At 59.8% G+C, this 56,430-nt stretch carries 56 protein-coding genes (1 of these 56 only partly in view); 19 read left to right on the top strand and 37 right to left on the bottom strand.

Annotation, left to right across the window (positions count from 1 at the left end; genetic code table 11):
• The 10 genes from B30_RS18440 to B30_RS18395 all read right to left on the bottom strand — a co-directional run.
• Nucleotides 1–189 carry the beginning of an acetone carboxylase subunit gamma gene (locus B30_RS18440; RefSeq protein WP_009573703.1) on the bottom strand. It extends 210 nt beyond the left edge of the window, so only the first 189 of its 399 coding nucleotides appear in the window; its start codon is at nt 187–189; the stop codon falls past the left edge of the window.
• Nucleotides 190–192: 3 nt separating this feature from the next.
• A complete protein-coding gene (locus B30_RS18435; RefSeq protein WP_009573702.1) occupies nt 193–2,127 on the bottom strand; it encodes a hydantoinase/oxoprolinase family protein in 1,935 nt (644 codons plus the stop codon).
• A gap of 379 nt (nt 2,128–2,506) precedes the next feature.
• A complete protein-coding gene (locus tag B30_RS18430) occupies nt 2,507–3,523 on the bottom strand; it encodes a YeiH family protein (RefSeq protein ID WP_009573701.1) in 1,017 nt (338 codons plus the stop codon).
• A 6-nt stretch (nt 3,524–3,529) separates the two neighbouring features.
• Nucleotides 3,530–4,705 (bottom strand): cystathionine beta-lyase, encoded by a 1,176-nt coding sequence (gene metC, locus B30_RS18425; RefSeq protein ID WP_009573700.1) that lies wholly within the window; start codon nt 4,703–4,705, stop codon nt 3,530–3,532.
• A gap of 1 nt (nt 4,706) precedes the next feature.
• Nucleotides 4,707–6,296, bottom strand: a complete 1,590-nt coding sequence (locus B30_RS18420) for a rhodanese-like domain-containing protein (protein ID WP_009573699.1) — start codon at nt 6,294–6,296, stop codon at nt 4,707–4,709.
• Between the two features lie 13 nt (nt 6,297–6,309).
• A complete protein-coding gene (locus tag B30_RS18415) occupies nt 6,310–6,915 on the bottom strand; it encodes a cysteine dioxygenase family protein (RefSeq protein WP_009573698.1) in 606 nt (201 codons plus the stop codon).
• 33 nt (nt 6,916–6,948) lie between these two features.
• Nucleotides 6,949–8,502: a tripartite tricarboxylate transporter permease gene (locus B30_RS18410; protein ID WP_009573697.1), complete on the bottom strand. Its 1,554-nt coding sequence runs from the start codon at nt 8,500–8,502 to the stop codon at nt 6,949–6,951.
• Nucleotides 8,503–8,504: 2 nt separating this feature from the next.
• Nucleotides 8,505–8,990 (bottom strand): tripartite tricarboxylate transporter TctB family protein, encoded by a 486-nt coding sequence (locus tag B30_RS18405; RefSeq protein WP_009573696.1) that lies wholly within the window; start codon nt 8,988–8,990, stop codon nt 8,505–8,507.
• Nucleotides 8,991–9,086: 96 nt separating this feature from the next.
• Entirely contained in the window at nt 9,087–10,037 is a 951-nt protein-coding gene (locus B30_RS18400) for a Bug family tripartite tricarboxylate transporter substrate binding protein (protein ID WP_009573695.1), read from the bottom strand.
• A 181-nt stretch (nt 10,038–10,218) separates the two neighbouring features.
• The gene (locus B30_RS18395) at nt 10,219–11,067 is read right to left on the bottom strand and encodes a LysR substrate-binding domain-containing protein (protein ID WP_009573694.1); all 849 of its coding nucleotides are present in this window, start codon (nt 11,065–11,067) and stop codon (nt 10,219–10,221) included.
• A gap of 577 nt (nt 11,068–11,644) precedes the next feature.
• Between B30_RS18395 and B30_RS18385 the strand changes: the two genes are divergently transcribed.
• From B30_RS18385 to B30_RS18370, 4 genes are all read left to right on the top strand, one after another.
• Nucleotides 11,645–11,908, top strand: coding sequence for a Fic family protein (locus B30_RS18385; protein WP_009573692.1), 264 nt, complete (start codon nt 11,645–11,647; stop codon nt 11,906–11,908).
• 491 nt (nt 11,909–12,399) lie between these two features.
• A complete protein-coding gene (locus B30_RS18380; protein ID WP_009573691.1) occupies nt 12,400–12,741 on the top strand; it encodes a carboxymuconolactone decarboxylase family protein in 342 nt (113 codons plus the stop codon).
• Nucleotides 12,738–13,712, top strand: a complete 975-nt coding sequence (gene lipA, locus B30_RS18375) for a lipoyl synthase (protein WP_040402935.1) — start codon at nt 12,738–12,740, stop codon at nt 13,710–13,712. The genes B30_RS18380 and lipA overlap by 4 nt, the downstream gene beginning before the upstream one ends.
• A gap of 47 nt (nt 13,713–13,759) precedes the next feature.
• Complete coding sequence (locus B30_RS18370; RefSeq protein ID WP_081583756.1) at nt 13,760–15,496, top strand: sigma-54-dependent Fis family transcriptional regulator; 1,737 nt, start codon at nt 13,760–13,762, stop codon at nt 15,494–15,496.
• A 45-nt stretch (nt 15,497–15,541) separates the two neighbouring features.
• On the opposite strand, the gene B30_RS18365 is transcribed toward B30_RS18370, so the two are convergent.
• From B30_RS18365 to B30_RS21560, 9 genes are all read right to left on the bottom strand, one after another.
• Nucleotides 15,542–17,119 (bottom strand): GMC family oxidoreductase, encoded by a 1,578-nt coding sequence (locus B30_RS18365; RefSeq protein WP_009573688.1) that lies wholly within the window; start codon nt 17,117–17,119, stop codon nt 15,542–15,544.
• A gap of 12 nt (nt 17,120–17,131) precedes the next feature.
• Nucleotides 17,132–17,725, bottom strand: a complete 594-nt coding sequence (locus B30_RS21570) for a hypothetical protein (protein ID WP_009573687.1) — start codon at nt 17,723–17,725, stop codon at nt 17,132–17,134.
• A 98-nt stretch (nt 17,726–17,823) separates the two neighbouring features.
• Entirely contained in the window at nt 17,824–18,324 is a 501-nt protein-coding gene (locus tag B30_RS18355; RefSeq protein ID WP_009573686.1) for a GlcG/HbpS family heme-binding protein, read from the bottom strand.
• 31 nt (nt 18,325–18,355) lie between these two features.
• A complete protein-coding gene (locus B30_RS21565; RefSeq protein WP_009573685.1) occupies nt 18,356–19,054 on the bottom strand; it encodes a lipoyl protein ligase domain-containing protein in 699 nt (232 codons plus the stop codon).
• Nucleotides 19,051–19,740 (bottom strand): 2-oxo acid dehydrogenase subunit E2, encoded by a 690-nt coding sequence (locus tag B30_RS18345; protein WP_193217658.1) that lies wholly within the window; start codon nt 19,738–19,740, stop codon nt 19,051–19,053. The genes B30_RS21565 and B30_RS18345 overlap by 4 nt, the downstream gene beginning before the upstream one ends.
• A complete protein-coding gene (locus tag B30_RS18340; protein WP_009573683.1) occupies nt 19,737–19,970 on the bottom strand; it encodes a biotin/lipoyl-containing protein in 234 nt (77 codons plus the stop codon). The genes B30_RS18345 and B30_RS18340 overlap by 4 nt, the downstream gene beginning before the upstream one ends.
• Nucleotides 19,971–20,043: 73 nt before the next feature.
• Nucleotides 20,044–21,069, bottom strand: a complete 1,026-nt coding sequence (locus B30_RS18335) for an alpha-ketoacid dehydrogenase subunit beta (protein WP_009573682.1) — start codon at nt 21,067–21,069, stop codon at nt 20,044–20,046.
• Between the two features lie 22 nt (nt 21,070–21,091).
• Complete coding sequence (locus tag B30_RS18330) at nt 21,092–22,078, bottom strand: thiamine pyrophosphate-dependent dehydrogenase E1 component subunit alpha (RefSeq protein ID WP_009573681.1); 987 nt, start codon at nt 22,076–22,078, stop codon at nt 21,092–21,094.
• A gap of 305 nt (nt 22,079–22,383) precedes the next feature.
• Nucleotides 22,384–22,965 (bottom strand): TetR/AcrR family transcriptional regulator, encoded by a 582-nt coding sequence (locus tag B30_RS21560; RefSeq protein ID WP_009573680.1) that lies wholly within the window; start codon nt 22,963–22,965, stop codon nt 22,384–22,386.
• Nucleotides 22,966–23,087: 122 nt separating this feature from the next.
• On the opposite strand from B30_RS21560, the gene B30_RS18320 reads away from it, so the two are divergent.
• From B30_RS18320 to B30_RS18295, 6 genes are all read left to right on the top strand, one after another.
• The gene (locus tag B30_RS18320) at nt 23,088–23,564 is read left to right on the top strand and encodes a hypothetical protein (RefSeq protein ID WP_009573679.1); all 477 of its coding nucleotides are present in this window, start codon (nt 23,088–23,090) and stop codon (nt 23,562–23,564) included.
• A 28-nt stretch (nt 23,565–23,592) separates the two neighbouring features.
• Nucleotides 23,593–24,276: a deiodinase-like protein gene (locus B30_RS18315; RefSeq protein ID WP_009573678.1), complete on the top strand. Its 684-nt coding sequence runs from the start codon at nt 23,593–23,595 to the stop codon at nt 24,274–24,276.
• Between the two features lie 69 nt (nt 24,277–24,345).
• Nucleotides 24,346–25,488 carry an efflux RND transporter periplasmic adaptor subunit gene (locus B30_RS18310; RefSeq protein ID WP_009573676.1) on the top strand — a complete coding sequence of 381 codons (1,143 nt, stop codon included), beginning with the start codon at nt 24,346–24,348 and terminating at the stop codon, nt 25,486–25,488.
• The gene (locus B30_RS18305) at nt 25,485–28,577 is read left to right on the top strand and encodes an efflux RND transporter permease subunit (RefSeq protein WP_009573675.1); all 3,093 of its coding nucleotides are present in this window, start codon (nt 25,485–25,487) and stop codon (nt 28,575–28,577) included. The genes B30_RS18310 and B30_RS18305 overlap by 4 nt, the downstream gene beginning before the upstream one ends.
• A 37-nt stretch (nt 28,578–28,614) precedes the next feature.
• Entirely contained in the window at nt 28,615–28,803 is a 189-nt protein-coding gene (locus tag B30_RS18300; protein ID WP_009573674.1) for a hypothetical protein, read from the top strand.
• Nucleotides 28,804–29,033: 230 nt separating this feature from the next.
• A complete protein-coding gene (locus B30_RS18295; protein ID WP_009573673.1) occupies nt 29,034–30,365 on the top strand; it encodes an enoyl ACP reductase FabMG family protein in 1,332 nt (443 codons plus the stop codon).
• A 99-nt stretch (nt 30,366–30,464) separates the two neighbouring features.
• On the opposite strand, the gene B30_RS18290 is transcribed toward B30_RS18295, so the two are convergent.
• Nucleotides 30,465–30,674 (bottom strand): acyl-CoA thioesterase, encoded by a 210-nt coding sequence (locus B30_RS18290; protein WP_009573672.1) that lies wholly within the window; start codon nt 30,672–30,674, stop codon nt 30,465–30,467.
• Between the two features lie 18 nt (nt 30,675–30,692).
• Between B30_RS18290 and B30_RS22680 the strand changes: the two genes are divergently transcribed.
• Nucleotides 30,693–30,818, top strand: coding sequence for a hypothetical protein (locus B30_RS22680; RefSeq protein ID WP_269771052.1), 126 nt, complete (start codon nt 30,693–30,695; stop codon nt 30,816–30,818).
• A gap of 233 nt (nt 30,819–31,051) precedes the next feature.
• A complete protein-coding gene (locus tag B30_RS18285; RefSeq protein WP_009573671.1) occupies nt 31,052–32,218 on the top strand; it encodes an acyl-CoA dehydrogenase family protein in 1,167 nt (388 codons plus the stop codon).
• Between the two features lie 69 nt (nt 32,219–32,287).
• Here the strand turns inward: B30_RS18285 and B30_RS18280 are convergent, their stop codons facing one another.
• Together B30_RS18280 and B30_RS18275 are read right to left on the bottom strand one after the other, a co-directional pair.
• Complete coding sequence (locus B30_RS18280) at nt 32,288–32,986, bottom strand: substrate-binding domain-containing protein (protein WP_009573670.1); 699 nt, start codon at nt 32,984–32,986, stop codon at nt 32,288–32,290.
• Entirely contained in the window at nt 32,983–33,708 is a 726-nt protein-coding gene (locus B30_RS18275; protein ID WP_009573669.1) for an alpha/beta fold hydrolase, read from the bottom strand. The genes B30_RS18280 and B30_RS18275 overlap by 4 nt, the downstream gene beginning before the upstream one ends.
• A 281-nt stretch (nt 33,709–33,989) precedes the next feature.
• On the opposite strand from B30_RS18275, the gene B30_RS18270 reads away from it, so the two are divergent.
• The 3 genes from B30_RS18270 (at nt 33,990) to B30_RS18260 (ending at nt 36,652) form a co-directional block, all read left to right on the top strand.
• The gene (locus B30_RS18270; RefSeq protein WP_009573668.1) at nt 33,990–34,970 is read left to right on the top strand and encodes a tripartite tricarboxylate transporter substrate binding protein; all 981 of its coding nucleotides are present in this window, start codon (nt 33,990–33,992) and stop codon (nt 34,968–34,970) included.
• Nucleotides 34,971–35,159: 189 nt separating this feature from the next.
• Nucleotides 35,160–35,864, top strand: coding sequence for an alpha/beta fold hydrolase (locus B30_RS18265; protein ID WP_009573667.1), 705 nt, complete (start codon nt 35,160–35,162; stop codon nt 35,862–35,864).
• A complete protein-coding gene (locus tag B30_RS18260; RefSeq protein ID WP_009573666.1) occupies nt 35,861–36,652 on the top strand; it encodes an alpha/beta fold hydrolase in 792 nt (263 codons plus the stop codon). Before B30_RS18265 ends, B30_RS18260 begins: the two co-directional genes overlap by 4 nt.
• Before the next feature lie 43 nt (nt 36,653–36,695).
• Here the strand turns inward: B30_RS18260 and B30_RS18255 are convergent, their stop codons facing one another.
• From B30_RS18255 to B30_RS18235, 5 genes are all read right to left on the bottom strand, one after another.
• On the bottom strand, nt 36,696–37,781 hold the full coding sequence (locus tag B30_RS18255; protein ID WP_009573665.1) for an ABC transporter ATP-binding protein: 1,086 nt from the start codon (nt 37,779–37,781) through the stop codon (nt 36,696–36,698).
• Between the two features lie 4 nt (nt 37,782–37,785).
• Nucleotides 37,786–38,703 (bottom strand): carbohydrate ABC transporter permease, encoded by a 918-nt coding sequence (locus tag B30_RS18250; RefSeq protein WP_009573664.1) that lies wholly within the window; start codon nt 38,701–38,703, stop codon nt 37,786–37,788.
• A complete protein-coding gene (locus tag B30_RS18245) occupies nt 38,696–39,589 on the bottom strand; it encodes a carbohydrate ABC transporter permease (RefSeq protein WP_009573663.1) in 894 nt (297 codons plus the stop codon). The genes B30_RS18250 and B30_RS18245 overlap by 8 nt, the downstream gene beginning before the upstream one ends.
• 74 nt (nt 39,590–39,663) lie before the next feature.
• Nucleotides 39,664–40,896 carry an ABC transporter substrate-binding protein gene (locus tag B30_RS18240; protein ID WP_009573662.1) on the bottom strand — a complete coding sequence of 411 codons (1,233 nt, stop codon included), beginning with the start codon at nt 40,894–40,896 and terminating at the stop codon, nt 39,664–39,666.
• A gap of 259 nt (nt 40,897–41,155) precedes the next feature.
• Nucleotides 41,156–42,349, bottom strand: a complete 1,194-nt coding sequence (locus tag B30_RS18235; protein ID WP_009573661.1) for a CaiB/BaiF CoA transferase family protein — start codon at nt 42,347–42,349, stop codon at nt 41,156–41,158.
• Between the two features lie 226 nt (nt 42,350–42,575).
• Here B30_RS18235 and B30_RS18230 point away from each other — a divergent pair, with 226 nt between their 5' ends.
• On the top strand, nt 42,576–44,264 hold the full coding sequence (locus tag B30_RS18230) for a glycoside hydrolase family 3 protein (RefSeq protein WP_009573660.1): 1,689 nt from the start codon (nt 42,576–42,578) through the stop codon (nt 44,262–44,264).
• Nucleotides 44,265–44,401: 137 nt separating this feature from the next.
• Nucleotides 44,402–45,385, top strand: coding sequence for a Bug family tripartite tricarboxylate transporter substrate binding protein (locus tag B30_RS18225; protein ID WP_009573659.1), 984 nt, complete (start codon nt 44,402–44,404; stop codon nt 45,383–45,385).
• 73 nt (nt 45,386–45,458) lie between these two features.
• Here the strand turns inward: B30_RS18225 and B30_RS18220 are convergent, their stop codons facing one another.
• The 8 genes from B30_RS18220 to B30_RS18185 all read right to left on the bottom strand — a co-directional run bounded on the left by B30_RS18220 (nt 45,459) and on the right by B30_RS18185 (nt 52,022).
• The gene (locus B30_RS18220; RefSeq protein WP_009573658.1) at nt 45,459–46,262 is read right to left on the bottom strand and encodes a Pnap_2097 family protein; all 804 of its coding nucleotides are present in this window, start codon (nt 46,260–46,262) and stop codon (nt 45,459–45,461) included.
• Nucleotides 46,262–47,542, bottom strand: coding sequence for an MSMEG_0569 family flavin-dependent oxidoreductase (locus B30_RS18215; RefSeq protein WP_009573657.1), 1,281 nt, complete (start codon nt 47,540–47,542; stop codon nt 46,262–46,264). Before B30_RS18215 ends, B30_RS18220 begins: the two co-directional genes overlap by 1 nt.
• 14 nt (nt 47,543–47,556) lie before the next feature.
• Nucleotides 47,557–47,841, bottom strand: a complete 285-nt coding sequence (locus B30_RS18210; protein ID WP_009573656.1) for an MSMEG_0570 family nitrogen starvation response protein — start codon at nt 47,839–47,841, stop codon at nt 47,557–47,559.
• Entirely contained in the window at nt 47,834–48,808 is a 975-nt protein-coding gene (locus B30_RS18205) for a sll0787 family AIR synthase-like protein (RefSeq protein ID WP_009573655.1), read from the bottom strand. Before B30_RS18205 ends, B30_RS18210 begins: the two co-directional genes overlap by 8 nt.
• Nucleotides 48,805–49,347, bottom strand: a complete 543-nt coding sequence (locus B30_RS18200; protein WP_009573654.1) for an MSMEG_0567/Sll0786 family nitrogen starvation N-acetyltransferase — start codon at nt 49,345–49,347, stop codon at nt 48,805–48,807. Before B30_RS18200 ends, B30_RS18205 begins: the two co-directional genes overlap by 4 nt.
• Nucleotides 49,344–50,477 carry an MSMEG_0568 family radical SAM protein gene (locus B30_RS18195; RefSeq protein ID WP_009573653.1) on the bottom strand — a complete coding sequence of 378 codons (1,134 nt, stop codon included), beginning with the start codon at nt 50,475–50,477 and terminating at the stop codon, nt 49,344–49,346. The genes B30_RS18200 and B30_RS18195 overlap by 4 nt, the downstream gene beginning before the upstream one ends.
• Complete coding sequence (locus tag B30_RS18190) at nt 50,470–51,465, bottom strand: Nit6803 family nitrilase (protein ID WP_009573652.1); 996 nt, start codon at nt 51,463–51,465, stop codon at nt 50,470–50,472. The genes B30_RS18195 and B30_RS18190 overlap by 8 nt, the downstream gene beginning before the upstream one ends.
• Nucleotides 51,466–51,539: 74 nt before the next feature.
• Nucleotides 51,540–52,022 carry an MSMEG_0572/Sll0783 family nitrogen starvation response protein gene (locus B30_RS18185; RefSeq protein ID WP_009573651.1) on the bottom strand — a complete coding sequence of 161 codons (483 nt, stop codon included), beginning with the start codon at nt 52,020–52,022 and terminating at the stop codon, nt 51,540–51,542.
• A gap of 275 nt (nt 52,023–52,297) precedes the next feature.
• Between B30_RS18185 and B30_RS18180 the strand changes: the two genes are divergently transcribed.
• The gene (locus B30_RS18180) at nt 52,298–53,668 is read left to right on the top strand and encodes an aminotransferase-like domain-containing protein (protein WP_009573650.1); all 1,371 of its coding nucleotides are present in this window, start codon (nt 52,298–52,300) and stop codon (nt 53,666–53,668) included.
• Here B30_RS18180 and B30_RS18175 read toward each other — a convergent pair.
• The gene (locus B30_RS18175) at nt 53,634–54,071 is read right to left on the bottom strand and encodes a DUF983 domain-containing protein (RefSeq protein WP_009573649.1); all 438 of its coding nucleotides are present in this window, start codon (nt 54,069–54,071) and stop codon (nt 53,634–53,636) included. The genes B30_RS18180 and B30_RS18175 overlap by 35 nt on opposite strands.
• Before the next feature lie 323 nt (nt 54,072–54,394).
• On the opposite strand from B30_RS18175, the gene gcvA (B30_RS18170) reads away from it, so the two are divergent.
• Nucleotides 54,395–55,369, top strand: a complete 975-nt coding sequence (gene gcvA, locus B30_RS18170; RefSeq protein ID WP_009573648.1) for a transcriptional regulator GcvA — start codon at nt 54,395–54,397, stop codon at nt 55,367–55,369.
• On the opposite strand, the gene gcvA (B30_RS18165) is transcribed toward gcvA (B30_RS18170), so the two are convergent.
• Entirely contained in the window at nt 55,318–56,244 is a 927-nt protein-coding gene (gene gcvA / locus B30_RS18165) for a transcriptional regulator GcvA (RefSeq protein WP_009573647.1), read from the bottom strand. The two genes, gcvA (B30_RS18170) and gcvA (B30_RS18165), sit on opposite strands and share 52 nt — an antisense overlap.
• Nucleotides 56,245–56,430 lie beyond the last annotated feature (186 nt).

The following is a 56,430-nucleotide window of genomic DNA, read 5'->3' as shown; positions in this document are numbered from 1 at the left end:
GCTAAAGGTGAAGCGGTATTTGTCCGGGTCGATGATCGGCGGATGGATTTCACGCGGATCACGGTTGTGAACCAACAATCCTTCCTTGTAATTGCCACCCGCTGGCGCGATCACGTGATCGCACACCCGGCACTCCCATTTTTCGGTTTCCAGATCAATTCGTAGATATTCCGTCATCGGAATCTTCATGGCTCAGCCCTCCCGGTCCAAAATCACGTCGCCCGCTTCGCTGACGACAAAACCCCAACCCGCAGGCACGCGAGCGGTAAAATAGTCTTCTTCAAGGATGGCCGGGCCAGCCGCAAAATCGCCCTTTTTCAGGCTTCCCAAGGCGTAGACAGGCAGATCAATCCGGCCTTTCTCAGGCACGAGAACCATGCGGTGTTCCGACGCTTTGGCGGCGGCTTTGCGCGTGACCGCGATGTGCCCCGTGTCCCCTTGGCGCAGGCTCTTGATCGCGCTGAGTTCCAATTCCACCGACGTCGCTCCGGCCAGTTCTGTTGGGAAATCCTCCCCTTCGGTCAGAGGTCGCACCACTTCGCCCGCATCGGTCTGGGCCACCAGTTGAGCCATGATCGTATAGCTGCCCGGCTCAAACCCTTCCGCGAACATATCGCGGGCGGCTTTGACATTCAGCGTGTCCAAAGTCGCGTTCAGGCATGCCGTGTCACAGGTCTCAAGACCGACCACATAGCGTTGCGACACGTCGCAAGACCCGATGCCGTAGGCCGAAAATACTGCCGCCATTGCAGGCACAGCCACACGGGAAATCCCGGCTTTTTCGGCCACACCGCAGGCATTCAGTGGTCCAGCGCCGCCAAAGGCCATCATCACCGTATCAGAAGAAATCGTGGTGCAACGATGCAGTTCCTCGGCAATTTTCGCCTCGAACGCATCCGACATTGCAAGCAGTGCCGTTTCAAGGTTCACACCCAACGGATCGGCCACATTGGCCATCACCGCCGCTTCTGCGCGCGCAAGATCAAGCCCCATACCGCCGCCGAAATACGACATCGGATCAAGGAGCCCTAAAAGCAAACTGGCATCCGTGATGGTCGCCTCTTTGCCGCCACGCCCGAAACAGGCCGGACCCGGCAATGCGCCGACGCTTTCGGGACCGATGACAATCTGGCCATCTTTCACCCGGAAGATCGAGCTGCCCCCGGCCCCCGCCGACATAATTTCACACAATGGAAAGGAGACGCTGATGCCTTCAACATGACCGCGCCGCATTTCGGCAACGCGCCCCTCGGTACATTGGCCGATGTCCGTGGTGGTTCCGCCGACGTCGATGGAAACCGTGTCTCGAAAACCGTAGAGCGCGGCAAAGGTCTTGACCCCTTCCATGCCGCCCCGCGGACCGGACGAATAGGTTTTGATCGCCACGGTTTTGGCCACGCGCGAGGCGTCGCCATCATTGCGGAAAATCAACAGCGGGTTCTTCGTGCGATACGCGCGCAGACGGTTTTCGGCGTTGTACAAAAACGCCTCCATCGACGGATGCAGGAAAGAGTTGATCAACGCCGACCATGCCCGCCGATCTGGATTGGCATCGACGGTCAAATCCGACGCGTAGAGCACCGGCACCGCCCCCAACAGATGGCGCGGGTATTTGCGCAGTGCGATTTTCTTGACGCACTCTTCCGCATCACCAAAATCTGTGCCGCTGAAACAGACCACCAGACGGTTCGCGCCCATTGCGGTCAATTGGTTGATCACCTTGACCACATCGACTTCGGCGGCATCGCTGTTCAAGGTCGCCGTATCGACAAAGGCGACCCGATCCCCGATCAGCGCGTCATAGACTTCGGGATCATGGTCGCGCAGTGAGTTCACAAGATCCTTGGAGTCCGTGTCGAGCACCAGGCCCAGTTTCGGCCCCTTGCGCTCACAAATCGCGTTTGTGCCCTGGGTGGTCGAATAACGGATCAGGTCCACCTCTTCGAGCAGACGTTTGACGTCCGTGGCGCCATAGACCACCTCGGAGGCTTTGGTCAGACCCTCGAAAAAACATTTCGACAAATCATAAGGCGTGGTCAGAACCTTGGTCTTTTGAACGCCGTCGTCCGACATGATACACACATCGGTCAGCGTCCCTCCGTTATCAATATTGATCTGAAATGCCATCGTGCATCTCTCCTCCCATCCTTGTTGCGCAGTGAACCTGCGGTAAAGAGCGTGTCTTACGCTGGGATCACGATCGCTAAGGCCACGGGGGCTCCTCTCCCCTTGGCCGGATCGTCGATCCAACCCAAAGAGATGCAGGTTCTTTTCCAGCCCGTGAAAAAAGGGGAAAAAGCAGGATAAATTTAATTAACCATTTGTTTTATAATTATTTATTATTCACGCATGGGTGTGAAACACTGCCCAGTGAAAGCGCTGCGTTTGATTTCAAGACATGCCGCAACGCGGCGTGACCGAAAATCAGACAGTGTTCACATTCACCGTCGGCGGATCGCAACACGGACGCATGGTCAACAGTTTGCATCACCGGTGCTACGGCCAATTACAGGCACATCACCACGCCCAGCACGAAAAGCGCGAGGAAAACGGTTTCGGCCACGATCATCATGATGGCGGTGCCGCCCACCGCGATGATGCTACGCGGCGAGGTTTTTATCCCGACGGCCGCAATGGCTACCAAAAGCGCCCAGCCAGACAGTTCGGTCAAAAGCGATCGCACCACATCGGGGATCACGCCAAGGGAATTGAGCAAGGCCAACGCCGCAAAACCAATCAAAAAACCCGGTAGAATTTTAGGCCGATGTTTTTCACCCGAAGCCAAAGCCTGACGCACGCGCAGAGCCAGCAAAAGCACCACGGGCGCGAGCATGGAGACGCGGATCAGCTTGACCAAAACGGCCACTTCCCCGGCCTCGTCAGAGACGGAAAATCCGGCCCCGACGACTTGGGCGACATCATGAATGGAGGCCCCAAGGAAAATCCCGGCGGTCTCGGCATCAAAGCCAAAAAGCTCGACCAAAACCGGGTAGAGGATCATCGCCAAAGTACTCAGCACCGTGACGCCCAAAACGGTAAAGGTCAGATCGCGGTCATCGTTTTCGCGTGCGGGCAAAACGGCGGCAATCGCCATTGCGGCAGAGGCCCCGCAAATCGCAACCGACCCGCCGGTCAACAGGCCAAAATCCGTACTGCGTCCAAGAAATCGCGCCAAAACCATGCCAAAGCCAATGGTGAGAAAGACCCCCAAAATGACCCAGGCGATCACCCCCGGTCCCAGATCGCGCAACATCTCCCAACTCACGCGCACACCCAAAAGCGCCACGCCAAGGCGCAGCACGGTGCGGGCGGTGAAATGAATCCCGGCATGGGTGCGCGGATCGTCGGAGAGAAAATTCATCGCGATCCCAAGCAAAAGCGCCAGCAGCATGGCGGGGGCACCGTAATGTTCGGACAGAAATTTCGCGGCCACAGCGACGAGGGCTGACACCAGAACGCCTTTTATATTCTCTTTGAAAAACGTCGAGAGATTCAAAAAGACCTTAGAAGATCCGAGCTGCATCCGAGCTTACCCTTTTGCCGTCATCGCGGTGAGTGCCATGTTGAGCGCCATGTCCACATCTGCGATCAAATCGTCCACATGCTCAAGCCCCGCATGAAACCGGACGATCTGGGCCTCCTGCGGCAGTCCGGCCAAAGACGCACGGTTGCGCTCTGGCGTGATTGGCATGGCAAGGCTTTCAAACCCGCCCCAACTGCTGCCGATCCCAAACAAAGTTAAGGTGTTGAGGAGGGCGTCGCTGTCGATCCCCGGCGCAAAGACCACGCTCAACAATCCGTTCGACCCACAGGCATCGCGCAGCCAAATCTCATGCCCCGGATGACCGGGCAGATTGGGATGCAAAACACGCAACACCTCAGGACGGTGGGAGAACCAGTCCGCAAGCGCGCGCGCATTGTGGCCGTGCCGTTCAAGCCGCAAGGGCAACGTGCGCAGTCCACGCAGCGTGGCATAGGCTTCATCGGGGGCGAGGATTTGCCCGGTGAGGTGGCTGGCCTTGCGCAGTTTTGCGGCGGCATCGCCCCGCGCACTGACCGCACCCATCATCACATCGGCATGTCCGCCAAGATATTTTGTGCCGGCAATGATTGACACATCGCACCCCAGTTCAAGCGGGCGATACAGCCAGCCGGAGCCATAGGTGTTGTCCGCAACAACGACGAGACCGGCGGCATGGGCCGTGTCGCACAGCGCAGGCAGGTCCATGATTTCATAGGTTTGCGATCCGGGGGACTCGACGAAAACGAGACGGGTGTTGTCTTGGATATAAGGCGTCACATCCGTAGTGCCGGAGGGAAAGAGATCGTAGCTCACGCCAAACTCCGACAGGACCTCATCGCAAAGGGTTTTCGTCGCGCCAAAGATCGTATCGACCAGCAAAAGATGATCGCCGGGGCGCAACAGCGCCATCAGCGTCGCGGAAATCGCGGCCACACCGGTGGGATAGAGCCACGCCCCATCGCCGCCTTCGAGATCCGCGATCGCTTCCATCAACACATGGGCTGTGGTCGTGCCGCGCCGCCCATAGGACAGCACATAGTCGTCGTTTTCCCGCGCCTTTTTGATGGCACGGTAGCTTTCGACCGTATCGTGCAAAATCGTCGAGGCGCGCACAACGGGCGGGTTTGCCGGGCTCGGGCGCGTGGTCTGGCCGTAATGACAGAGTTTCGTTTCGCGTCTCATGTCACACGACCTCCGGTTCTGTCGCCATCAACGGATTGAGCGTGGCCCGTTCTTGGGCGTCGAGTTGACCCAGCAGGTTCAGCTCCCACGCAAGATACTGGCGTGCGGCTTCAAGATTATCGTTGTGACGATCATGGACAAAGAACAAAAAGTCGATGCAGGCCGCTTCTTCTGGGATGTAGGGCGTGGACACCACGTTATATCCAACCGCGCACCACTGTTCCGGCGTGCTCACACAGCCAGAGACATTCGTCGCACCAAGTTCGTTCAACCGCTGCATCACGCCGAAAACGAGATCGGTACTTTGACCAATGACAACAATCGGGGCGGGACCTGCGTCTGTTGCGCTGAGGCGCGCCCGCGTCACCCATGTCGCGCCCTCAATATGCGCCTCGCGATAGCTCATTCCGCGGGAGGCATCATAGAGCCGGGCCCCCTGTGCCACCGCCTGTGCCACATCGGTCAGGGCAATCTGTTGGGGAAGCGAAACAGTCGGGCGGGGTTCTGGCCCGGTCTCGGAACCCATGCGTGCATCGGCCTCTAGGATATAGACCTCATGCCCCATGCCCATGAGCCAGACCGCGGTGCCCGCAGCGCGCAGACCGACATCATCGCTGAGCACAATCCGGGCATTGCGCGTTCCAAAAAACTCATCGGTGGCTTGCACCAATTGCCCGCCCGGCGCATGGTTTGCGCCACGCCAATGCGCCCTCAGATATTCCTCTTCGGTGCGCACATCCAAGAGAGAGGTGGTGCGGGTTGCATCCCGGCACATGGCATCGAAATCAGCGGGCGACAGCGTGGTCAGGTTGAACCGCCGGATCAATGTCTTGGCGCGGTCTGCGGCCAAAGCCTCTGCATCCGCGCCAAGGGCGGGCTGTGGCTGTGGCACTTCGCCGTGACACAGATCCAAACCCGCCAGACGCCACCCTTGGGTGCCATTGCGCAGGGCAAACACAGGGTTTTTTAAACCGAGATTGCGCAAAGACTGCGCGCCGATGATTGAACGGGTTCGCCCGGCACAGTTGATCACAACCGGGGTGCTGTCATCCGGGACAAATTCCGGCAGACGATAGGCGAGTTCGGCATTGGGACAGGAGTGCGCCCCCGGCAAAGACATTTTGTGAAACTCTTTTGGGCTGCGGCCATCGAGCACAACCAAAGGCCCGCCCTCAGCCTGCATCTCGCGCAGGTCTTCGGCAGAAATGGAGGGGGTCTCATTGGCGTGTTCGACCAATTCGCCAAAGCTTTTGGACGGGACATTGACGCCTTTGAACAATGTATACCCCGCCGCAGACCACCCCGGTGCCCCGCCATCAAGCACGCGCAGGTTGCTGTAACCCATCTGCGTCATCCGCGCATGAACCCGGTCGGCCACGCCATCGCCATCATCCATCAAAATGCAAAGCACGTCACGGCGCGGTACCAAGACCGGCGCGCATGTTTCGATCACGCTATAGGGCGCATTCACACAGAAAAACGGGTGGCCCTCGCCATATTGTCCGTGTTCACGAACATCGAGAAAGGCATATTCTTCTGAGCCCGCTAAAATTGCTTTTAGCGCGGTGGCGGAAATCATTTCAATTGGCATCATCTGTTCCTGATCAGGTCCGTGTTTTCACGCCAACGGCCATGATTTTGTAAGTGTTATTGTCCAAATCAAAGGCTTTGCGCTCTGACAGGGTCTCAAGCGGGCGACCATAGAAATGCAGATGACGGATGATCTGATCCCCCCGGATTTCAACACTGTGAATGTCATCGGGCATCAACGCCACCGAGGTGCCGGGCCGGATTTCGACGATCTCGCGCACGGCGAGTTCTGCGTGGCCTTCGGTGCTGCCATCGTCCAGGCGATCATACAGCGTGTTGTGTTCACCGCCTTGAACAGCCGCAACGCAGGCCCAAGTGGTGTGATCGTGCGGCGGGATTTTTTTGCCGGACCGCATGACATTGAGATAGAGCGTGATGCCCGCGCCCTCTTCGGCACCGATCAAATAGCGCGCCTGACGTTCATCGCCCTCGGGCGGGGCATAGGCGGGGTCGGTCCAGAACGCGGTTTGCGCGGCCAGATCCGCCACGTCTTCCCGGATGTGATCAAGCAGATCGCGGGTCAAATCCCCGCCATCCAGGCGCGCGCGCGTGGTCGTGATGAGCGCGCGCACCGCCTCTGCGCGGGGGGTGGAAAGATCGGCGTTGGGTGTGATGGACATGAAAGGTCCTCCTTGAATAAATAGGGGGTGGCGTCAGGAACGCTGTCCTTTGGCGCACCGATTGGCGCGCATGTGGCGCAGACCGCGCAGCGCAGGGGCAACCCACATCAACAGAGCGGCCAGCAACATGATAGCGCTGATCGGGTGATTGACCGGGTCAATAAAGACCAACCAATCGCCGCGAGAGATGGAGAGTGAATTGGCGATGGAGGCTTCCATCTGTCCGCCCAAAACGAGGCCAAGAATGGCGGGCCCAAGCGGGATGTTCGCGATCTTCATCAGATAGGCGACGGCGCCTGCGCCAAGGGCAACCCAGATGTTGAACAGGTTGTTGCCATCGGAATAGGCCCCAAGCAGACAAAGCAAAACGATGACGCCGACCATGACGTTTTTGGGGATGGAAAAGATCACCCGCGACACGGTGCGGATCACGATATAAGCGGCGGGTCCCATGATGATATTGCAGGCCAAAAAGGCGACCATGATCATCCAGGCAATGTCGGCATGTTGGGTGAACAGCAGGGGGCCGGGCACCAGCCCATGCAAAGCCATCGCGCCAATAAACAACGCCGAGGTCGAGTTGCCCGGAATGCCCAGTGACAAAAGCGGCACCATGGAGCTGGCGGTGACGGCATTGTTGGCCGCTTCGGGGGCTGCGATGCCTTCGGGCGCGCCTTCGTCCCATTTGGCTTCGCCCTTGCGGCCCGCGAAATGTTTGCGAAACCGGCGACCGGCCTGATCATAGGCGATGTAAATGGCCATCAGCATCCCGGCCCCGGGCAAAACGCCAATAAAGTTGCCGATCGCGGCGCTGGTCAGCCATGTCGGGATGAGGCGGCGGATCAATGTCCGGCCAAGACGCATCGAGCCGATCTCTGGCAGTTTTTCAGCTTCGGTATTCTCACGCCGCTCTTGCGCCTGATCGCGCAGTAGGTCGAACACAGCGGCCACACCAAACAGGCCAACGAGCATCGGCACGAAGGGAATGCCTTCGATAAGGTTGATGCTGCCGAACGTGTAGCGCGGATAGCCGGTCACCTGACTGTAGCCGATGGTGGAAATCAAAAGACCCAACATGGCGGAAATCACACCTTTGAGGACGTTGCCGGACAGAAGTCCCACCACACTGGACAGTCCCAAAATGGTCAGAGCCGCATTTTCGACATAGCCAAAGCGCAGGGCAACCTTGGCCAGAGCCGGGGCGAAAACCAAAAGCACCAAGGCGCTCAAAAGCCCGCCAACCACAGAGGACACCATTGCAATCGACAGCGCCTGACCGGCTTGCCCTTTACGGGCCATGGCATTGCCATTGATCGTGGTCAAAAGCGCGGACGCGGTGCCCGGCACCCGGATCATGATCGCGGGGATCGCGCCCCCGGCGGCGGCGGCGCAATAAATCCCGACCATCAAGGCCAAGGCTTGTTCGGCCGGTAGGTTGAAGGAAAACGGGATAAAGACCGCGAAAGCGATATTGTCATTCACACCGGGGATGGAGCCGACGACCAGACCGGCAAAGACGCCGATGGTCAGCATCATCAAAACGGCAGGCTGCAAAAGTTCGGAGAAGCCGAGAGCAATCTGATCCATGGTTAAAGTCCCGGCGCGATAAAGGAGAGGAAAGACGACGGAAGGTGCACGTTCAGCACCATCACAAACAGGCCATAGGCCACAGCCGCGATCACAGAGGAAATCACCAAGGCCCGCAGTGGGGTGCGCAGCCCGGACAGCCACAGCATCGCCATCATCAAAGCGATCGTGGACAGCAAAAAGCCCAATCCAAACGCCAGCCCCAGCCCCCACAACACGATGGCGATCACCGCCAAGCCGATGGTGCCAAATTCATGTAGCGGGAGGGGACGGTGTTCGTGGGACGAGAGGGCCTGTAAAAAGATGCCGCCGCCCGCAAACATCATGATGATCGAGACCACCAAGGGAAAGGTCCGGGAGGTGGGATCAAAGCTCATGGCGAGATATGCAGCCCCCGCCGCGAAGGCAAACAAAATAGCGCCGGTCCACACGTAGACGTCGCTCAGGATCCGCCGTGTGGCCGTCCCGGATTTGACAGAAGTCGGCATGACTACCTCAACACAAAGTTTCAGGATACCAATCACGCCCACCGCACGGAGGGGCGGACGTGATCAGCACAAGCAGGACAGGTGTTGTCGCCTGCGTTATTTCGCGAGGCCGTTGTCCTCGATGATCGGCACAACCTGATTGGAATAGGCCGTGATGATCGACTGGAAATTCGCCGCATCGCGATAGATTGCATCAAAACCGGCCGCTGCCATCTTTTCTTGGTAGGTGTCGTCTTCAAACACCTTTTTGAGAAGGTCGGACAGGAAAGTCACGGTCTCGTCCGAGGTGCCTGCGGGCACGGCCCAGCCGCGGAAGGTCGCCCAGATCGGGATGTTCAACCCGGCTTCTTCAAAGGTCGGCACGTCCGGGAAGTTCGGATCACGCGCATCAGAGGCAATGGCCAGAATGCGCACGGTGCCCGCTTCGGCATGAACCATCGCTTCGCCCATCGGCCAGAACGCGCCATCGGCATGACCGCCGACAACGGCTTGAAGCTGTTCGCCAAAACCATTCGCAGGGATGTAGTTGAACTCAAGACCCGCTGCAGAGGTCAGCGCGAGCCCCGCCATATGGTGCGATGTGCCGATCCCGGCCACGGTGATGTTCAACGGGCGCTCTTTGGTGGCGGTTACAAAATCGTCAATGGTTTGAAATGGCGAAGAGGCCGGGATGGCGATCACTTCCGGGTCAAGGTTATAGGCGGCAACGGGCGTGAAATCTTCGATTTTATAGGGCGCGCCTTTCAACTGCGGGTTTGTCACAACGGAACTGGTCATCGCCAAAACCGTGTAGCCATCAGGCTTGGCCTTTGAAACAAAGCTCTGCCCCACAACGCCGCCGCCACCGGCACGGTTTGAAACGACAACACTCACACCATCAAGATATTTGTTCGCGGCTTCCGCAAGCAAGCGGGAGGTGACATCGACACTTCCGCCCGGATCGAACGGCACGACGAGATCAATGTCCTGTGTCGGATAGTCCTGCGCCGATGCAGAGGCGAGCAGGCTGGTTCCAAGCGCGGCACCGAGAAGTAGAGATTTGAGCATGTGTAGTCTCCCATTGGTTTGAGACCTTATGTCTTACGGTCCCCTTATCGTGGCGACGTTAGGCCGGAAAAAGCATTAGGTATATTTAGAAATGAACCAAAATATATAAGGAGTGTTAATGTATCAAGGGAGCCTCTCCCCAGCCAGATCCGCGCCACGCGTTCAGGCACGCTGGTCCGCCTCACCGCTCGGCACAAATCTGATCGAAAAGGGCACTGGCTGCCTGAGACAGTGCACCATTGCGGCGATAGATGTAGAAATTGATGTCGGGCAATGGCGGGAGCCCCTCACGCTCACCAAGGATACGCAAGTCTTGCGTCACCATTTCCGGTGTGCGCGCGGTTACGCCCAATCCGGCGTTCAAGGCGACATGAATCCCGGACAGGCTCGGGCAGGTATACCGTTCGATATGGGCCACGCCCCGTTGTTCAAGCGCATCAAGCGCGATCCGGCGGAAAATGGATGGAGAATCCGCAAGAACCAAGGGCACAGGTTGATTGCGTTCAAGCCGCAACATGGAAGAGGCGATCCAGACCGTCGGCGAGCTTCGCAAAAGCTTGCCTTCGAACCGTTCGGAATGACGTGTGGTCAGCGTCATGTCGAGCCGCCCGTCCTCAAGCAAAGGCATGAGATTCGGGCTTCGGTCCACTTTAAGCATGACGTGAACGCGCGGATTGGTTTGGGCATAGGTCGACAGAAACAGCGGCAGAATGGAATCTGCAATATCGTGCGGCGCTCCGATGCGGACTTCACCGCTCTCCTGTGAGGCATGCACCATCATCACGGCCTGATCGTTCAGGCTGATGATCTGGCGTGCATAGCTTAAAAGGTTCTGACCCGCCTGCGTCAGCCGCCGTTTGCGGCCCAGCTTTTCGAACAAGGGGATGCCCAACGTCTCTTCAAGGCGCTTCATTTGCTGACTGACAGCAGATTGTGTGCGATAGACCCGCCGCGCAGCCGCAGTGAATCCGCCCTCCTCCGCAATCGCAACAAAGGTGCGCAACAGGTCCGCTTCGAGATTAGTGATCATGTTGGTGTGCCATTTTGGGGGGAGCATATCATAACAAGATATCTGATCGCCAGATATCTGATCGCCAGCTTTTGATCTGCGTGCGTTTTGCGTCTGACTTTTTGATATTTATACCTGACAACGGCCAATCCCCTTATGCCCGACGCCAAAAAATCCGCGACAGTGGCAAAGCAATGGGTGTCATCAGACAGGGCAGCATCTAGGAGACCGTCGAAGCTTCGACACCCGGCTCAGTTCATCCGAATTTCGAACGGAACAGATGCTGCACCCCGATAGCTTGCGATTTGTGCATAGCGCTGATCACCGGCCTTCTGCCAACTCGGGCCAATGTAGCAGTGCTCATCAAACGTAGTTTGTAGCCGCTGGTAAGGTAGAAGAACGGCCTGTCCGGCAAACTGAGGAATAACACCTGCTGTGACAGCAAAGACGTCAGAACAGGAATGTCCACCATGAGCGCCACCGAATCCGTCCGTGTTGGAAGGCAAGATTCGACACGAACCAAACGCCTGCCTCTCGTTTTCGACGCGGACATTGAGGGCAAACGCCCGCCCCAGTGACCGTATCCGGAACGACCGAGATGACGCGTTGCCTCGACCATACGACGGCTGTTCGGGTCGTCCTCGGACATTTCATCTTTGTATTTATCCATCCGTTCATAGACGGGAATGGTCGCATAGCGCGCTTCTTGATGAACGTCATGATGATCGCTGCAGGCCAACCGTGGACGGGAGTCAGGTTTGAACAGCGCAAAGCATATATGGCCGTGTTGGAGACAGCGAGTGTGACGGGAGGCATTCGTCCGTTTGACTCCCTTCTGGCCGAGACGAGGGCTACACAATGATAGACAGTGATAAAACCGACCACAGCGGGCGACTTACTCAGTCGAAAACACTCATTGAAGTCGTCAATTGGCCTGCGACCGTCCTGGTAAGATAGGTATCTGCATCGTGGCGAGCTCGGATTGCAGGACCAATCCCCAAAGCCGAAATATGTCTGGACCCGCATCCCTAACGAGGTGCGGCGCAAGGTCGTGAAACTGGCGTTGAAGGCTTCGCCATCCGCGGTTCACCCGGCGGAACTCCCCTAACGTGGAGGCACGTCAACACCAGCAAGGAGCCGCCTGTCAAACAAACAATCCTAAATTGTTTTCGTGACACAGGCGCTGTCTCACTTTTGGCCGAATGAGACAGTTATCGGCTTCGCAGGTGTGAAAGTTCGATCTCCGATACCTTGAGGCGGGCGCAACAATCATAGTGCCGCCAAAGGTCCAAGACACCTGCACCGCTTTTGGGAAACGCATCCCTGTCAAACGGGCCTGATGGGAGGAAAATGATGAGCAAAAACTACCGCGCAGAGGGCGCAGAGATCGACAAACGCGTGGGCGCCCTGTTCAAGGCAGCCCCTGCACCCATGAAGCCCTACAGCCAATTGGTAAGTGCCGTGTCTGGCGATGGGGCATTGTCGGGCAAAGTCAAAGAGCTGATGGCGCTCTCGATTTCCATCGCGATTCGGTGCGAGGATTGTATCGTGTTCCACCTGCGGGCCGCGCTGAAACACAGCGCAACGCGCGCCGAGGTGATCGAGGCGATCTCGGTCGCAATCGAGATGGGTGGCGGCCCTTCGGTCGTATATGGGGGTCGGGCACTGGAAGCCCTAGACGCGTTTGCAGAATGACAACACAACAGGTCCCGACCCTGCGACACCCTGAAAAGGCGCACCGGAAATCCGTGCCGGGTCCGGCCAAACCGGACTGGATTCGCGTCAGGGCCCCTTCGGGCTCGGGGTATTCCCGAACAAAGACTCTCGTTCGTGACGCGAAGGTGACCACCGTGTGCGAAGAGGCCAGTTGCCCCAATCTGGGCGAATGCTGGGAACAGGGTCACGCGACCATGATGATCATGGGCGACACCTGCACACGCGGCTGCACCTTTTGCAATGTGGCCACCGGCCGACCCGAGGCTCTGGATCCGTTCGAACCCGGACGGGTGGCCAAGGCGGTGGCCAGCCTAGGGCTGCGGCACGTGGTGATCACCTCGGTCGACCGCGACGATCTTGGGGACGGCGGCGCGGCGCATTTCGTGCACACGATCCGTGCCATCCGCCAGTTCAACCCCGACACCACCATCGAGATTCTGACGCCGGATTTCCTGAAATGCGATCCCGCCGTGGTGGATGCGGTGGTCGATGCGCGGCCCGATGTCTTCAACCACAACCTTGAAACCGTGCCGGGGCTTTATCCACAAGTTCGGCCCGGTGCGCGCTATTATCACTCGCTGCGCCTGTTGGACCGGGTCCGGCAGCGCGACCCCTCGATCTTTACCAAATCGGGGCTGATGGTCGGGTTGGGCGAGGATCGCCAGTCCGTGCATCAGGTGATGGACGACCTGCGGGCGGCGGGCGTCGATTTCCTGACCATCGGACAATATCTGCAACCGACGCCGAAACATCATCCCGTCGCACAATACGTCACACCGGAAGACTTTGCCGCCCTGAAGACCGCCGCATTGGGCAAAGGATTTCTGATGGTTGCGGCCTCGCCCCTGACCCGATCCAGCTATCACGCCGATGCCGATTTCCAGAAACTTCAGGCGCTGCGATCCGAGACCAAGGCGGGACTTGGACAAAAGGGGGTTTTCACGCAATAATCAGGAGGGATTGCCGGACCCTGCGACCTGGCAATGGGAGGAAAATCATGATGGCCTCAGATCATAAAGAGGCGCTGCGCGACTTGGTCGATCTGTCCAAGGCGCGCTCGACACAGCAACACCGGCTATCGGTGGGAACACGTGCGCCGATCCTGCGCCTGCAGGGCGCAGAGATCGCTCAACGCCGCGAACAGTTTCAGGACCTGATCGGTGGCGCCGCGTCCGAACTGGACCGCAGCACGCTGCTGCCCGTCAAAAGCCGGTATTGCCTGTTGGTCACCGATGCCGAAGGCGTTGTGCTCGAAAGCTACGCCCCCGACGGCGTCGAGGCCGATTTTCAGCGCAGTGGTCTGACTGCCGGAGGCATCTGGAACGAGAAACTGGCTGGCACCAACGGGATCAGCGTTGCCTTGACGGCGGGTCGCGTCCTGACTGTTTCGGGCGAGGATCATTTCTATCGGTGCTTCTCGCGTTTTGCCTGTAGCTCGGCGCCGCTGACCGATGCCCAGAACAATTTGATCGGGTCGGTGACGCTGGTCGGAGCGGTCGGTCGTCGACCGGATGAAATCGGCCTGTGTGAACAAACGCTGCACCGAGCCACCCGCCAGTTCCAGACTCGCCTGTTCCGCAATTTCCATTCGGACAAAATGACCGCCCGGCTTATGTCGCGCGACCCCGAAACACGGCGGTGTTTCGAAACGCTGGTGGCCTGTGACGACCGGGGGGCGGTGGTCTTCAGCCTGCCGTTATGGCGCGATGACGCGCGCCCGGCCCCGCATCAGAACCTTGTCGGGCGGCACCTGTCGGACCTGCACAACCTCGAGATCAGCCTGCGGGGCCCGGCCCGCGTGCCGCCGCGTCGCTATTTCGTCAATGCCGCTGCACCGCATGTCCCGGCGCGGTTGAACAAAACCGGTCCTCTTGCGGGTTTCACCTATCAGGGGGCCACACTGCCCAAGCTGATCGAACGCGCCCGCAAGTTGGCCGCCTATCGCGTGCCGCTCTTGATCTGTGGCGAGACAGGCGGGGACAGCCGCGACTTCGCCAAGGCGATCATTGCCGATCTTGGTTTGATCAGCCCCACCGGCGTAACAGTGGACGCCAGTAGCCCCAACGCCGCCGAGGCCGTGGCCGAAGCGTTGGAGGCGATGCGTTTTCTGGGGGATTACCCGGTTGACCGGGTGTCGCCCACGCTGGTTCTGCAAAATATCGAACAGTTGGACGACCCGACGCAAACCCGGCTGAAACAGTTTCTGGAGGATGATGATCGTGCCAACGGCGACCGCTACAACGAAGACCGGGCGCTGGTGCTGTTCACCTCGGACCAACCTTGGGAACAGTTGCAGGAGAACGATCGCTTACAACCTGACCTGCTATATCTTGTCGGCCAGTCCGTGCTGGACCTGCCCCCCCTGCGACAGCGCGAGGTTGCCGATATCATCCAGACTCATCTGGCGCAGGACCGTGCCAACCCGCCCCAGGTCTCCGATCAGGCGATGACCTTGCTCTGCGACTATGATTGGCCCGGCAATCAGCGCGAGATGCGCGCTGTCCTGCGCGAGGCGCTGATCTGCGGCAATGGCACGATGATCAACGTGACCGATCTGCCGGACAGAATCCGGAACCGCCCGGCCACATCAAAACGGGACCTGGCTCGGCATGCGCTGCGTGACGCCCTGAACAGCGCCGACTGGAACGTCACCAAGGCCGCCCGACTGCTCGGCGTCAGCCGCGCGACGATCAATCGTTGGATCGCTTCCGAAGGATTGCAACGCCCCGAATGAAAACGACCAGGTCCAAGACCTGGCCGCTCCCGGCAAGTGCCCGCCTCAGATGTTGCGGGCGCTCATCTCCTGCGCGATGTATTCCGCCTGTCGAATGGCCAGCGCCACGATGGTCAGGGTCGGGTTACACGCCGCAGACGAGGTGAATTGACTGCCGTCTGACACAAACAGGTTGGAAATGTCATGCGCCTGACCATAGGCATTGACCACGCCTTTATCGGGGTCCGCATGCATCCGGTTGGTCCCCATGTTGTGAGTGGCCGGATAGGCAGGCAGCTCGTAGACATCCGTCGCGCCCACGGCTTCGTAGATCTGAGCCGAGGTTTCGTACATGTGCTCAGTCATCTCGTAGTCGTTGTTATGCGGTGTCTTGGACACGATCGGAACCGGAAGCCCGTGCTGATCGACCTCGCTGTCATGCAAGGTGATGCCGTTGCGTTCCTGCGCCAGATCCTCGCCCAGAACCCAGACACCTGACATCCGGTCGTAGGCTTCCAGCGCTTGGGTGACACTGCGTCCCCACCCCGTATTCCCCGGCTCAAGGAACGCCGCCATAAACGGCAGGCCCAGAGACAGGAATTCCAGATAGTAGCCGCCGCTGAATCCGCGCGCAGCATCGTGATAGACCTCATCCCCCACGATCCCCGCGACCGAGGTGCCACGGAACATGTGCACTTTCTCCGGCAGCACCGCGTAAACACCCCCAGTGGTGTGGTTCATGTAGTTCTTGCCCACCTGACCCGAGCTGTTGGCCAGCCCATCGGGGAACATCGACGACGCCGAATTGAGCAAAAGCCGCGGGCTTTCGATCGAGTTGCCGGCGACGCAGACCACCCGCGCTTTTTGCAGGTGTAGGTTGCCGTCCGCATCGGCATAAAGAACGCCGCTGGCCTTCCCTTCCGCGTTATGCTCGATCTTCAGGACCATCGCATCGGTCCGGATTTCGCACAGGCCGGTGTCCTCGGCGCGCGGCAGTTCTGTGTACATGGTCGACCATTTCGCCCCAATCGCACAGCCCTGCATACAAAACCCGATCTGATGACAGGCTGGTCGCCCGTCCCGCTCGACCGAGTTGATGGCCATCGGCCCCGAATTGTAATCTGTGCGCCCGGTGCGGCGGCATCCCTCGGCCAGCACCCGAAAGCCGTTGTTCCAAGGCAAGTGTGGCATCCCCGTGGTCTTACCGGTCACGCCCATTTTGAGTTCGGCTTTCTCATACCAGGGGGTCATCTCCTCCAGTGAGACCGGCCAGTCCTCGACATTGGCGCCGTCGATGGCGCCGTAATGCGTACGTGTCTTGAACTCGTACTCCTTGAACCGCAGCGCGACGCCCGCCCAGTGGACGGTCGAACCGCCAAAGCCCTTCACGATCCAGGCCGGGAGGTTGGGGTGGTTTACAGCCCCATGCCAGCCACCGCCCGAATAGCGTTTGTCCAGCCAAGAGATTTTGTTGAACATCGCCCATTCGTCGTTTTCGATGTCGCCCATGTCGAAACGTTTCCCCGCTTCAAGGACAACCGACTTGATACCCTTCTGGGCCAGCTCGTTGGCCAGGGTGCCGCCCCCCGCGCCCGAGCCGATGATGACGACGACAGAATCGTCGTTAAGATCAAATTGTGCCATGATACCTCTCCCTTAGTCCTGAACCTGCGCAAGGCGCTCGTCCAAGGTCGGCCCCTCGGGCACGAACGTGATGTCCGAAAATCCGCGGTCGATATAGCCGCCGTATTCCACCGAGGAGCCCTCGTATCCAAACAGGGGCCAGACCTCTTTGTTGTCGTAGATGCCGAAATAGGCCGTCCACCGCACAGACTGGAAAAAGCCCTCGTTTTGGAAATGACGCAGCAGGCCCTCGCGGGCGTCAGGATCATCGATGTCGGTGTAGCCGGTCCCGAAAAGCGCTTGCGACTGCGCCTCGATTTTGGCCAACCCGTCGGTCAACCCCTTGGCGTTCTCCGCGTCCATTTCCGCGCTTTTCAGAACGGTTGCGGCAATCGCTTCGTAATGCGACAGCTGCAAGACATCGGGATGCGGGTAGATGTCCTGAATCATACGCAAAAGACGGGCTTTTTGGGCGTCGTCCAACACGCCGGACGCGGCAAAAGACGCGTTGCCCAGCATGGAACTGGTGGTGATCCCGGCCATCGTTGTTGTCATCAGAAACATCCGCCGGCTCATACCGGCTTGGGTCTCTTTTTCCGGCCGCAGCCGGTGGAATTGAATGGTCATGTTGTCCTCCCTTTTTGTTGCGGCAGCTTTCCACCACACAACCGAACGGACCGACAGCCCGGTGATGATACCGCCTTTCAAGTTGGTCGCAGGCGCGCCTACTCCATCTCCTCGAAAGCGGCTTCCACACCGGCCTTGGCACAGGCCTCGTCGTTGTCGGCGCTATCACCACTGACGCCGATGCCACCGATGTGAAACTCACCTGCCCTGATCGGCAGACCACCGGCAAAGGCAATGACACCGTCTACCTCGTCCAGCCCCTCTACGCCGGGGGCCGCGCCATCGACCCCATAGGCAAGCTCCCCGACAAAGCGGGTCGAGAACGGAAAATTTGCAGACGTTTTGGCCTTGCCGATTGCGATATCCCCACTCCCGAGAAAGGCATCGTCCATACGGTGAAAGACGATGAGATTGGCGCCACGGTCAACGATCGCGATGTTCATCCGCCATCCTTCCGCCTCTGCGAACTCTTGACAGCCGCCTGCGATTTTCAGGGCCGTGTCCATGTCGAGCACGGGGACTGTCTCCAGCGCTACTGCGCTATTGGCAGAAATCAGCGTCGCCCCCAAGATTGCCGCGATGTTTAATTTGATACTCATTCCGGTCCTCCCCTTTGTTGATTTGCGGCACTCAGGCCGCTTTGACTTCCCGTGAAATCAGACTGGACAGGCGGTCTTCCGCCGCCCGTGCCAGTGCGCCGGAGAAACTTTCAGGATTGGTTCCCTCGCCCATCAGATCGGTGAGCGCGACGTGAGCCTCACAACACAGTTTTGCGCTGCCGGGAAAGGCGGCGCGGTGTAGCTGGTCCATCACCGACCAATGCGCCGCGTCAGGCCGGGTTACGAGTATGGCGGCATGCGCCAGAACAATCGGGCCGGAGCCGGAGCTCCGCCAGCGCTGCGCCGTTCCAGCGAGCTTCCTGCCCTCCACAAGCACGTTCCAAGTGCCGTCACAAAACGAACGTGCGCATTCACCCGTCGTTGACCGAATGTCGAACCGCGTCAGGGCCTCTGCCAGAGAATTGCAAATGAGCCGATACCCGTCTTCGAGTTGGAAACCCGGCGGTGCCGGAAGTACCAACGCCAGATTCAACGTCCCCGGCCCCTGAGGGACAATGCCGCCCCCACTGCGCCGGGTCACGACCGGAAAGCCCGCCCGCTCGGCCTGCGCGGCGGCCTCCTGAACATGCGGGCTCCGCATCAAAGCGGCGGGCAGGACAAGCGTGGGCGTCGCGCTGGACCACAGCAAGGCCGCGGGTTGCTCTAGCTGCAACAGCGCCATTTCACGGGCGATACCGTCGCACGCGGTATTGAAGCCCGCGACGATCACGGCGCAAAGCTCTCGATCGTCTGACAGAGGTCTGTCAGAAAATCGGCTGCAGGCGCGCCATCAATCGCGCGGTGATCAAAGGTCAGGGACAGCCCGGTCAAAGACCGCCACGCGATCCCGTCGCCGTCACGCACCGCGGTTTCCACCACGCGTCCGATCCCGAGAATTCCGATCTGTGGTGTGTTCAGGATCGGTGTGAACTGCTCCACGCGCGACAGACCAAGGTTGGAGACGGTAAACGTGCCGCCAGTCATTTCAGCAACCGTCAGCTTGTTGGTCTTTGCCCGCTCAGAAAGGTCGCGCCGCGCAGCGCGCAATTCGGGCAGGGTCATCTTATCCGCCCCAAAAATCGCAGGCGCGGCCAGCAGGTTTCCGGGCAGGGCAATCGCCACGCCCAGATCCACCGATGTCGACAAGGTGATCGAGCGATCCTTGAGCGTCCCGTTGATATCGGGGTGACGGCCCAAGGTCTGCACCACGGCCCCCATCAACAAGTCCTCGACGGACAGGGCAATGCCCTCCGCCTTGAACCGCGCCTTTGCAGCCAGCATCGCGCCCATGTCGGCGCGGGCGTGGTGGGTCAGTTGTGCCGCCCCTTGAAGGGACGACAGCATTTTGTCTGCGATCATCGCACGCGCCCCGCGCAACGGAACCACGCGGTCATCGGTGTCTGCCACGTCCATCATTCGATCGTCCCGATCACGTAACCCTTGGCGACAATGGCGTCCTGTTCCTTGGCAATCGACAGGGTACCGGATGCGGGAGCGCTGATTTCGTGCTGTACCTTCGCGGTCATGATCTCGGCGATCAGCGCGCCTTCCTTGACCTGCGCGCCGTCGTCGGCCAGCCAGGCGGTGATGACGCTTTCCTCGTCGCCTTCCCAGAGGTCAGAGGGGATGATGATTTCCGTAGCCATGTGACAAAGTCCTTCCTAGGCCACTCCGGTTCTATCCGGAGCGGCGCGTTATAGTCGTGGGTTTCAGTGCAAATCAGGCCAGGATCGGGGCCTGACACAGCGCGCGCGCGGTGGCGACGATTTTATCCGCGTTCGGAAGGCAATGCTGCTCCATCACGCGGGCAAAGGGGATCGGGACATCCGGATAGGCGATCCGACGCGGCGGGGCCTTGAGGTCGGCCAGATTGCTTTCGGTCACCGTGGCGATGATTTCGCCCGAGACGCCGAAGCTGTGGTAATCCTCGTCGACCACGATCAACCGCCCGGTCTTCGCGACGCTGGCACGGATCGTGTCGCGATCCAATGGCACCAGAGAGCGCAAATCGACAACCTCGGCGCTGATGCCCTGCTCTGCCAGAACCTTCGCCGCCTTCAGCCCGTGATGCACGCCCTGTGCGATGGACACGATGGTCACGTCGCGACCTTCGCGGGCGATCTTGGCCTTTCCAATCTCGACCTCATAGGCCTCTTCGGGCACATGCACGATGGCCCCTTTCTCGGTGCCGAGCCACCCCATGCCCTGCAGGCCCTTGTGATACATATAAATCACCGGGTTCGGATCGCGGATCGCTGCCGTCATCAGACCCTTGGCGTCATAGGCGTTCGACGGGCTGACGACCTTCATCCCCGGCAGGTGAGCAAAGCTGCCATAGAGGCATTGCGAATGCTGCCCCGCGTCAGAATAGCCGCCGCCGGTCGACGTCATCAGCACCATCGGCACGTTGAACTTGCCACCCGAAAAATAGGTGTTCTTGGCCATCAGGTTGTAGATTGCATCGAAACAGACGCCGAAGAAATCGACGAACATCAGCTCCACCACTGGCCGCATCCCGTCTTGGGCCGCGCCGACGGCGGCCCCGATAAAGCCGGTTTCCGAGATCGGTGTGTCGCGCACCCGTTCCTTGCCAAATTCCTCGGCCAGGCCGCGGGTGTTGCCGAAGACGCCGCCCAGATCGGCAATGTCTTCGCCCATCACAAAGACCCGCGGGTCGATGCGCATTTCCTGCGCGGTGGCCTCGGCCATGGCGCGCGCGATTGTCAGTTTGCGTTCATTTTCCATTTGTTTTTCCTCCCTTGCGCGCTCAGGCGAACACGGCTGTCAATGCATCTTCGGGCTTGGGGTCCGGGCTTTGGCGGGCAAAGGCGATGGCCTCATCCACCTCACCGCGAGCCTTGGCCTCAATCGCGTCCAGCTCGGCATCGGCAAAGCCGTGCTCCGCCACCAACAGCTGGCGCAGGTTGGGGATCGGATCCTTTGCAAACAGCGCGTCTTTCTCGCCCTCGGGGCGATAGCCCTCGGCATCGCCCATGAAGTGACCCGCGAGGCGATAGGTCTCGATCTCGATCAGGGTCGGGCCTTCGCCGTTGCGTGCGCGCTCGATGGCTTCGCCCGCGACCTCATAGATCTTCAGCGGATCGTTGCCGGGAATGTAGTGACCGGGAATGCCATAAGCGGCCGCACGGTCGGCATTACATTGGATTGCGGTCGAGGTTTCCTTGGCCACGGAAATGCCCCAGGCGTTGTCCTCGATCACAATGACCATGGGCAATTTCCAAACCGCAGCCAGGTTCAGCGTCTCGTGGAACGCACCCTGGTTCGCCGCGCCTTCGCCAATGAATGAGATCGCCACGCCGGGCTTGCCTTGCAACTTGCGGGACAAGGCCGCGCCCGCTGCCGGACCCATGCCCTGCGCGATAATCCCGGAGCAGGCAAAGTTCACATCGGCGTCGAAGATGTGCATATGACCGCCGCGCCCGCCTGAGAGACCCGTGGCCTTGCCGAAGATTTCTGCCGCCATCTTTTTCAGGTTAACGCCCTTGGCGATGGCCTGGTGGTGGGGGCGGTGCGTCGCCGTGACGACATCCTCGGGGTTCAAATGCGCGCAGACGCCCACGGCAACCGGCTCCTGCCCGTTCGACAGGTGCATCTCGCCGGGGATCGGCCCGTTCGCCATGTTAAAGACTGGCGTCTTGCCCTCCATGTAGATCGTTTCGATTTCCTCCTCGAAATGACGGCTGGCGACCATCTTTTCATACATCCAGGCCAATGTGTCTTTCGGTGGTGTCATGATTTCCTCCCATGATTTCCAGTCACGTTAGGAAAGGATCAGGATTCGAGCGAAGGGACTTCGCGCGCTCTGATGCAAGGATTAAGAAATTGTCTCATTTGACCTGACTTGAGACACCGGGCGATACATCCCGCACCCGCTTTGCCCGTCACAAAGGTATATGGGAGACCCCCAGGTGCGACGGCTTGTGAGAAGACTGTTGGACTATTGGAAAACTGGTAAAATACGCCGTGCCATTACCATCACGGGTTGAATACGTTGACCCACCTCGTCACGACCATGACGGCCATCGAAATTGCCAACAGCTATCCAACGAACAGATCAATCGAGTCTTCGATGTTCGACTGTCTTTTCGGCAAGGGCACGCGCTGCTGGTAGACCTCTTCGGTAGAGACAATTGCTGTGCCTGCCGTCAACGACACGAGGTGTAGGAACAAGACGTCCGGGTCCTCATCGGCTCGCCATCCCGCGTCTTGTGCCGCCCTAATCTCCGCCTTTTGCCTCGCGGCAAAACTTGCAAGCAGAGTTGTGAGATCGTCGGAGGCATGGCGCATCACATCCGGGTTTCTGAGTACATGATGCAACTCAGTGTTCGCGATCGCCCAATTGACATAGGCCAGCATGATGGCGCGCAGGCGCGCAGTCCCGGGAGTTTGAGCATCAGCTTTCTTCGTCGCAGCGATAAGACTGCACACACCTTCGAGCGCAATTGCGTTTAGCAATTCGGCCTTGGTCGAGAAGTGCCGCAGCGGTGCTGCGTGACTGACACCGAGGTCCCGTGCCAGACCACGTAGGCTCAATCCTTCCACCCCCTTTTCGCTGAGAATTTCGGTCGCGCGCTCCAGCAGAGCCTGACGCAGATTTCCGTGATGATAGGGTTGGGTCACTTTTCTTCGCTCGCAATGTTGTCATTGACTACATAAATGCCTATGTAGTCAATGACAACATTGCTTTAACGCTCCGCTTTGTCAAGAAGACGCAGCCGAAGAACTCCAGGAAAGGAAACGCAATGCCAGATGTTCTGATGTCTCTGCTCACCGGCCTGCTCGGACTTGGCACCGGGATCTTCGTGGTCCTCTCGCTGATCGAAAAACCGGTCTGGCGCTTGATGTGGGCGCCGCACTCGAACCGGGTGGATGATGTCGAAGCCCGCAAGGTGCACGCCATCCTTAAACGAGTGATCCACCTGCTGCCACCAACCATGATGACGACGATGGGCACCGCATCACTTCTAGTGATCGTGCTGCTGATACAAGCCGGATTCACTCTTGCTGTCATCTCCGTCGCAACCCTGTTCTTCGCACAGCTTGGTCTGATCGTGGCGCGCCTTTTCAAAGACATCCGCGGCGTGGATGACGTGACCTCGGACGGAGATGCGATCGCCGTGCGTGACGGGCTCGGCGCGCTGACACTGCTGCATCACAGGGGACTTTTGATGACGCTGAGCACTCTCATCGCCGTACTTACCCTTCAGATCCTCACGTAACTCCAGACACCGAGAAAAGAGCAATCAAATGGCCAACCCCAGCACCTATGGATACCGCCGCTTCCCGCCCGAGGAATACGACTTCGCCATCGACGAGGGCCTGCAGGCCGGTGAGACGTACAAGGACACGGAACTGCGCACACTCGACGGTGAGACCGTCCGCCTCTCCGACTACCTTAACGACAAACCACTCGTGCTTGAAACTGGCAGCATGACCTGCCCGATGTACGCGCAAAGCGTGCCACCGATGATGACGCTGATGGAGAAATATCCGCAGCTCGACCACTTACTGATGTATGTGTGTGAAGCGCATCCCGGTGAGCTGCAGCCACAGCACCGCACGGAAGCCGAAAAGGTCAAAGCAGCCAAGAAGACCAAGCGGCGCTACGGCGACGACCGGATGATCCTGGTCGATGACGTGAACGGATCGGCGCACCGCTTCTACGGGATAATGCCGAACTCGATCTTCGTGATCGCGCCGGACGGGAAAATCCTGTTCCGCAGCATCTGGAACAATGCCGACGAGATGGACGCGATCCTCAGCGCCATCGCACGGGGTGACGCTGTCCACTCGCGCGAACTCAAGGCCGTCCCGCCGTTCTCGTTCCGCGCCGTCCGGACGCTCCTCATGGGCGGGATCGTGGCGATCTGGGATTTTGTGCGCGGCCTCCATCGGCTCGTCGCAAACCACAAGAAGGTCGGCAACATGTGAGCGGCAGCCGCGCTGCCACAATTCCCCAACGCTCCACCAAACGCCATGAACGCGAAAGGAATGCTCCCGATGCTCTATTCCAAGGCCCTTATCGTACTACTCTCGACCCTTGTTCTGGCAGGATGTTGGGAAGAAGAGGTTGCGGCCCCTGAACCCGAGCCACGGATGGTCCGTACCATCGTCGCCGAACAGGCAGATGCGATCCTGACGCGTAGCTTCCCGGCCGTGTTGCAGCCGCCGGAGCTGACACCTCTCGCCTTCGACGTCGGCGGGCGGCTCGGCCCCATCGATCTGCGGATCGGTCAGGAAGTCGCCGAAGGTGACGTGCTCGCCACCGTCGAAGCGGAGGACGCGGCGCTGCGCTTGCAACAGGCGGAAGCAGCCTTGGCCGAAGCCGAAATCGCCACGGCGAATGCGCGGGAAGAGGCAAATCGCCAGCAAGCCCTGTTCGAACGCAATGTGGCCTCCGCTTCGGCGCGCGATCGGGCGCTGACTCAGGCGGATCAGGCTGACGCGCGTGTGACGCAGGCCGCGCGCAATCTCGATCTCGTGCGGGCCACCCTTGGCGACACCAGTTTGCGCGCGCCTTTCGATGGCATCATCGACGGGATCAGCGTTCAGGCCTTTGGCAGCGTGCAGCCGGGGCAGCAGATTCTGACGCTTTACGAAGATACCGGATTGCAGGCCACCATCCTCGTCTCCTTCGAGGTGGTGACGTCCCTCGAACTGGGACAGACCGTCTCGGTCGTTCCGACCGATGGCGATGCCACTCCCCTGCCCGCAACCCTGACCGAAATCGGTCGTCGCGCCGCTGCCGTCTCGTCTTTCCCTATTGTCGTAACGTTGGATGAGGCCCGCCCTGAACTGCGCTCCGGCATGGCTGTGGAAGTGGTGTTCGACCTGCCTATCCCTGAAGCGCGACAGGGCATCGAATTGCCCTTGTCCTCGCTCGCCCTGGGCCGGGATGTCGCGATGGACGAGGCACCGTTCGCGGCGCAGGTCTTCGTGGCTCATCCCGACGACGACGACCGGGCGCAGCTCGATTTGACGAATGTGACGCTTGGCGCTGTCTCAGAGGATCTCGTCTACGTCACCCAAGGTCTCGCCGTCGGCGACCGCGTCGTGACCGCAGGTGTGTCCTTCCTTGATCCTGGCCAGGTCGTGCGGATCTTGCCCGACACCGATCCCGAGAATGACGAGCTGACGCAATGACTTTTCTCACACGCTTTGGGATCGACAAATCCCGCCTCAGCATCCTTGTCATGATCCTCGCCGTCGCCATTGGACTGTCGGGCTATCTGAGTCTTCCGAAACGCGAAGACCCAGAGATCATCATCCGAACCGCCATCGTGACCGCGGCCAATCCCGGCCTGCGCCTTGCACAGCTCGAAGAACTCGTGGCCCTACCGCTGGAAGAAGCCGCCCGCGCGATACCCGGCGTGGAGGAGGTGCGTACCCAGCTTACTGGCGGAGTTGCCGTTCTTCAGGTCGATCTGGCCGACAGCGTTGCCGAAGAGAATCTCACAACGGTCTTCGACGAGATCCGCAACGACATGGAGGCGCTCGCGCCTTCGCTACCGGACGGCACGCGCGGTCCCGTTGTGAACACTGATTTCGGCGATGTCGCCGTCGCGACCGCGGCCGTGACCGGCGATGGTTTCTCGCTGCCCGAGATCGAAGAGGCCGCGACTGACCTGCGCGATCGGCTTTACGCGCTGGACGACGTCGCTGCGGTGTCGCTCTACGGTACTCAATCGCAGGTCGTCACGCTTGAGGTGGATCGCGGGCGCCTCGCCTCGCTCGGTGAGACGCTCAACCCTGTGCTGGCCGCCTTGCGCAGCCAGAATGTCCGCCTGCCTGCTGGTAGCGTGGTCACGGGCGAGACTCGGGTGCCGCTTGAGACCACCGGTGATTTTCGGTCGGTCGCGGATATCGAGGACCTGTTGGTTGACCTGCCGACGCAGTCGGGGGAGACACAGTTGATCCGCCTCGGCGACCTTGTCACTGTATCGCTCGGGACCGAGGAACCCTCCGCGCGGCCCGTATTTCAGGATGGTGCGCCTGCCGTGGTCGTCGCGGTCGAAATGGCTGAAGGCGTCGACATCACGGCGCTCGGCCCAGAACTGGAACGCGTGATCGCCGGTTTCGTGGCCGATCAGCCGATCGGGATAGAAGCGACGATCAGCACGTTTCAACCGGACGTCGTGGCGGCCTCGGTCAACGGCGCGCTGGTCAACATGGCGCAAACCATCGCGGTCGTGTTTCTGGTCATGCTGGTCTTTCTGGGACTCAAGACAGCGCTGGTCGTCGCAGCCATCGTGCCGCTTGCCATCAGCTTTTCCTTCGCACTCATGCCGAGTTTCGGCGTCGAGCTGCAGCAGGTCTCCATCGCCGCGATCATCATCAGCCTCGGCATCCTCGTCGACAATGGCGTCGTGATGATCGAGGACATGCAAGTGCGTATCTCGAAAGGCGAAGACCGGCGGGAGGCGGCTCTCGCAGCGAGCAGACAATTCGCCCTGCCACTCGGCATTGCATCGACCGTAACGGTTGCGGCCTTCCTGCCGCTCTTCCTGCTCGAAGGGACCGAAGGCCAATATGGCTACTCGCTTGGGACCGTGGTCATGCTGATGCTCGCAGGCAGCTACCTTTCCGCGCTCTACCTCCTTCCGCGTCTTGCGGTCTGGGCCATCCCGATTCCGAAGGCACAGGCGTCTCAAAGACGCGGTCCCTTCGACTATATGTCCGCCGGGTACGGCAAGATCGTCGGCTGGGTCGTGCGTGCTCCGCTGGTTGCAATCGCGCTGGTGATCGCGGTCATCGTTGCCGGCGCGAGCCAGATGGGCAATGTGCGCCAGCAGCTTTTCCCGCTGAGTGAGCGCGCCCAGATCCTCGCCTACATCGACCTGCCGCGTGGCAGCGATATTGCCGCGACCGAGGCGGCCGCCAACGATCTAACCGGGTGGCTGACGGGGGAGGACAACCCCGAAGTCACAGGCGTGACGGGCTATATTGGCGCTGGCGGACCGCGCTTCGTTCTGTCGCTCGATCCAGCGGATGTCGACCCGGCCTCGGCCTTCCTCATCATCAACACCACGGATTTCGAAAGCTCGGGGGCAGTCCTAAACCGGGCGCGGGCCTACGTCACCGACGCCATGCCCGACGCCAGCGTTCGACTGAAGCGTCTCGCGATGGGTGGGCGAGAACCTGCCGTGGATGTAGAAATCTCCGGCTCTGATGCGGACCGTTTGCTTGACGCCGCCTTGCAGGTGCGCGCCGCATTTGGGGAGGTGCCGGGCCTCATCCAGAACCGCGAGAACTGGGGCGGACGGCAATTGACCGGCACGATCCAGATCGCGCAGGACCGCGTGCGTGACTACGGTCTGACATCACAGGATGTGGCCGAGGCTCTAGATACCTTTTTCGACGGGCGCCAATTCAGCACGCTTCGGCAGGGCGATGATCTGATCCCCGTCGTCCTGCGGGGCGCGCCCGACGACCGCACAAATTTCGGGGCCATCGCGAATGCCGTGGTCGAGGCAGACGGCCAAATCCTTTCCCTCGACCAGTTCGCCGATGTCGTGCCCCGGCCAGAGATCGCCACGCTGCGCCGGGTCGACCAGCGCCGCACAATCACCGTTTCGGCCATTCCCGAGGCGATGTCGGCTTATGAGCTGCTTGCGACAGTCCAACCTGAGATTGACCGGATCGCCACCGAGCTTGGCCCCGCCTATAACATCCATATCGGCGGCGAGATCGAGGCGGCGGGTGACGTCCGCACGCTTCTGGGTGCTGGCCTGCCCACGGCAGCGATCGTCATGGTCTTGGCACTGATGATCCAGTTCAACAGCTTCCGTCGGGTGGGCATCACCTTGGCTGCAGTACCCTTGGTCATCGCGGGCGTCGGCCCGACTCTGATCGCCACCGGACAGCCGCTCAGCTTCTTCGGCATCCTCGGCCTACTCGCGCTTACCGGTATCATTGCCAACAACGTGATCGTCCTGATCGACCAGATCGACCTTGAGCGGGCAGACAAACCGATCCCTGACGCGATCGTCGCGGCGGCGCAAAAGAGGCTGAGACCCATCATGCTGACCTCGCTCACAACTGTCATCGGCCTTTGGCCCATGGCTATCGCAGGCGGCGCTCTTTGGGAGCCGATGGCGACTTTGATGATCGGCGGGCTCGGGCTCGCTGCCTTCCTCGCGCTCTTCTGGGTGCCGGCACTTTACCGGCTTCTTTTCCAATCAGAGCGCGCGACCGATCCGTCGCAGGAGCCTGCCCAACCTTCACCGGCGTAAAGCCTTCCACGCCCAAACAAATCGAAAGGAGATGATCATGCGAACCGCAGAAATAAACAAACGCTCCACCCCAAGGGCCACTCTGCTGGTTGCCCTCATCGGCGCGGCCTTCCTCATTCAAAAACCGGACGCGATCTCGGCCGAAACCATGCTCGCCAACGGATACTTCGTCGGCATGGGGACGAACAGCGCTTCGACGTTCATTTCCAAAAGAATGGTCGTCTGACGATCTCGGGCGAGTTCGGTCTATACGAAGGGTCCTGGCGTTTGATCGATGACGCGCTTTGCGTCGATTTCGAGGATGGACCGCGGGTTGCTCGGAATTGCGAAGAGATCACACCCGCCGGGGCGCATGCCTTTCGGGTGCCGTCCTGATGCTTGGGCTGACCTTCCTGCCATGAATTCCCGCGCTACGCAGACGCCTTACATCCTCAACAAGATCCCGGAACGACTCGAATGACCCAAGAACCGACCCCATTCAAAGATATTCCGGCCGAAAGCCGGTTCAGGCAGGGCGACGTGCTTGTCCTGTTCGGAGAGCTTTTTGGTCGCGGATATGCCAGCGGTCTTGTTCGTGCAGCACGGACTGCAGGAATGCAGGTGATCGGAACCACCGTCGGCCGTCGCGATGATGCAGGCAGGCTTCGACCGCTGTTGCCAGACGAACTGTCGACGGCAGAAGCGGTGCTTGGCGGGCCGGTCGTGAACATTCCGATCCTTGCCGGGTTCGACCGGGATGCGCCCGAAGGCGGGCCGACCCCAACCGATCTAGTCGAGGAAATGAGTGTAGAGTCCTGGCAAACCCATGCGCTTGACTTTGACTACATCGCCGAATGCCAGCGCATCGCCGACGAGCGTTTTGATGCGGCGCTCAAAGCTGTTTTTGCCCGCCTCGAAGTGATGATCCCCGACGGGCGAAATGTCGTGTTTGCGCATGCAATGGCTGGCGGAATCCCACGTGCAAAAGTCTTCATGGCGATTGCCAACCGGATCTACAAGGGACGCGGTTCGCGATATCTTTCATCGCAGTCACTGCTCGAAAGCGACCTTGGGCGGCTTGTTCTCAAGAACTTTGACGCTGTTACGGCAGACAGCTTCGGTGCAATCGTCCAACATGGTACGGCACTGCGGCAGAGGATCGAGGCGTCAGGCGCGCGTGCCAGCTACACGGCCTACGGTTATCATGGCACGCGGATCCTTATCGGCGGCCAATATCGCTGGCAGACCTATACCCACTACACGCAAGCCTTTGCCAAGATGCGGCTGGAACACCTTGCGCAAGAAGCCTGGGCAAACGGGATCGCCGCGACAGTATTCAATTGCCCAGAAATCCGGACGGATTCGTCGGATGTCTTCCAGGGCATTGAATTGTCGCTCTTGCCACTTCTCGATGGCCTCCAACACACAGGCAATACCACGGTCAGCGAAACGCTCTGGCGGTCCTGCGGGGCGCTATTGAAGGATGGCGTGTCTTTGTCAGACGTTGTCAGCATGGTGAATGACTACCATGCCGATCCCGTCATCGCGGGCTATCGTGACTTTGCGAACTGGCCGCTCCCGAATGCGCCGGAACAGGTTGAAAAGACCGTGGGCACAGCACAGCAGATCATTGCGATGCACCAGAGTCGCAATCGCCTGGTTGGCGATGAACTCAGTCAGCATGTGGTCAACGCAGTTGGACAGCTCATGCTGCGATCGGCTTCTCGACCGTCAATGCCTGTCGGCTGGATTGACCACGACCTCGTGGCGCAGGAGATCGTGTCTGCGCGTGAAAAGACCGTTGGATAGTGGCTGATTGTGTCTGGCGAATGCGCTGCTGATCAGCACCCTCGAACGCGCCTCCTAAGCCCAAAGTTGAGGCCCTCAACTTTCGCGCGCTTGCGCAACTTAACCACCGTTTTTGCGGAACGTGATCGCCTCGACCGCAATAGTTGCGGCCCTGCCCTTCGAAAAGCGGGCCGCAACGCTACCTACTGCCAGGTCCATTTGCGACATCAGCCAGCCGCCGAAAATGTCGCCGGCGGGATTTGCATCCGAAGGCATCGCGATGATTCGGATGACCGGGGCGCCAAGCTCGGCGGCGGTATCTGGTGTCATGGTGGTCTCCGGCTAGGTGTGATTGCCATCACGGGCATGGCGGTCGATCTCGATAATGAGACGTTGATTTTGTTTCGTGAGATTGCCCATGCAAAGATGGCGATGGCCGGATTTGAGGTGACGTTGGACGCAGGCGATGGATGAGGCGTATGGGGAATAGGCCCGGAGATATAGGTTGGCTCCGTTCAGGTTTAGGTCCTCTCCTGACCGTTGGCGATACTCCCACGGCGTGAACCCATCGAGGCACGAATGTGGGACAGGTCTACCTGTGCTCTGGCATAAGTTTCTATTTCAGAAATCAGCAGTTTTCGTCAGTCGTAACCTTCTTCGGTCCTGCGCTAGGCTCCATGTGGAAAAACATGAGAGAGGCGTATCAGATGGATTTCAAGCTCACTGAAGAACAACAAATGTTCCATGACATGGTCACCCGGTTCGCCAAAGCCGAGCTTGCGCCGAATGCCATCGAGCGCGCCACCTCTGAGGAGTACCCTTGGGACGTAGCCGAGACATTCGCCGAAATGGGCCTGCTGGGCATTCTTTTCGATGAGGCCGATGGCGGCGTCGGCGGCACGCTCGTCGATGCGGTCCTTGCCATTCAGGCCGTCGCCGAGAGCTGCCCGAAATCGGGCGACGTGATACAGGCCGCCAACTTCGGGCCAGTCCGCACCTTTGTGGAATACGCGACGCCTGAACAAAAAGCGCGTTACCTCGGCGATATCCTCGCAGGCAAGGCATTGATTTCGCTTGGCATGACCGAGCCGGAGGCAGGCTCTGCCGTAACAGAACTCGTTACATCCGCAACGCCGGACGGCGACGACTATATCATCAACGGCACCAAGGTTTTCGGCACGCACAGCGCCGAGGCAAACCTGTTCTTGGTCTATGTGCGTTTTGGCCCGGGCACCGGCGGCATCGGCTCGGTCCTGATCGAGCGCGGCACGCCCGGCTTTGAGATCGGCAAGCCGTCTTCCTTCATGAATGGCGAGGACTGGTCGCAGCTCTATTTCGACAATGTGCGCATTCCCCGCGAAAACGTCCTGCTGGGTGAAGGCGGGTTCAAGAAACAGATTGCTGGTTTCAATATCGAGCGTCTGGGCAATGCCGCCCGCGCCGTGGCCGTGGGGCGGCACGCCTTCAATCTGGCACGCGATCACGCGATGACCCGGAGGCAATTTGGGCGCGCCCTGTGCGAGTTCCAGGGCCTTCAGTGGAAATTCGCCGAAATGGAGCTAAAGCTGGAAAGCGCGCAACTGTTGCTGATGCGCGCCGCGGTGAATGGCATGGACAGCCTGCCGTCCGCCCATGAAACCGCGCTGGCGAAACTTGCCTGTAACGAGGCGGGGTATTTTGCCGCCAACGAGGCCGTGCAGATCCTCGGAGGCCTCGGCTTTTCCAGCGAGAGCACCGCGCAATACTGCCTGCGCCGCACGCGCGGCTGGATGATTGCTGGCGGTTCCATCGAGATCATGAAAAACCGCATTGCCGAAGGCGTGTTCGGACGTCGATTTGATCAGCGCCCCCCGCGAACGATGGCCGTCGAGTAAGCCACCGCAGAAAGAAATCATCCCCGCCTTGAATCACGAACCCGGCATGGGCAATCGGTTTGGCGTAGATCAGTGGGCCGGTATCAGCCCGTGTGCAGACAGAATCTGCCGCCCGTGGGTTGACAGCAAGCGATCCAGCAACGGCGCTTTCGCCGCGGAGGCATCGCTACCCGCACATTGGACCAGCACCAGCCAAGTCTCGTTGCGGGCGACCTCGGCCAGATCGTCGATCACCTCTATCCCATCGGCCTCCAAAAGCTCGGCCTTTTGCTGAAACCCAAGGGCGACGAGACCATCGGCCACGGCGGTGCCGACGGGGCGGTCGGTCACGGTCAGCAGTTTCTCCGCAAGGGCGCTCCCCTGCCCGGACTGGGGCAAAAGGACGTCGCGAAAGAACGTGCCGCTTCCCGCTGCCGAAAGACCAATCGACGGGGCCGCAGAGAGCGCTCGCCACAGGCCCGCTTCCGTCGACAGATCTGGCCGTTCGGCACCAGACGGCACGCAAAAGGCAACGGTCGAGGCAAAGATTTGAACGGGCGTACCAATGAGGCGTCCAGCTCCGATTTCCGCGTACGCCAGGGCGACGGGCAGAATAACGAAATCACACGCCTCCCCCGCCTGCAACCGGCTGGTGATGCTTTGGGGCGAGGGCCCCGTGGCGGGCCCATAGTCGTATGACACCAGCCCCGGGTCCGTCTCTTTGGCCAGCACATCCAGCGCCGAGGCAAAAGCAGTCGGCGCCAGAATGCGCACTGTCGGTTGGTTCACAGCATGTCCTCGAGCAGCGCAACAACTGCGTCCGGGTCGTCAATCATCGGGTCGTGGCCGCAATTCTCCATCACGGTGGTTTTCCAGCTGTCATCCGCCTGACAGCGCTTCAGCGCGGCATCGAAGCGTGGTTGTGGGAACAAGGGCGCGCGCACGTACAGCTTTTTCGCAACGCGATCGCGCGCGCCGGTCAGTTCCAACGCCTGCAGTGAAACACCAATCGGCTGCTGCGTGATCTTGGAATCAACCCATGCCGCGTCTTCTTCGGACTGGATGCGCAGCGCTTTGGAGTTTGGCCCGGGACGCGAGACATCGCCACGCGCCTGTGCCTCGTCAAAGGCAGCGGCTTGCTGTTCGTTGAGGAAATCCATCCCACGCTGTCCATTGTCCGGCAGGAAGGCGTCAAGGTAAACGATACCGGAGACCCGATCTTCGAGCTGTTCCATCGCACCTGTCACCACCCAACCCGCATAGGAATGACCGACCAGCACCGCGTCCGTCAGGTCTTCCCATTTGAAGACATTCACGACGTCGTCGATATGGGTCTGCAAAGTGATGTCACCACTCATCAGATGAGAGCGTTCGCCAAGACCCGTCAGTGTCGGAGTAAAGACCCGGTGACCCTTTGCGTGCAATTGATCCCTGACCTGTTTCCACATCCATCCGCCATGGCCGGCACCGTGGACCAGCACAAAGGCGCGGCTTTGCTCAACAGTTCCCATATCGTTTCTCCCAAATCTGTCTTGTGGCCCGACCATCGGTTATTCGTGGTCAGAAATGTAAGGAGTTTTGATGCATTCAATTTGCAACATTCACACACCAAAATTCTGCACCCATTATGAAACGATCATTCAATTCAAGGAATAATTTTCCACCTAAGCTTACCAAAGCATCCGTTTGGTTAGTTCTAACCATAGGTGCACTTCACGATCATTGTGATAAATTGAAGCCTTATTGATGCATACAATAACAATTTTTATGCACCATAAACAGGGAGACTGAAATGACCAAAATGTCCTTGCTGCGGAGTGTCGCCTTCGCCGTCGGCGCCATGATCACCGTCACTGCCGCCAGCGCCGAAGACGCTGCTGCCTGGCCCACCAAAACCATCGAGATCGTTATTCCGAATGGCCCTGGCGGTCCGACCGACATTCTGGCCCGCAATCTGGCCCGGGCGGCCGAACCCATCTTTGGCCAGGAAGTTGTCGTGATCAACAAGCCGGGCGGCGGCGGTGCCACGCAAATGACCATCGTCAAAGCGGCCGAACCGGATGGTTACACGCTGGGGATCAACACTCTGACACAGTTCACCGCCATGAAAACCAGCCTCGAAGGGATATTTACGATCGAGGATTTCGATTGGATCGCAATGCTGCAACAGGACAGCTATATGCTGTTCGTGTCGGAAGACAGCCCCTACAAGACCTTCGGTGATTTCGTCGACGCGGTGAAAGCCTCGGGCGAGGTGCCCAATGTCGGTGGCTTCGGTTCTATCGGGTCGGTGTCCAATGTGGCTTCCGAGCTTGCCACGAACTCCGCCGGAATCGACATCAACTGGGTTGGCTACAACAAGACATCCGAGACCATCGCAAACGTGCTCGGCGGCCATGTCGAGGTCGGATCAGCGAACGCCGGATCGCTGCGCGAGTTCGTGGAATCCGGTCGCGTGCGGGTCATCGGCGTGCTGGCCGACGCGCGCAACCCTGCCCTTCCGAATGCTCCAACCTATGCCGAACAAGGCTTTGATGCGAATACCAATTGGCAGCAGATCCGCGGTTTGGTTGCGCCTGTCGGCGTGCCGGACGCAATCAAGGTAAAGCTCGCCGCGGGTCTGCGCGAAGCGGTCAACTCCCCGGAATTCAAAGATTATGAGAAAATCTCCGGTGTGGTCCCGCGCTTCTTGGGTCCGGACGAATACGAAGCCTTCGCCAAAACGCTTGATAGCCTCGCAGTCGAAGGTCTCAGAGCAGCCGGGGTCAAATAGGCCTAACTTGATCGGCATCCGGCACGAGGGGGCGCTCGCGCCGGTCTTCTGCCCCCCGGCGGCGCCTCCCGCGTCGGGGGCATTTCTATTTGAACGGCCATAACCTTTGGTCAGGTTATGAACGGGCCCGGGCTTGATAGAGTGCTGACAAACGCCTCGCATGTGGCAATCAGCAGTTAGGATTATCCGATGGCAACGCTCGTCACCATACCCGGCATCATGTCGGACGCACGCACTTGGGCGCCAATCGCGCAAGACTTGAAAATTCAAGTGGATGGGGTTCACGTCGCAGATACCACGAAGGACGCCACTTTGGAGGATATGGCCTCCCGCGCTCTGAGCGACACCACGGGCGATCTGATCGTCATCGCGCACTCCATGGGGGGGCGCGTCGCAATGGAAATGGGCCGTCAGGCGCCTGAGCGGATCAAGGCCATGATCCTGTCGAGCACCAGTGCCGGAGGTCCCGGCGCGAACGAACAAGAGCATCGGCAGACGCGCATCGACGAGGCCAATGCCGACATGAGCGGCTATGCCAAAAACTGGGCGCCAAAAGTCCTGTCCAAGGAGAATGCCCAGAACGACGCCTTGGTCGCACAGGTTCGGCAGATGGTCGAAGATTGCGGCGCAGCGGTCCATGAACGCCAGAACCTCGCGCTGCTGCATCGCCCTGATGCGACAACCTATATCGGCGATTTTCCCTTTCCCGTGCTGCTGATCACCGGCGATCAGGACCACCTGTCGACCAAAGAGGTCCACGACGCGGTCGCTGCAAAAATCCCCGACGCCACGTCGATCGTTCTGGCCGGCGCCGGGCACCTATTGCCGTTCGAACAGCCCAAGGCAGTGACGGAAACGGTGCGGAACTGGCTGCAAGAAAAGTCGGTGATTTGAACACGGCTCCATCACTGACCCTTGCCTACGAGGCGGCGCCCGACACCGGGTTGCCGCCTTTGCTTTTGGTGCACGGGCTGCTTGTTGGCCGTGACATTTGGGCGCCGAACTCCGGCCTGTCACGGCAGTTCCGCCTGGTTCGTGTCGATCTGCCCGGCCATGGCCAAAGCCCGATACCGCAGGCTCCGGAGCAGGCGCAGCCGGGCGCCATCGTTGCGGCGCTCGAGAGGCTGCGCAAGTCCCTGGGGATCGCGCAATGGCACCTGTGTGGTCAGAGTTTTGGCGCGGGCATCGTGCTGCGTTGCGCACTGGACCACCCAGATGCCTGCAAGGGCCTGATCTTTACAAATGCAAACGCGGCCCTGCGCGGACCTGAATCCGAGGCGCAGCTGGAGGTGCGGCGCGGCCTGATCGCCGAGCTGCGTGCGGGCGGCCAAAGCGCCCTGCGCAAGCTACCCTATCATCCCGCCCATGCGCGGCGCTTTCCACCCGGCCTGCGCCAACGGCTGTCCGACCATGCGGACAACATCAGCCCAGAAGGCCTGGCGCTCCTCATGCAAGAGGCCCTGCCCCGACTGTCGGTGCGTGATCGGCTGGATGCGTTATCGGTGCCGACCCTGCTGATCAATGGCCTGTATGAGAAGAAGTTCCAACCGTCGCGGGACTGGCTGGCCGAGACACATCCAAAGATCGCAATCACCGACCTTCCCGGTGGCCATTCGGTCAATGTGGACTGCGCTGAGGCGTTTGACACGACGGTCAAGGCGTTTCTACGCAAGCATATGTGAGCAACCGGCACCATGTTCGGGTGCCGGTCGCGATTTCAATCGGTCACACCCGCAATTCCTCAGCCTTGTCAAAGATCGACGCGCGCGCCGGATCAAATCCGACCCGGATCAGATCGCCATCCGCCACCGGCATCTGTCCATCGACACGGAAGCGCAAAGATGTGCCCGCAAGCGAAGACCAGACAAGCGTTTCGGCCCCCATCGGCTCGACGAGTTCGGCGCGCACCTCGAATTGGGTCGGCGCGGCATCTGCGGCCTCGCCTGTCACGATATGCTCGGGGCGAATGCCGAACCACACATCACCGCTGAAGCCGGGACGGGTGAATTCGTATCCCGACAAGGACACATCCTTGCCAGCGATCACCACCTTGGGCGACTGCGGGTTTGCCAACCGGGTGTCAAAGAAGTTCATCGACGGCGAGCCGATGAAATCGGCGACATATTTATTAGCCGGCTTGTTGTAGATCACGCTCGGGGTATCAAGCTGCATGACAACGCCGCCCTTCATGATCGCGATCCGATCGGCCAGAGTCATTGCCTCAACCTGGTCGTGCGTCACGTAGATCATTGTGTTTTCCAGAGTTTGGTGCAGACGCTTGATCTCCACCCGCAGATCGGCACGCAGCTTGGCATCGAGGTTCGACAAGGGCTCGTCGAAGAGGAACACATCGACATCGCGCACCAGCGCCCGGCCAATGGCAACCCGCTGACGCTGACCACCGGACAGCGCGGCGGGCTGGCGCTTGAGCAAGGGTTCGATCTGGAGCACCTCGGCGGCACGGGCCACCCGACGCGCGATCTCATCCTTGGGCATTTTCGCGTTCTTCAGACCGAAGGTCAGGTTCCCCTCGACCGTCATCTGCGGATAAAGCGCGTAGGACTGAAACACCATACCGATGCCGCGATCTGAGGGTTCCGCCCAGGTCACGTTCTGGCCCTTGATGTGAATCGACCCCTCGGTCGGTTCCAGCAATCCGGCGATGCAATTGAGCAGAGTGGATTTGCCACATCCCGAACTGCCCAGCAGCACGAGGAATTCGCCCTGACCGATATCGAGATTAAGATCGCGCAGGACCGACACGGAGCCGAAATCGAGCTTGAGGTTCTGGATAGAAACGCTTGGCTGCATGACGTTATCCTTTCACGGCGCCGGCTGCGATGCCGCGCACAAAAAGCTTGCCTGAGAGAAAGTAGATGGTGAGCGGGACCACGCCAGAGAGCAGCGTCGCCGCCATGTTGACGTTGTATTCCTTCACACCGGTGACCGAGTTGACGATATTGTTGAGCTGAACCGTCATCGGGTAATTGTCGGGCCGCGTGAAGATGACGCCGAACAGGAAGTCGTTCCAGATCGCCGTGGTTTGCAAAATCACCGCCACGACGAAGATCGGCACCGCCATCGGCAGCATGATCTTAAGGTAGATCGTCCAGAACCGGGCGCCATCGACACGGGCGGCCTTGAACAACTCTTCGGGCACAGATGAGAAGTAGTTGCGGAACAGCAGTGTCAGGATCGGCATGCCGAAAATCGTATGCACCAGCACCAGCCCGCCCAGATCTCCATACAGCCCGATTTCGCGCAACAGGATCACGATCGGATAGATCATCACCTGATAGGGAATGAAGGCGCCGATGATCAGGATGGTGAAAAATACGTTGGCACCTTTGAACCGCCACATCGACAGGGCGTAACCGTTGACCGAGGCCACCGCGATCGAGAAGAAGACGGAGGGCACGGTGATCTTGATCGAGTTCCAGAAGCCGCGCGACAGGCCATCACAGTTCAGGCCGGTACAGACCGTCGACCACGCCTTGACCCAAGGCTCGAAGGTGATTTCCATCGGTGGGGCAAAGATGCTGCCCATCCGGATCTCCGGCAGCCCTTTCAGCGACGTCATGAGCATCACATAGAACGGCAAGAGATAATAGACCGCCAGAACCACCAGAATGCCGTAGATCACGATGTTATTGCGGGAAAAGGCCCGACGGGGTTTGGGGCCGGATGCATGCGCCGGACTTGGGCGCTGCATGTTTGCGGTGACATCAGCCATGTTTCTTGCCTCCGAATTCAAGGTAAGCCCAAGGAATGATGACAACGATCACGGCCACCAGCATCATGCTGGACGCGGCAAAGCCCTGGGCAAGGTTTTGCGAAACGAACATCATGTCGAACACGAACTTCGCCGGGACCTCGGACGCGAGGCCAGGACCGCCACCGGTTTGCGCGATGACCAGATCGTAAAGCTTGATAATGGCAGAGGTGATCAGCACAAGTGTGGTGATGAAGACCGGACGCATCATCGGGATCACCACCAGCAGGTAGGTTTTCCATGCTGGAATGCCGTCGATCTTGGTGGCCTTCCACACGTCTTCGTCAATGCCGCGCAGACCCGCCAGCATCAGGCACATCACAAGGCCACTGGTGTGCCACAGACCTGCGATCAGTACCCCGTAAAGCACCGTGTTCGTGTTATAGAGTGGATCGAAGGTGAAGGTCTCAAACCCGAGGCTGCGCACGGCGTGCTGTATCCCGAACTCGGGGTTCAACAGCCACTGCCAGACAAGGCCCGTAACGATAAAGCTGAGCGCATAAGGGTAGAGGAAGATGGTGCGAAACCCATCCTCGAAGCGGATTTTCTGATCAATCAGAGCGGCCAGAAGAAAGCCGAGCACCAGAGCGAGGATCAGCATCAAGATGCCGTAAATCGCGAGATTCTCGATTGAGATGAGCCACCGGCGGGTGCCCCAAAGACGTTCATATTGATCAAGCCCAACCCATTTGGTGCTGGGCAGAAGGCGGGAGTTGGTAAAGGAATAGACGATTGTCCAGACAGAGCACCCAACAAAGACCACAAGCGCGGTCAGCACCATGGGAACGGCGGCGATTTTAGCACTCAGGTTCTTGAACAGCCCTGTCGGTTTGCCGCTTTGCGACATTGGGAATCCTCCGGTTTTAAAGGGTGTGGCAAAGGCGGCGCGGATCGGCGTCAGAAGATCCGCGCCGCGGTCTGTCAGTCAGCCGTTGCGATGATTTCGGCAAACTCGGCCTGCGCGGTCTCGGGGCTAAAACTGGGGTCGGCAAAGAATTCAATCATCAGATCGGTCACCCGGCCCACGGTATCCGGCGATACCATAGTGTTGATACTCTCCACAATGTGGCCTTCTTTGAGGATCGCCATGCCCTTTTCCATGCAAGGGGTCGGATCCCGCAACTCCACGTCACGGCGCACCGGCAGCGCGCCTTTCGCCTTGGTAAATTCCACCTGAGTTTCCGGGGAAACGATCACACCAGCCAGTACATCCTGCGCGGCAATGATCTCCGGGTCATCGACTTTCGGGAAATAGAAGGCATCGCCTGCGGCGGTGATGTATTCATTCACGCCCAGACCCGGCAGACAGGAAAAGTCTTCGCCCGCTGTCATCCCGGCCTGTGTGAATTCCCCTTGAACCCAATCGCCCATGATCTGACCTGCGGCACGACCGCTGATCATCAGGTTGGCGGCTTCGTTCCAGGCCTGAACATTCGAGCCTTCCATGAGGTCGCGTGCCTCCGCGGCGGCCTTAAACACTTTGGCCACGTCAGATCCAGCGGCGTAGTCAGCGTCGCGCCCGGCATAGACCCGTTCAAAAAGCTCGGGACCACCGATGGAGACCATCAGCACGTTGAACATCAACTGTTTCTGCCAGGATTGCTGCCCCTGCGCCAAGGGGATGATGTCCATCTCGCGCAGCTTCGGCGCAGCAGCGACGAATTCGTCCCAGTTCTGCGGCACGGAGAGGCCATTGTCGGTAAACACGGCGTTGTTCAGCCACAGCCACTGTTGCGAGTGGATGTTCGAGGGCACGCAATAGAGTTTGCCTTCGAAGGTGCAGCTATCGAGCAGCGATTGCGGGAAGATCTGATCTTTCCAGCCCTGCGCCTCGGCAACCTCTGTCACGTCACGCATAAAGCCCGCTTCGATCAGCTCGCGCATCGCCTGGCCGTGGGTGAACTGCGTGGCCCCCATCGGATCGCCGCCGGTGATCCGGCTGGTGATCAGCGGACGGGCAACCCCGCCCGCACCGGCGATAGCGCCGTCAACCCAAGTGTTGCCACTCTTCTGGAAGCCTTCGGAGATGACGCGGATCGCTGCAGCCTCAGCCCCGGAGGTCCACCAATGGGTCACCTCCAGATCAGTGGCCAAGACTGGTTGGGCCGCCGCAGCCGTCAACATCCCCAGTGCGAATGTCTTGAATTTTGTCATAGTTCTCTCCCATGTGAACTGTGGTCGTTACACGTCCTGCGACATTGCGCGAGCGTGAAATCCGTGGTGTCCGGCCGGTTCATGCGCCGGGTCTTTTATGTATTCAACTGTCCGTTTCAGCGACGATCAGGTCAACAGATCGGAGATTTGCCGCGCCAAAACAATTTGTATGAGGCTTTGAACTAAAAGAATTTTTTGCAACCTCCGGACATAGCCGGCGCTACTTTTCGACCTCTGACAGTACTTTGCCGACCACGCCTCAACCGGCAATCACCCCGGCGGCACGCAGATTGGCAATCTCATCGCTGCTGTAGCCGATTTCGGACAAGACCTTATCCGTCTGTGCGCCCATCTTTTGCGGCGGGTTCTCCAGCGAGGGGCCGTCCTCCTGCATCCGAAAACCGGCCAGCGTGGTGGTCATCCCCTCAGGCGTTCCATCGGCCCCGTCGAATCTGTGCAGCACCGGCCGCGCCAGAGTCTGCACATCGCTCAACGCCTCGCCCAGATCCCGGATACGGGCGCAGGGGATACCGTGTGCCTGTAGCCGCTCCTCCCAATAGGCCGCCGAGCGTCTCAGGAAGGCGGTTTGCAGGACAACGCTTTCCTCTTCATGCGCATCGAGCCGCTGGTTGTTGTCCTGCTTGACCATGTCCTCGCGCCCGAGCAAGCGCCAAAGCTTGGCCTGCTGTTTGAGGTTCGAAGCCGAGACCATCATCGGCGCGTCGCTGGCGTGATACATGCCGATTGTCGCAAAAACATAGGTATTGCCTTTCGGGGCCGGAACCTTGCCGTTCCAAAAATAAGAAGCCACATGCGAGGTCGCGAACATCAGTGCCACATCCAGCATCGACACATCGACGAAATTGCCGATGCCACCGTTACGCGCGCGCTGTAACAAGGCCGCAGTGATCGCATAGGCGGTGGTGGTGCCCGCCGCGTAATCCATGATCGGCGCGCCGCATTTGAATGGCTTTTCCGGATCGTCTCCGGTCATCGCCATGAAGCCGGAAAACGCCTGAATGATGTTGTCATAACCGCGTAGTTCACGCCGTGGTCCGGTCGTCCCAAAAGCCGAAAGCGAGCAATAAATCAGCCCGGGGTTGCGCACCTTGAGATCCTCATAGCCGAGCCCCAATGCCTCGAATGCCCCCGGTCGATAGTTTTCAATGAAGACATCTGCTGTGTCGATCAGGCGCAGCATCGCCTCCTTGCCCTCGGGCGTCTTCAAGTCTATCGCGACTGAAGATTTATTGCCCGCTTGCCCCAGAAAAGCCGTGCCCATTCCGATGTCATTCATCGCCCGATCCGGCCCTTGGGCGCGTGCCTGATCGGGATCGTTCGGATCCTCTACCTTGATGACATCGGCACCAAGTGTGGCCAGCTGGAACGCCGCGAAAGGCCCAGCCAACACATGTGTGGTATCGATCACCCTATAGTTTTGAAACGCCTTCATTTGGGTCAACTCCGTCCCTTTTCTGATCTTGCCGATATTTGCTGGCGGCTTGGATCAAAGCGGTGCAATCTGGTCTCAGCGCTTATTGAAGGCGCCAAGCGGGTTGTAATCAACGTCGTTTGCTTTCCGAAATGTTGGGTCAGTTCTGACCTATGCGTTCCCCGCCCTCGCGCGTGTTCGGCTATGATGGAAGGGACGAAAATATTTGGCGAGATCGCACAATACCATGACCACCAACAGCCTGCCGCTTTCGGATGCGACGCTCTGCGCAGCGCCCTTTCACCTAGATGCAAGGGGGCTGGACTGGGTCAAGACGCAATTCAACGCGCTCGGGACAGAGGCGAAGATTGCGCAGCTCATTCTGCCGATGTGCCGTGATCTGTCCGATGACAGTATCGACGCCTTGGCCGCACGCGGGCTCGGCGGGGTGCATCGGTTCCCCAGCTATTCCGAGGAGGAACTGCGCCACTCGGCCCAGCGTCTGATGCAAACCTGTGCCGTGCCGCCGCTGTTAACTGCCGATATCGAGATGTCTGAAAAGGCCAGCGTCAAGGCTGGCACCGCCTTCCCTAACCAAATGGCTGTCGCCGCGACGGGTGATCCCGAAAATGCCCGGCGGATGGGGGCAATCGCGGCACGCGAGGCGGGCTATCTCGGTTTTGGCATCAGTTGGACGCCAGTGGCCGATCTCGCGCTGAATTTCCGCTCCAACGCGGTGAACACCCGCAGCTTTTCCGACAAGGTCGATCAGACGCTTTCGATGGTCTGTGCCTATCTCGACGGGATGCAGGACGATGGCCTTGTGGCCTGCGTCAAACATTTCCCCGGCGAGGGGCTGGACGAGCGCGATCAACACTACGTCACCACCCACAACACCATGGCAATGGACGATTGGTACGCAAGTTTCGGCAGGATCTACGCCGCCGCAATCGCCAAGGATGTCCGCCTTGTCATGGCCGGTCACGTCACCCTTCCGGCCTATCGTCGGAACACAGGAGACGCGGCAGTGAGCGGGGCCACCCTCCCGGCCTCACTCAATGCGAACCTGCTTGGCGAACTGCTGCGCGGGGAACTGGGATATAACGGTGTCATCGTTTCGGATGCGACGGGCATGGCGGGATTCACCTCCTGCGGGGCGCGCAAGGACATTGTCCCGCTTTGCATCGAAAGCGGATGCGACATTCTGCTATTTCCGCGCGATATCGACGAGGATATGCAGTTTCTCCGCGACGGTCTGGACAGTGGCGCGCTGTCGCAAACCCGCCTGGACCAAGCGGTGCTACGCATTCTGGCGCTCAAGGCCTCCATGGGGCTGCATCTGGACCGGCCCGCCGTCCCGCTCGAGGACCGACGCGCACGGTTGCTGGCATCCGAGGAGCATCGCGGCTGGGCCAAAGGTGTCGCAGAAGGCTGCGTGACCTTGGTCAAGGATACCCAAAGCCTGTTGCCCCTGTCGCCTGAACGTCACCGCCGCATCCTGTTGGCCGAGTTGCGCGACCGCCGCAGCCCCTCCGCCCCCCTGCCCGACCTCGAAATCCCCACCATGCTGGAACAGCTCGGGTTCGAGATCACCCGCGTTGTCCCGGGCGAGCCCATTGATGCAACCGGGCAGGACATCGGCCTGTATCTGATGGCTGAGGAAGGGCTCTCGGGCAAAGAGCACCTCGGGCCGCAATGGGAACGGCTGCACGGCGCCTTTCCACTGACGATGCAGCGCATGTGGCAGCATCTGCCGACGCTCTATGTCTCGCTCGGCTCGCCTTTCCTGACCTTTCACATGCCCGATTGTCCAACCTTCGTGAACGCCTACTGCGCCGTGCGTCCGGTCCAGCAGGCCGTCGTCGATGCCCTGACCGGCGCGATTTCCTTCCGGGGCGAAAGCCCGGTGGAGCTGCCCTTTGGCCTCCCCCTCTGAACGCGGTCTGACCAGTCGTTTATGTATCCCAAGTGCAGACCAAAGGTTGGTTTACCCGTCGCGCGGATGGCTTTTTACTGCCCACAGTCCGGCGCGACAAGCGCCTGACTTGCTCTTGAGGAGGAGACAAGAACATCATGAAAATGCTTTCCACTGGCTTTGCGTGCCTTGCGGCCGCAGCGACTTTTGTCGCAACAACCATCACCCCCGTGGCCGCCGAAGAGGCGTGGCCGAGCGGTCCGGTTTCGGTGATCATGCACACCAAGCCCGGCGGCACATCCGACATTTTCATCCGAACGCAGGCCAAATCGCTTGAACCGGAAATCGGTCGGGACGTCATCGTGGTCAATGCCCCGGGCGGCGGTGGCGCAAACCAGATGAGCCGCGTCAGCTCCGCCAAGCCCGATGGACTGACACTGGGTGTGAACACCTTGACTCATTTCACCGGCATGCAGACCAACCTCAAAGGCACCTTCGCGCCCGAGGATTTTTCCTGGATCGCCTCGGTTCAGGAAGACCCGATCCTGTTCTTCGTCCGCGAAGACAGCCCTTATCAGAGCTTTGACGACGTGATTGCCGCGGCTAAGGAAAATCCTGAAAGCATCAATATCGGCGGTTTCGGCCCGATCGGTTCCATGCAGCATATCGGTATGTCGATGCTTGAAAATGCCACCGACACCAAATTCAACTGGATCGGCTACCCTTCAACACCCGATATCATTGCCGCCCTGCTCGGTGGGCACGTCGATATCGGCGTTTCGAACCTTGGGCCGACGGCCGAATACTTCGAATCCGGTCGCATCCGTGGTTTGGGCGTGTTGGGTGACGAACGGCTGGAAGGAGAGCCCGATCTGCCCACCTTCATCGAACAGGGTGTCGATGTGGATTCGAGCTGGATTCAGGTACGCGGCGTGTTTGGCCCCGCCGATATGCCAATGGAATTGCAGCAGAAAGTGGCCGATGCCTTCCACGAAGCGATGCGGGCCGACTCCTATCAGGAGTATGCTCGCAGCACGGGTGTCACGGATTCCTGGATGGGTCCGGCGGAATACGCCGATTTCGTCGCCAATATCTCTGACGTTGCGGTGGAACAGCTGACCGCCGCCGGTGTGTTGCAATAATCTCGGTTCGGATCTTACGCTTCCGTTCGGTCGGATTTAAAACAGGGCACGCGACAGCGTGCCCTGTTTGCATTCAAACTGGCGCCGACAGGGTTTGAACAGCGGCGATCAAGCTGCCATCGCCCCGCGTCATCACGGACATCGTGCCATGATCGGCAACATATACGCGATCGCCCTGATTGATATTGCCCAGATAAACCACATCACGGCCCAACACCGGCTCGGGTCGTTCGGATCGGGCGTAGGCCGCCGCCTCGGCGATCCGCGAGAAGGTCGGAAAATAGAGCAGGCCAACCGCGTTGAAATCCAGAGACGGCGTTGGGCGTTCGCAATAGTAGGTCTGCACCCCAACCTGCGCCGCCTTGCGCAGGCTGCGCGCCGTCTCCCGCGTCTCACCATCGAGCATCATCAGCTCGGGCCCGGCGGGCATGATCTGCATATCCCCAAGGACGGTATTGCGGAAAATCCGCGTATTGGATCGGCTCGCGTCATGGCTGACAAATGTTGAGATCATCGACACTTTGGCGATGCGTTCGCCCCCGACCATGATCTGATGTGTGGACCCTGTGCGCGTGTCCGACACCGCGAACAGCCTCGACAAGATCTGCGCATCCTGCCCCAGAAGAGGCCGGGACAGCGGATAAAACCGCAGCGATGTCGTGCAAAAAGCGGCATAAACCGGTCGGCCGTCTTCCGCGTGAAACACCGCCTCGCGCTGGCCGAGGGCCTTGGCAATGAGCGCCCAATGCTGGTCGCCGCAAAAGCGCAAAAGCCATTGTTCCGACAGGCCCGCGGGCGAGAGCTGCGCCATGCCCAGCGGCAGGCTGACAGCCTCCTCGACCGGGGCCTGCCGCGCGGCGAAGGCAACAACCGCCATCAGGCGACGGCCCGCTTGCCAGCGCTTTGCAATTGCAGGGCGATCTGCTCGGCCAGATAGGTGCTGTCCTCCTCAATCCCGAGGAAGCGACCCGACCCCCAGGTATTCAACCAGCCCAGCCCGATAAAGTGGAACCCCGGAACATCCGTCACGCCGCGTTTGAATTTCGGCTTGCCGCGCGCATCAAACACATCGACCTCGATCCAGTCATAATCGGGACGGAAGCCAATGGCCCAAAGCACCGAGGAAATCCCCGCGGCCTTGGCATTCAGCTCGGAGCGCTCCTCTGCGGGTTCCCAGACCTTGGTGAAGGGCGGCTCTTCGGGCGCGTCGATGCCGTTGCGGGCGATATAGGCATCGATCTGGTCGCGGATGCCGACATAGCTGCGATCCGCATCATCGAGGTTCTGTTTCAGATCCGGCAGGAATTTCAGGGTATGCCCGTCCATATCGGCCAGCGATCCGTAAAGCTCGACCCCGTGGTCGACATGCCATTGGCGCAGGTCGATCTCCTTGCCGCCATCGCGGCCCGACATGTAGTGGTTGGTCTGGGTCAGCGCCTTGAACGGATCGGGATGCGTGTCGATGGTGATTTCGTAATGGCCCGCGTCGTGCAGCCAGTCGGTGGCATCGCGACCGCGATATTTGCGCGGACTGCGCGGCGCGGGGCCGACGGCCAGATGCACACCACGCCCCGCGCGGACGAAGTCCTCCATGATCTGCACACCCGATTGGCCGGTTCCGACGATCAGCACATCACCGTCGGGCAGCTGCGAGGGGTTGCGGTAATCGACCGAGTGCATCTGCACGATCGTCGGGTCCAGCGCTTGCGCATAGGCGGGTTCGATCGGGTTGTCATAGCCGCCCGTGGCAATCACCACCTGATCGCAGGTCCATGTGCCAATGCTGGTCTCGACAACATAGCCACCCTTCGGCAAATGCACGACACGGGTCACGGCGACGTGCTCATGGAGGTTCGGCTCGAAGGTTGCCGTAAAGGCATCGAGATAATCGGTGATCTCGTCACGCAGCATGAAGCCATCGGGGTCAGTGCCCCCGAATTCCTTGTCATAATGGAAATCCGGTAGGCGGCATTGCCAGTTCGGCGTCACAAGACAGAAACTGTCCCAGCGGTTGACGCGCCAGGAATGGAACTTTTCATTGCGCTCGAAGACGACGCATTCGATGCCTTTTTTGTACAGGTTATAGGCCACCGAAAGGCCCGCCTGACCGCCACCAACAATCGCGACGGGAATATGCGGGGTGTGGGTATCATTCATGGTCTCGTCCTTTTTCAGGTGATTGACAGGCAGGTGACTTGAGCGTCCGGCTGGCCCTGAAAGCCAGCCACCCGTGTTTCGATCTTGTCGAGCTGAGCCATCGCCGAGGTGCAGGCAAAGCCGTATTTGCGTTCCACGCGGTTCGAAGCGCGCTCCATCGCAACGCGGGCGCGTTGCAGAAACTCGGGCAAAGGATAGCTTTGCCCCGGAGTGAACAGCTCGGTGATAACGCTGGAGGGCGAATAGCAGCGCTCCTCGCTGCCATCGGGCCAACGCAGAGTCCAATGCATCTCAGGCATGGGCAGGCTCCTTTCGGGAAAGCGACAGGTAGGGGGTTTGGGCGTGATCCCAGAATAACGCCGTCTCGCCGCCCCGTTGCAGAGTGACTTGTGCGCCGTCCGTGACCGCGCCGATCGGGTCGGCCCAGATGCCGCGCTCGTGGAAGGTGCTACAGACCTCCGCGGCCTGCTCCGGCGCGACCGAGAGCAAAAAGCCAAAACTGGGAAAGCTGTGCAGCCAGCGTTGCAGCGGCACATCGGTGGGCGGCACGATCCGATCCAGATCCAGCACCATGCCCACCGAGGAGCTTTCGGCCAGCATCAGCGCCGTGCCGGCAATACCGCCCTGGCTGATGTCCTTACCAGCTCTCAATTGGCCCCTTTCGGCCAGCTCGGGCAAAATCGCGAGATCGCCACGCAGCCGGTCATGCGGCGCATCGAGCGCGGCGCAGAAATTGTCGAAATTCACATAGCGCCCCCGATGGTCGATCGCCGCCAAAAGCACATCGCCGGGGCGCCCGTCGAAGCTGGTCACCGGCTTTTGCGCCTTGCCCAGAACGGACACGGCGAGGTTCAGCTCGGCAGCAGAAAAATTGGTGTGGCCACCCACCAGCGGCACGCCGTACGCCTCGGCGGCATCGCGCAGCCCTTTCATCAGGGGCGCAGCAATACCTGCATCGGGTGCCCAGACCTGATCAATCAGCGCCGTTGCCCGCCCGCCCATGGCGGCGATGTCCGACAGGTTGACCATCACCCCGCACCAGCCCGCGAACCACGGATCGGCCTGAACGAATGCGGGAATAAACCCCTCGCCCGCCAGAAGGTCATAGCCCTCTGCCGTCTTGATCATCGCAGCGTCGTCACCGGGTGTGCCAGCCGTATCGCCGGTCAGCCCCAGCATGCCCGTCGCCTGCGCGATGCCCAGTTTCGAGCGGATCGCGGGATGCGCGCGCAGGGCGTCCGCCAGATATGCCAGCGTCTCACTCATATGCGTCGCCCTGGTTTCAGGAACCAGCCCGAGGTCGGATTTTCACAGGGCGGGTAGAAGGACAAGTCGGCGGACATCTTGGCGTGGGGCACCCCATGCAGTGTAACCTCCTCCAAAACCGCCCATTTCAACCGGCGAAACAGTGGCACGTTCTGCTTTTGCACATGCGCAAGAAAGGTATCGCAGCCGCGTGCATTCGCGGTGCAGACCGCCAGCCGGATCAGTTCGGAGCCAAGCCGTCCGACCTGCCGAAAGTCGCTGTCCACCGCCAGTCGCGAGCCCCACCACAGGCGTGGGCTTTCCTCGTGGATGCGCACGGTGCCGACCACTTGATCGGCCTCGTGCGCATAGGTCGAAAGCGCAACAAGATGGGTGGCAACAAGGTCAATCTCGTCGCGGTCATGGGTCGCGAAAATGCCCTGTTCCTCGACAAAGACGCGGCGACGCAATGCCTCGGCCCCGCGTGCCTCGAACGGTTTGGAGGCGGCGCGGATATAATAGCCGGGGCATTGGAACTGGCGGTGCTCAAGCTCGATCATGCCGACACCTTCAGTTTTTCATAGGTCGAAAGAGCCGAACAGGCACCGCATTTGCCGCATCCCGCCTTGATATCCTCGGACCGGATACCGGCACGCACGATCATCTCGCCCAAGGGGCGCAGGATCGAGGCCATGAATTCGGGCTTGGGTGCGGGGTGGCTTTCCAGCGGCGTGCCCGAGATCGGGACAAAGGGGACGACGAAGGGATAAACGCCCATGTCACACAGCTTTTGCCCCATCTCGAGGATCGCCTCGCGCGTGTCCCCAAGCCCGGCGAGAATGTAGGTAGAGACCTGAGCCCGGCCAAAGACCTTCACCGCCGCCTCGAAACTGGACATGTATTTTTCCAGCGGCACGGTCGCCTTGCCCGGCATGATACGTTCGCGCACCTCTTGCGTGACGGCTTCCAGATGCATGCCGAGTGCGTCAATCCCCGCATCTTTCATGCGCTGGTGCCAGATGTCGTCATCGGGCGGTTCGCACTGACCTTGCAACGGCAGATCGACAGCGGCTTTGATTGCCCGCGCGCTCTCGACCATGACCGCCGCGCCGCGATCACGGCCCTTGGGTGTGCCGGTGGTCAGCACCATATGCTTGACCCCATCCAGTTCGACCGCCGCCTTGGCGACCTCGGCCAGCTGTGCCGGCGTCTTATGCGCGATGGTGCGGCCTGCGGCGAGGCTCTGGCCAATGGCGCAGAACTGACAGGTCTTCTTGCGGCTCTCATAGCGGATACAGGTTTGCAGCACGGTCGTGGCCAGAACGTCGCGCGAATGCAGCGTCGCAATCTGGCTATAGGGCACGCCGTCGGCAGTGGTCAGATCGTAGAACTTGGGTTTGGTCGGAAACCGTACCTTGGCGATTTCGGCCCCGTCCCGGGTCACGCGGGACTGGCCCTTGGCGTCCGGTGGCTCGACCAAGAAGGGCGATTCAAAGGCGGGCGCCGTGTGGACCGGCACCATCACCGTCGTCTCGCCAATAGTGATGGCCTTGTGATCAGACGGCCCTGCCCCGCCGCGCCGGGCCTCGTGACCGACGCGCGGATCGACCAGCCGCATGCCGTGAGATTGAAGATCGTTGATCAGATCAGCATCAGACAGGTTGGATTCAGGCAGGTCAGATTCAAACATGGCGCGTCTCCTTTTCGTCAAGATCTGAGTACATCGGCGGCTGCAGAACGGGCGCAGCCTCGAAAGCGACGCGTGTCTCAGCTGGGCGAGTGTCATGCACCAGGTGCAGCAATTCGGGGCGGGCATAGTGCCCGACGCTGTCCATCATTCGCTTGCGCTTGGTGATCAACTTCATGTCCAGATCCGCGATCAGAATGCCCTCGCCCTCAGTCAGCGGCTCGGCCAGATGGCGGCCTTCGGGAGAAATGATGCAGGTCATACAGCCGTCACGCATGGCCTTTTGCAGCTTGGGATCGGGATGCAGTGATTGGATCTGCTCTTCGGTCAGCCAGCCTGTCGCGTTGACCACGAAACAGCCCGCCTCCAGAGCGTGGTGGCGCATGGTGACCTCGATCTGTTCGCCAAAGATCGGCCCGACGAGGCTACCCGGGAAATGCGCCGCGTGGATTTCTTCGTGCTGGGTCATCAGCGCATAGCGGGCAAGCGGATTGTAATGTTCCCAACAGGCCAGCGCGCCAACGCGGCCCACTTTGGTCTCGACCACCTTTAGCCCGGCACCGTCGCCCTGCCCCCACACCATGCGCTCATGGTAGGTGGGCGTAATCTTGCGCCGCTTCAGCGCAAGGCTGCCATCGGCGTCGAAAATCAGCTGTGTGTTATAAAGCGAGCCGTGGTCGCGCTCGTTCACGCCCAGAACCACGACAACACCGCGTTTGCGCGCCGCATCCGCCACGGCCTGCGTTTCCGGCGAGGGGACGACAACTGATTCTTGATACAGCTCCAGATGCGCGGTGCCTTGCTGCACCGGCGGCTGCACAAAGGAAAAATACGGATAATAGGGCACGAAGGTCTCGGGGAAGACAATGAACTCCGCACCCTTGTCGGCGGCATCCGCGATGGCGTTCAGCACGCGTTCAATCGTGCCCGCGCGTCCCGCCAGATCGGGGGCAATCTGCACCGCTGCGGCGCGAATGATATCGGTTCTCATGATCTCTTTCCCGTTTTGATAAGACGAACGTACGCAGGGAACCGGGCCGGCGTTGCGGCCCGACTCCAACCGGCTCAAACCGTCCAGGTGTCGAGGATGAAGGCATCGTCCTTGCGGTGCAGCAGGATGCAATCGAGTACGTCTTGCGGCGCAATCGGGACGATGCCCGGCAGCAGCGAGGGTTCGCCGTGGCCATAAAGCGCCTGAAGACCGAAACGGCAGCAATAGACCTTGCCGCCCTCGGCCATGAACTTCTTGAGATTGACGGCAAAATTCTGATGACCGGGGAAGGCTTCGTCGCCCAGAGTCGGGAAACCGCGTTGGATCCCCAGGGTCACGCCGGGGCCATAGAGCAGGATTGAGGTCTCGAATCCTTTGCGTTGCAGACGAATTGCCTGCAGAATGTTGACCAGACCGATGGACCCTTCAAAGGCAACTGTATGGAAGGTCACAAGGGCCTTTTCGCCTTCGTCGGCTTTAACATCTTCAAAGACCTTTTCTTCGTAATCCACGAAGAAATCACCATCTTTATGCGCTTCTTTTGTAACTTTTGGCATCCTGAGTCTCCTGTTCATTGGATGTCCCCACCCTGTTACCAGTGCTCCACACCACGCAATACTGCAATCATTTAGGAATCAATTATGCATACAATAATACATTCTCTTGCCGAATCTTTGAGCGGCTGCGCGGCATCTTGACGCTTTCTGCGGCGCAACTGTGATCCCCCGAACTCACAGACGAGCCACCTCGTGCGGTCGCAGGATGCCATCCATACAATCCGCTTCAATTTTCGCGAATCATTCGCTATCAACGGATGACAACGGAGAACGACATGATCGACTGGACCCCCCAGACCAAAGCCAACGGCAAACCGCGCTACATCGCCATTGCGGACGCCATTGAGCAAGACATCAAGGAGGGCGTCCTGACGCCCGGCACCCGCCTGCCGCCGCAACGGCGACTGGCCGAGCGCATGGGCATCGACTTCACCACCGTCTCGCGCGGCTACACCGAGGCCCAATCCCGCGGCCTCATCAAAAGTCAGGTTGGACGCGGCACCTTTATCGCGGAACCCGCCGAGACCACCGCCGGGCCCGACCCGCTGCGGCTTGCCGAAGAAGACCTGTCGATGAACCTGCCGCCAGAGCCGACAGACCCGGCCCTGATCGCCAATATGCGCAGCGGACTGGACTATGTCTCCGCCAACCTTCTGCAGCTGCTGCGCTATCAATCCTCGACCGGCTCAGACAAGGACAAGGCCGCCGCCTCGACCTGGCTCAGCCTGCGCGGCATGATCCCCACCAGCGCGCGACTTGTCATTTCACCGGGCGCGCACAGCACGATCTGCGCCATTCTGACGATCCTGACCCAGCCCGGCGACACCGTCCTGTGCGAACAGATCACCTATCCCGGCTTTCGCAACATTGCCTCGCGGCGCGGACTAAACCTTATCGGCCTCGAAATGGACGAGGACGGCATCCTGCCCGACGCGCTGAACACCGCCATTCTGCGTCATGGCCCCAAGGCGCTCTATCTGAACCCGACATTGCAGAACCCGACCACATTGACCATCCCGACAGAGCGACGACTGGCCATTTCGGAAGTGCTGAACAAACACGGGTTACACCTGATTGAGGACGACGCCTATGGCTTCATCCCTGCCAAGGCGCCCGCGCCGATTGCCGTCTCGGCGCCAGATCTGACCTGGCATATTGGCGGGCTGGCGAAATGCATCGGCGCCGGATTGCGACTGGCCTACACGGTCGCACCCACGAGCCGACTGGCCTATTCGCTGGGACAGACGCTCAAGGTACAGGCAGTCATGGCCTCGCCGATCACCACCGCCCTGGCAACGCAATGGATCGAGGATGGCACCGCCGATCAGATCCGGCGCTTCATCCGGTCGGAAACCTCGGCACGACAGGCCATCGCGCGCGAGGTGCTTGAGGGATTCGACTTTCAGGGGGCAGAAAATGCCTTCAATGTCTGGCTCACCCTACCCGAGGACGTCGGACGCGCCGATGTCGTCGCCCGGATGGCCGGACGCCCGATCGGGATCATGCCCTCGGACGCCTTCAGCGTCGGGATCACACCTGGTGATGAGGTGCGCCTGTGCCTTGGCGGATCACTGTCTCGCGAGGCGCTGCGCGCGAACCTTTACTTCCTCGTCAATAGCCTTCAGCACAGCGCGTTTCTTGGGTGACGGCGGCGGGGCTTTGCACCCGCCCGAAACCACGCAGCCCCTTGGCCCACTGAAAGGCCACGAACATCGCCTTTACTGGTGGGAGCAACACAAGACACAAGGCGATTGCGACCACCGACAGCAGGCAGGCGACGAGCAAGGGATTGTCGCGGAAGGCCTCAAAGGCCACCGGGAGCGAAAAGCCCACGAGATGCCCAACAATCAAAATCACAACATAGGCAGGGCCGTCATCCGCACGCTGCGGCGTAAAATCGAGACCGCAAACCGCGCATTCGGACCGCACCTTCAGGTAGCCCTTAAACACGGCGCCCTCGCCGCAGCTCGGGCATTTGCACCGAGATCCACGCTTCAGCGCGGCACGCATATCATGGGATGTTTCCGTTTCGGCGTCAGGATTGGACATCTTGGCATTTCCTTCTTCAGACATGGGCAAGACATCCGCCACGCACCAGTTTCGCTACATTAAGACATACAATTTTTATATTGTATTGCGAATGTGTCATTTTGTCCATCACTCAGGCGGGCCTATGCGATAGCGCCGTATGGTCGAAGTAACGGTCCGGCCTTACCACTTGAAACATTCAGGATTTCCCAACATTGACCGCATACAAGTTACCCGCCATACTAGCAAATAGGTCAAACGAGTTGGCCATGCACGCCGATTGGCTGCTTCGTCAGTGCAGGCAATGTTGTTTCCACTCATCGCGCAATGCATGGAATATTGAAATGTCATCTATTCCCAACCGCACACTGCCGCCCCTCAATCCGCTCAAGGCGTTCGAGGCCGCGGCACGGCACAACAGCCTGACCCTTGCGGCAGAAGAGCTGAATGTCAGCCAAGTCGCCGTCAGCCGACAGGTTCGCGTCCTCGAGGACTATATGGGCGTCACCCTGTTTCGCCGTCTCAACCGTGGCATCGAACTGACCCGTGAGGGCAGTCTTTTGTTCAGAGGCGTCGGTCAGGCCTTTCAGGACATTGAGGACGCGACAAAAAACGTGTCCCGCCGGGGCCAGCGCAACATTTTGGCGATCCAGTCCTATGTCACGTTCTCGCGCGGCTGGCTGATGCCCCGGTTGGGGGATTTTCACAAGGCCCATCCCCGCATCGAGGTGCGCCTGTCCTCGTCCCCCGAAGCCGCCGATTTCGACACGGACAATCTGGATGCTGCGATCCGCGGCGGCGATGGCAACTGGCCGGGCCTGCATGCCGAAAAATTAGCGGATATGGAGCTAATTCCGGTCTGTTCGCCTGCCTTTCTCGCCGAGAACCCGTTGGAGCGGGTCGAGGATCTGGCCAAGGTTAAACTGCTGCATTCCATGGCGCGACCAAAGGACTGGACATCATGGCTTGAGGCAGTTGGTGCCAAGTTTCCTCCGAAAAACCGCCTGTTGTTCGAAAACAGTTCTCTGGCCTATGAGGGCGCGCTCATGGATCTGGGTGTCGCGATTGCAAACCGCCATTTCGTACAGATGCAGCTGCGCGCCGGAACGCTGGTCGCACCCTTCGAACAGGGCTGTCGAACGGGCGAAAGTTACTACCTGACATGGCCAAAGGACGAAGCACCATCCTCCCCGTTGCTGAAATTTCTCGACTGGATTCGCATCCACTTTGCCCCGGACGAGAGCGAGACCCCAGAGATGGCGCCGGATCAACCGCTCGAAGTGTCTTCATCCCCGTCGCGTTCGGGATTCTCGATCTGAATACGCTCGCGCATCCAGTCGAGGAACTTGATAAGCGTGCGCGAGGGGGCAGCATTCTTGGGCCATGTCAAGAAATAGCCCTCGCCACTGTAACAGCTCAGATCGCCGAATGGCGCGACGAGATTACCGTTCTGTAACTGGCGTTTGACGAAAATCTTGACGGCCAGCGCGACCCCGCTGCTCATGGACGCCGCCTCATATGCCAAGGCCGAGCTTTCGAAGCGAATGCCCGGCTCGGGGTCGATATCGGCGCCGACCCGCTTGAGCCACGCCGCCCAATCCGTCGGCCGCGCCATGGAATGCAGCAGGCGGACGCGGGCCAGATCGTTCGGATGGAACAATTCATGCTGTTCCTGGTACTCAGGTGTGCAGATCGGAATCAATTCGACATTGACCAGCTTTTCAGAATGCAACTCTGGCCAGTCGCCCTTGCCGGCCCGAATGGCTGCATCAAGGTTCTGACTTTCGAAATCGACCGGCGCGGTTGAGGAACTCAGGCGCACCTCTATCCGGGGATGTTTGTCGTGGAAATCCGTCAAGCGCGGAATCAGCCAGCGTTGGGAAAAGGTCGTGTAGGATTGAATGGCCAGAATATCGCGCCGACCACGCCGGGACACACGCCGGGATGCGGTGGCAATATCCTGAAACGCATGGGAAATCCCCTCGTAGAGTTGGCGCCCCTCATCGGTCAGCTCCACACCGCGATGCAGTCGGCGGAACAGGTTCACGCCGAAATAATCTTCCAGCGTCTTGACCTGACGGCTGACCGCGACCTGACTGACATTCAGCTCTTCCGCCGCGAGCGTCAGGCTGCACAGACGCGCGGCCACCTCAAAGGTGCGCAGCGGATTAAGGGGCGGAATGGGACTTGTCATCTGTCTTGTCTCGTCGTTTGGAAGGCCGCGTCACAGGTCCAGATTGGAGGGGCTGCACAACGGGGTCACCCAAAAACTACGCTCCGATCATTTCAGCTGTTATTCAAACAACTTGCCTATTACTTATACAAGAATGACATCAGAAATCTAGCACCGTTCCAACGCGATCGCGATGCCTTGGCCGAC

This window comes from Celeribacter baekdonensis B30 (genome assembly GCF_000299875.1).
GTDB classification, from domain to species: domain Bacteria; phylum Pseudomonadota; class Alphaproteobacteria; order Rhodobacterales; family Rhodobacteraceae; genus Celeribacter; species Celeribacter baekdonensis_A.
The sequence above is the reverse complement of the archived record's forward strand: the minus strand, read 5'-3'. Positions and strand labels throughout refer to the sequence as shown.

What these genes read in the sequence shown, in the direction of transcription:
- B30_RS18255 (WP_009573665.1), bottom strand. Translation starts at nt 37,781, where the DNA reads ATGCAGCCAAGCGTTTCTATCCAGAACCTCAAGCTCGATTTCGGCTCC.
- B30_RS18190 (WP_009573652.1), bottom strand. Translation starts at nt 51,465, where the DNA reads ATGAGAACCGATATCATTCGCGCCGCAGCGGTGCAGATTGCCCCCGAT.
- B30_RS18220 (WP_009573658.1), bottom strand. Translation starts at nt 46,262, where the DNA reads ATGGCGGTTGTTGCCTTCGCCGCGCGGCAGGCCCCGGTCGAGGAGGCT.
- B30_RS18205 (WP_009573655.1), bottom strand. Translation starts at nt 48,808, where the DNA reads ATGAGTGAGACGCTGGCATATCTGGCGGACGCCCTGCGCGCGCATCCC.
- B30_RS18250 (WP_009573664.1), bottom strand. Translation starts at nt 38,703, where the DNA reads ATGGCTGATGTCACCGCAAACATGCAGCGCCCAAGTCCGGCGCATGCA.
- B30_RS18315 (WP_009573678.1), top strand. Translation starts at nt 23,593, where the DNA reads ATGGCCAACCCCAGCACCTATGGATACCGCCGCTTCCCGCCCGAGGAA.
- B30_RS18185 (WP_009573651.1), bottom strand. Translation starts at nt 52,022, where the DNA reads ATGCCAAAAGTTACAAAAGAAGCGCATAAAGATGGTGATTTCTTCGTG.
- gcvA (WP_009573647.1), bottom strand. Translation starts at nt 56,244, where the DNA reads ATGACAAGTCCCATTCCGCCCCTTAATCCGCTGCGCACCTTTGAGGTG.
- B30_RS18285 (WP_009573671.1), top strand. Translation starts at nt 31,052, where the DNA reads ATGGATTTCAAGCTCACTGAAGAACAACAAATGTTCCATGACATGGTC.
- B30_RS18175 (WP_009573649.1), bottom strand. Translation starts at nt 54,071, where the DNA reads ATGTCCAATCCTGACGCCGAAACGGAAACATCCCATGATATGCGTGCC.
- B30_RS18200 (WP_009573654.1), bottom strand. Translation starts at nt 49,347, where the DNA reads ATGATCGAGCTTGAGCACCGCCAGTTCCAATGCCCCGGCTATTATATC.
- B30_RS18435 (WP_009573702.1), bottom strand. Translation starts at nt 2,127, where the DNA reads ATGGCATTTCAGATCAATATTGATAACGGAGGGACGCTGACCGATGTG.
- B30_RS18335 (WP_009573682.1), bottom strand. Translation starts at nt 21,069, where the DNA reads ATGGAAAATGAACGCAAACTGACAATCGCGCGCGCCATGGCCGAGGCC.
- metC (WP_009573700.1), bottom strand. Translation starts at nt 4,705, where the DNA reads ATGAGACGCGAAACGAAACTCTGTCATTACGGCCAGACCACGCGCCCG.
- B30_RS18310 (WP_009573676.1), top strand. Translation starts at nt 24,346, where the DNA reads ATGCTCTATTCCAAGGCCCTTATCGTACTACTCTCGACCCTTGTTCTG.
- B30_RS18365 (WP_009573688.1), bottom strand. Translation starts at nt 17,119, where the DNA reads ATGGCACAATTTGATCTTAACGACGATTCTGTCGTCGTCATCATCGGC.
- B30_RS18215 (WP_009573657.1), bottom strand. Translation starts at nt 47,542, where the DNA reads ATGAATGATACCCACACCCCGCATATTCCCGTCGCGATTGTTGGTGGC.
- lipA (WP_040402935.1), top strand. Translation starts at nt 12,738, where the DNA reads ATGACAACACAACAGGTCCCGACCCTGCGACACCCTGAAAAGGCGCAC.
- B30_RS21570 (WP_009573687.1), bottom strand. Translation starts at nt 17,725, where the DNA reads ATGACCATTCAATTCCACCGGCTGCGGCCGGAAAAAGAGACCCAAGCC.
- B30_RS18320 (WP_009573679.1), top strand. Translation starts at nt 23,088, where the DNA reads ATGCCAGATGTTCTGATGTCTCTGCTCACCGGCCTGCTCGGACTTGGC.
- B30_RS18180 (WP_009573650.1), top strand. Translation starts at nt 52,298, where the DNA reads ATGATCGACTGGACCCCCCAGACCAAAGCCAACGGCAAACCGCGCTAC.
- B30_RS18245 (WP_009573663.1), bottom strand. Translation starts at nt 39,589, where the DNA reads ATGTCGCAAAGCGGCAAACCGACAGGGCTGTTCAAGAACCTGAGTGCT.
- B30_RS18410 (WP_009573697.1), bottom strand. Translation starts at nt 8,502, where the DNA reads ATGGATCAGATTGCTCTCGGCTTCTCCGAACTTTTGCAGCCTGCCGTT.
- B30_RS18290 (WP_009573672.1), bottom strand. Translation starts at nt 30,674, where the DNA reads ATGACACCAGATACCGCCGCCGAGCTTGGCGCCCCGGTCATCCGAATC.
- B30_RS18270 (WP_009573668.1), top strand. Translation starts at nt 33,990, where the DNA reads ATGACCAAAATGTCCTTGCTGCGGAGTGTCGCCTTCGCCGTCGGCGCC.
- B30_RS18210 (WP_009573656.1), bottom strand. Translation starts at nt 47,841, where the DNA reads ATGCCTGAGATGCATTGGACTCTGCGTTGGCCCGATGGCAGCGAGGAG.
- B30_RS18370 (WP_081583756.1), top strand. Translation starts at nt 13,760, where the DNA reads ATGATGGCCTCAGATCATAAAGAGGCGCTGCGCGACTTGGTCGATCTG.
- B30_RS18295 (WP_009573673.1), top strand. Translation starts at nt 29,034, where the DNA reads ATGACCCAAGAACCGACCCCATTCAAAGATATTCCGGCCGAAAGCCGG.
- B30_RS18400 (WP_009573695.1), bottom strand. Translation starts at nt 10,037, where the DNA reads ATGCTCAAATCTCTACTTCTCGGTGCCGCGCTTGGAACCAGCCTGCTC.
- B30_RS18265 (WP_009573667.1), top strand. Translation starts at nt 35,160, where the DNA reads ATGGCAACGCTCGTCACCATACCCGGCATCATGTCGGACGCACGCACT.
- B30_RS18230 (WP_009573660.1), top strand. Translation starts at nt 42,576, where the DNA reads ATGACCACCAACAGCCTGCCGCTTTCGGATGCGACGCTCTGCGCAGCG.
- B30_RS18305 (WP_009573675.1), top strand. Translation starts at nt 25,485, where the DNA reads ATGACTTTTCTCACACGCTTTGGGATCGACAAATCCCGCCTCAGCATC.
- B30_RS18415 (WP_009573698.1), bottom strand. Translation starts at nt 6,915, where the DNA reads ATGTCCATCACACCCAACGCCGATCTTTCCACCCCCCGCGCAGAGGCG.
- B30_RS18330 (WP_009573681.1), bottom strand. Translation starts at nt 22,078, where the DNA reads ATGACACCACCGAAAGACACATTGGCCTGGATGTATGAAAAGATGGTC.
- B30_RS18405 (WP_009573696.1), bottom strand. Translation starts at nt 8,990, where the DNA reads ATGCCGACTTCTGTCAAATCCGGGACGGCCACACGGCGGATCCTGAGC.
- B30_RS18240 (WP_009573662.1), bottom strand. Translation starts at nt 40,896, where the DNA reads ATGACAAAATTCAAGACATTCGCACTGGGGATGTTGACGGCTGCGGCG.
- B30_RS18420 (WP_009573699.1), bottom strand. Translation starts at nt 6,296, where the DNA reads ATGCCAATTGAAATGATTTCCGCCACCGCGCTAAAAGCAATTTTAGCG.
- gcvA (WP_009573648.1), top strand. Translation starts at nt 54,395, where the DNA reads ATGTCATCTATTCCCAACCGCACACTGCCGCCCCTCAATCCGCTCAAG.
- B30_RS18195 (WP_009573653.1), bottom strand. Translation starts at nt 50,477, where the DNA reads ATGTTTGAATCTGACCTGCCTGAATCCAACCTGTCTGATGCTGATCTG.
- B30_RS18275 (WP_009573669.1), bottom strand. Translation starts at nt 33,708, where the DNA reads ATGGGAACTGTTGAGCAAAGCCGCGCCTTTGTGCTGGTCCACGGTGCC.
- B30_RS18225 (WP_009573659.1), top strand. Translation starts at nt 44,402, where the DNA reads ATGAAAATGCTTTCCACTGGCTTTGCGTGCCTTGCGGCCGCAGCGACT.
- B30_RS18340 (WP_009573683.1), bottom strand. Translation starts at nt 19,970, where the DNA reads ATGGCTACGGAAATCATCATCCCCTCTGACCTCTGGGAAGGCGACGAG.
- B30_RS18395 (WP_009573694.1), bottom strand. Translation starts at nt 11,067, where the DNA reads ATGATCACTAATCTCGAAGCGGACCTGTTGCGCACCTTTGTTGCGATT.
- B30_RS18380 (WP_009573691.1), top strand. Translation starts at nt 12,400, where the DNA reads ATGAGCAAAAACTACCGCGCAGAGGGCGCAGAGATCGACAAACGCGTG.
- B30_RS18355 (WP_009573686.1), bottom strand. Translation starts at nt 18,324, where the DNA reads ATGAGTATCAAATTAAACATCGCGGCAATCTTGGGGGCGACGCTGATT.
- B30_RS18430 (WP_009573701.1), bottom strand. Translation starts at nt 3,523, where the DNA reads ATGCAGCTCGGATCTTCTAAGGTCTTTTTGAATCTCTCGACGTTTTTC.
- B30_RS18385 (WP_009573692.1), top strand. Translation starts at nt 11,645, where the DNA reads ATGACGCGTTGCCTCGACCATACGACGGCTGTTCGGGTCGTCCTCGGA.
- B30_RS18235 (WP_009573661.1), bottom strand. Translation starts at nt 42,349, where the DNA reads ATGAAGGCGTTTCAAAACTATAGGGTGATCGATACCACACATGTGTTG.
- B30_RS18345 (WP_193217658.1), bottom strand. Translation starts at nt 19,740, where the DNA reads ATGATGGACGTGGCAGACACCGATGACCGCGTGGTTCCGTTGCGCGGG.
- B30_RS18300 (WP_009573674.1), top strand. Translation starts at nt 28,615, where the DNA reads ATGCGAACCGCAGAAATAAACAAACGCTCCACCCCAAGGGCCACTCTG.